This is a genomic window from Mycolicibacterium chlorophenolicum, assembly GCF_001044235.1.
In the GTDB taxonomy this organism is placed as follows: domain Bacteria; phylum Actinomycetota; class Actinomycetes; order Mycobacteriales; family Mycobacteriaceae; genus Mycobacterium; species Mycobacterium chlorophenolicum.
On record NZ_JYNL01000005.1, the window covers coordinates 1 to 49,739 of the forward strand.

At 65.0% G+C, this 49,739-nt stretch carries 47 protein-coding genes and 3 pseudogenes; 18 read left to right on the top strand and 32 right to left on the bottom strand.

The genetic code is table 11. The annotated features are described in order from the left end of the window. Positions 1-300: 300 nt before the first annotated feature. A complete protein-coding gene (locus tag MCHLDSM_RS02475; protein ID WP_013470201.1) occupies positions 301-627 on the top strand; it encodes a metal-sensitive transcriptional regulator in 327 nt (108 codons plus the stop codon). A gap of 14 nt (positions 628-641) precedes the next feature. Here the strand turns inward: MCHLDSM_RS02475 and MCHLDSM_RS02480 are convergent, their stop codons facing one another. The 7 genes from MCHLDSM_RS02480 to MCHLDSM_RS02510 all read right to left on the bottom strand — a co-directional run bounded on the left by MCHLDSM_RS02480 (position 642) and on the right by MCHLDSM_RS02510 (position 7,867). After that, complete coding sequence (locus tag MCHLDSM_RS02480; protein ID WP_013470200.1) at positions 642-1,049, bottom strand: four-helix bundle copper-binding protein; 408 nt, start codon at positions 1,047-1,049, stop codon at positions 642-644. A gap of 703 nt (positions 1,050-1,752) precedes the next feature. Then, a complete protein-coding gene (locus MCHLDSM_RS02485; protein ID WP_013470199.1) occupies positions 1,753-2,208 on the bottom strand; it encodes a rhodanese-like domain-containing protein in 456 nt (151 codons plus the stop codon). Positions 2,209-2,740: 532 nt separating this feature from the next. Beyond that, positions 2,741-3,040, bottom strand: a complete 300-nt coding sequence (locus MCHLDSM_RS02490; RefSeq protein ID WP_013470198.1) for a hypothetical protein — start codon at positions 3,038-3,040, stop codon at positions 2,741-2,743. Between the two features lie 425 nt (positions 3,041-3,465). Then, positions 3,466-4,725 carry an MFS transporter gene (locus MCHLDSM_RS02495; protein WP_013470197.1) on the bottom strand — a complete coding sequence of 420 codons (1,260 nt, stop codon included), beginning with the start codon at positions 4,723-4,725 and terminating at the stop codon, positions 3,466-3,468. Then, positions 4,725-5,834, bottom strand: a complete 1,110-nt coding sequence (locus tag MCHLDSM_RS02500) for a PLP-dependent cysteine synthase family protein (RefSeq protein ID WP_013470196.1) — start codon at positions 5,832-5,834, stop codon at positions 4,725-4,727. The genes MCHLDSM_RS02495 and MCHLDSM_RS02500 overlap by 1 nt, the downstream gene beginning before the upstream one ends. Positions 5,835-5,954: 120 nt before the next feature. Then, on the bottom strand, positions 5,955-6,401 hold the full coding sequence (gene lpqS / locus MCHLDSM_RS40650; RefSeq protein ID WP_013470195.1) for a putative copper homeostasis (lipo)protein LpqS: 447 nt from the start codon (positions 6,399-6,401) through the stop codon (positions 5,955-5,957). 590 nt (positions 6,402-6,991) lie between these two features. Next, the gene (locus tag MCHLDSM_RS02510) at positions 6,992-7,867 is read right to left on the bottom strand and encodes a polysaccharide deacetylase family protein (RefSeq protein ID WP_013470194.1); all 876 of its coding nucleotides are present in this window, start codon (positions 7,865-7,867) and stop codon (positions 6,992-6,994) included. A 279-nt stretch (positions 7,868-8,146) separates the two neighbouring features. On the opposite strand from MCHLDSM_RS02510, the gene MCHLDSM_RS02515 reads away from it, so the two are divergent. Beyond that, positions 8,147-8,608 carry a DUF2752 domain-containing protein gene (locus MCHLDSM_RS02515; RefSeq protein WP_013470193.1) on the top strand — a complete coding sequence of 154 codons (462 nt, stop codon included), beginning with the start codon at positions 8,147-8,149 and terminating at the stop codon, positions 8,606-8,608. A gap of 96 nt (positions 8,609-8,704) precedes the next feature. On the opposite strand, the gene MCHLDSM_RS02520 is transcribed toward MCHLDSM_RS02515, so the two are convergent. Next, positions 8,705-9,142, bottom strand: coding sequence for a cupin domain-containing protein (locus MCHLDSM_RS02520; protein ID WP_013470192.1), 438 nt, complete (start codon positions 9,140-9,142; stop codon positions 8,705-8,707). Positions 9,143-9,498: 356 nt separating this feature from the next. Between MCHLDSM_RS02520 and MCHLDSM_RS02525 the strand changes: the two genes are divergently transcribed. After that, on the top strand, positions 9,499-9,960 hold the full coding sequence (locus MCHLDSM_RS02525) for a transglycosylase family protein (protein ID WP_013470191.1): 462 nt from the start codon (positions 9,499-9,501) through the stop codon (positions 9,958-9,960). Between the two features lie 78 nt (positions 9,961-10,038). Here the strand turns inward: MCHLDSM_RS02525 and MCHLDSM_RS02530 are convergent, their stop codons facing one another. Further along, complete coding sequence (locus MCHLDSM_RS02530) at positions 10,039-10,737, bottom strand: response regulator transcription factor (protein WP_234713825.1); 699 nt, start codon at positions 10,735-10,737, stop codon at positions 10,039-10,041. A gap of 54 nt (positions 10,738-10,791) precedes the next feature. After that, positions 10,792-11,001: a hypothetical protein gene (locus MCHLDSM_RS37620; RefSeq protein ID WP_131722577.1), complete on the bottom strand. Its 210-nt coding sequence runs from the start codon at positions 10,999-11,001 to the stop codon at positions 10,792-10,794. Between the two features lie 324 nt (positions 11,002-11,325). On the opposite strand from MCHLDSM_RS37620, the gene lnt reads away from it, so the two are divergent. Beyond that, on the top strand, positions 11,326-12,969 hold the full coding sequence (gene lnt, locus MCHLDSM_RS02535) for an apolipoprotein N-acyltransferase (RefSeq protein WP_041789268.1): 1,644 nt from the start codon (positions 11,326-11,328) through the stop codon (positions 12,967-12,969). Here lnt and MCHLDSM_RS40040 read toward each other — a convergent pair. Beyond that, a complete protein-coding gene (locus MCHLDSM_RS40040) occupies positions 12,932-13,066 on the bottom strand; it encodes a hypothetical protein (RefSeq protein WP_268780959.1) in 135 nt (44 codons plus the stop codon). The genes lnt and MCHLDSM_RS40040 overlap by 38 nt on opposite strands. 325 nt (positions 13,067-13,391) lie before the next feature. Next, positions 13,392-14,396 (bottom strand): M23 family metallopeptidase, encoded by a 1,005-nt coding sequence (locus tag MCHLDSM_RS02545; protein WP_048468753.1) that lies wholly within the window; start codon positions 14,394-14,396, stop codon positions 13,392-13,394. Between the two features lie 261 nt (positions 14,397-14,657). On the opposite strand from MCHLDSM_RS02545, the gene MCHLDSM_RS02550 reads away from it, so the two are divergent. Further along, positions 14,658-15,650 carry an esterase family protein gene (locus MCHLDSM_RS02550; protein ID WP_013470185.1) on the top strand — a complete coding sequence of 331 codons (993 nt, stop codon included), beginning with the start codon at positions 14,658-14,660 and terminating at the stop codon, positions 15,648-15,650. A gap of 127 nt (positions 15,651-15,777) precedes the next feature. Here the strand turns inward: MCHLDSM_RS02550 and MCHLDSM_RS02555 are convergent, their stop codons facing one another. The 10 genes from MCHLDSM_RS02555 to MCHLDSM_RS02595 all read right to left on the bottom strand — a co-directional run bounded on the left by MCHLDSM_RS02555 (position 15,778) and on the right by MCHLDSM_RS02595 (position 21,870). After that, a complete protein-coding gene (locus MCHLDSM_RS02555) occupies positions 15,778-16,722 on the bottom strand; it encodes a M56 family metallopeptidase (RefSeq protein WP_013470183.1) in 945 nt (314 codons plus the stop codon). Then, positions 16,719-17,108, bottom strand: coding sequence for a BlaI/MecI/CopY family transcriptional regulator (locus MCHLDSM_RS02560; RefSeq protein ID WP_013470182.1), 390 nt, complete (start codon positions 17,106-17,108; stop codon positions 16,719-16,721). The genes MCHLDSM_RS02555 and MCHLDSM_RS02560 overlap by 4 nt, the downstream gene beginning before the upstream one ends. Before the next feature lie 158 nt (positions 17,109-17,266). After that, positions 17,267-18,037 carry a L,D-transpeptidase gene (locus MCHLDSM_RS02565; RefSeq protein ID WP_041789265.1) on the bottom strand — a complete coding sequence of 257 codons (771 nt, stop codon included), beginning with the start codon at positions 18,035-18,037 and terminating at the stop codon, positions 17,267-17,269. A gap of 293 nt (positions 18,038-18,330) precedes the next feature. Continuing rightward, entirely contained in the window at positions 18,331-18,531 is a 201-nt protein-coding gene (locus tag MCHLDSM_RS02570) for a hypothetical protein (protein ID WP_085978087.1), read from the bottom strand. 220 nt (positions 18,532-18,751) lie between these two features. Next, positions 18,752-18,904, bottom strand: a complete 153-nt coding sequence (locus MCHLDSM_RS38010) for a hypothetical protein (protein ID WP_013470179.1) — start codon at positions 18,902-18,904, stop codon at positions 18,752-18,754. After that, positions 18,895-19,299, bottom strand: a complete 405-nt coding sequence (locus MCHLDSM_RS02575; RefSeq protein WP_174546032.1) for a hypothetical protein — start codon at positions 19,297-19,299, stop codon at positions 18,895-18,897. The genes MCHLDSM_RS38010 and MCHLDSM_RS02575 overlap by 10 nt, the downstream gene beginning before the upstream one ends. A gap of 129 nt (positions 19,300-19,428) precedes the next feature. After that, entirely contained in the window at positions 19,429-20,331 is a 903-nt protein-coding gene (locus MCHLDSM_RS02580; RefSeq protein ID WP_234713826.1) for a M56 family metallopeptidase, read from the bottom strand. After that, positions 20,328-20,753: a BlaI/MecI/CopY family transcriptional regulator gene (locus MCHLDSM_RS02585; protein ID WP_013470176.1), complete on the bottom strand. Its 426-nt coding sequence runs from the start codon at positions 20,751-20,753 to the stop codon at positions 20,328-20,330. The genes MCHLDSM_RS02580 and MCHLDSM_RS02585 overlap by 4 nt, the downstream gene beginning before the upstream one ends. After that, entirely contained in the window at positions 20,750-21,487 is a 738-nt protein-coding gene (locus tag MCHLDSM_RS02590) for a TlpA family protein disulfide reductase (RefSeq protein ID WP_327083146.1), read from the bottom strand. Before MCHLDSM_RS02590 ends, MCHLDSM_RS02585 begins: the two co-directional genes overlap by 4 nt. Further along, entirely contained in the window at positions 21,376-21,870 is a 495-nt protein-coding gene (locus MCHLDSM_RS02595) for a hypothetical protein (protein ID WP_013470174.1), read from the bottom strand. Before MCHLDSM_RS02595 ends, MCHLDSM_RS02590 begins: the two co-directional genes overlap by 112 nt. Before the next feature lie 600 nt (positions 21,871-22,470). On the opposite strand from MCHLDSM_RS02595, the gene ripA reads away from it, so the two are divergent. Beyond that, positions 22,471-23,892: an NlpC/P60 family peptidoglycan endopeptidase RipA gene (gene ripA / locus MCHLDSM_RS02600; protein WP_013470172.1), complete on the top strand. Its 1,422-nt coding sequence runs from the start codon at positions 22,471-22,473 to the stop codon at positions 23,890-23,892. Between the two features lie 89 nt (positions 23,893-23,981). On the opposite strand, the gene MCHLDSM_RS02605 is transcribed toward ripA, so the two are convergent. Next, positions 23,982-25,496 (bottom strand): multicopper oxidase family protein, encoded by a 1,515-nt coding sequence (locus tag MCHLDSM_RS02605; RefSeq protein WP_041789258.1) that lies wholly within the window; start codon positions 25,494-25,496, stop codon positions 23,982-23,984. Positions 25,497-25,838: 342 nt separating this feature from the next. On the opposite strand from MCHLDSM_RS02605, the gene MCHLDSM_RS02610 reads away from it, so the two are divergent. Both MCHLDSM_RS02610 and MCHLDSM_RS02615 read left to right on the top strand, forming a co-directional pair. Then, a complete protein-coding gene (locus MCHLDSM_RS02610) occupies positions 25,839-26,594 on the top strand; it encodes a response regulator (RefSeq protein ID WP_013470170.1) in 756 nt (251 codons plus the stop codon). Continuing rightward, positions 26,594-27,751, top strand: a complete 1,158-nt coding sequence (locus MCHLDSM_RS02615) for a sensor histidine kinase (protein ID WP_013470169.1) — start codon at positions 26,594-26,596, stop codon at positions 27,749-27,751. The genes MCHLDSM_RS02610 and MCHLDSM_RS02615 overlap by 1 nt, the downstream gene beginning before the upstream one ends. Before the next feature lie 38 nt (positions 27,752-27,789). Here the strand turns inward: MCHLDSM_RS02615 and MCHLDSM_RS02620 are convergent, their stop codons facing one another. After that, positions 27,790-28,749, bottom strand: a complete 960-nt coding sequence (locus MCHLDSM_RS02620; RefSeq protein WP_013470168.1) for an amidohydrolase family protein — start codon at positions 28,747-28,749, stop codon at positions 27,790-27,792. Positions 28,750-28,965: 216 nt separating this feature from the next. Next, a complete protein-coding gene (locus tag MCHLDSM_RS02625) occupies positions 28,966-29,631 on the bottom strand; it encodes a DUF305 domain-containing protein (RefSeq protein WP_013470167.1) in 666 nt (221 codons plus the stop codon). A 470-nt stretch (positions 29,632-30,101) separates the two neighbouring features. Between MCHLDSM_RS02625 and MCHLDSM_RS02630 the strand changes: the two genes are divergently transcribed. Next, the gene (locus tag MCHLDSM_RS02630) at positions 30,102-30,782 is read left to right on the top strand and encodes an alpha/beta fold hydrolase (RefSeq protein ID WP_234713827.1); all 681 of its coding nucleotides are present in this window, start codon (positions 30,102-30,104) and stop codon (positions 30,780-30,782) included. An 8-nt stretch (positions 30,783-30,790) separates the two neighbouring features. On the opposite strand, the gene ripC is transcribed toward MCHLDSM_RS02630, so the two are convergent. The 3 genes from ripC to MCHLDSM_RS02645 form a co-directional block, all read right to left on the bottom strand. Further along, the gene (ripC, locus tag MCHLDSM_RS02635) at positions 30,791-31,894 is read right to left on the bottom strand and encodes a peptidoglycan hydrolase RipC (RefSeq protein ID WP_063840598.1); all 1,104 of its coding nucleotides are present in this window, start codon (positions 31,892-31,894) and stop codon (positions 30,791-30,793) included. 324 nt (positions 31,895-32,218) lie between these two features. Further along, positions 32,219-32,935, bottom strand: a complete 717-nt coding sequence (ripB, locus tag MCHLDSM_RS02640) for an NlpC/P60 family peptidoglycan endopeptidase RipB (protein WP_013470164.1) — start codon at positions 32,933-32,935, stop codon at positions 32,219-32,221. Between the two features lie 597 nt (positions 32,936-33,532). After that, positions 33,533-34,738 (bottom strand): DUF7373 family lipoprotein, encoded by a 1,206-nt coding sequence (locus MCHLDSM_RS02645; protein ID WP_013470163.1) that lies wholly within the window; start codon positions 34,736-34,738, stop codon positions 33,533-33,535. 668 nt (positions 34,739-35,406) lie between these two features. Here MCHLDSM_RS02645 and MCHLDSM_RS02650 point away from each other — a divergent pair. From MCHLDSM_RS02650 to MCHLDSM_RS02665, 4 genes are all read left to right on the top strand, one after another. Continuing rightward, on the top strand, positions 35,407-36,627 hold the full coding sequence (locus MCHLDSM_RS02650) for a L,D-transpeptidase (protein ID WP_013470162.1): 1,221 nt from the start codon (positions 35,407-35,409) through the stop codon (positions 36,625-36,627). An 85-nt stretch (positions 36,628-36,712) separates the two neighbouring features. Further along, the gene (locus tag MCHLDSM_RS02655) at positions 36,713-37,561 is read left to right on the top strand and encodes a F510_1955 family glycosylhydrolase (protein ID WP_013470161.1); all 849 of its coding nucleotides are present in this window, start codon (positions 36,713-36,715) and stop codon (positions 37,559-37,561) included. Next, positions 37,518-38,591, top strand: a complete 1,074-nt coding sequence (locus tag MCHLDSM_RS02660; RefSeq protein ID WP_234713828.1) for a hypothetical protein — start codon at positions 37,518-37,520, stop codon at positions 38,589-38,591. Before MCHLDSM_RS02655 ends, MCHLDSM_RS02660 begins: the two co-directional genes overlap by 44 nt. Before the next feature lie 392 nt (positions 38,592-38,983). Then, positions 38,984-40,003 carry a L,D-transpeptidase gene (locus MCHLDSM_RS02665; protein ID WP_013470159.1) on the top strand — a complete coding sequence of 340 codons (1,020 nt, stop codon included), beginning with the start codon at positions 38,984-38,986 and terminating at the stop codon, positions 40,001-40,003. A 687-nt stretch (positions 40,004-40,690) separates the two neighbouring features. Here MCHLDSM_RS02665 and MCHLDSM_RS02670 read toward each other — a convergent pair. Beyond that, complete coding sequence (locus MCHLDSM_RS02670; RefSeq protein WP_234713829.1) at positions 40,691-41,434, bottom strand: ATP-binding protein; 744 nt, start codon at positions 41,432-41,434, stop codon at positions 40,691-40,693. A 699-nt stretch (positions 41,435-42,133) separates the two neighbouring features. Between MCHLDSM_RS02670 and MCHLDSM_RS38715 the strand changes: the two genes are divergently transcribed. From MCHLDSM_RS38715 to MCHLDSM_RS35560, 3 genes and pseudogenes are all read left to right on the top strand, one after another. Further along, positions 42,134-42,466, top strand: coding sequence for a transposase (locus tag MCHLDSM_RS38715; protein WP_156455067.1), 333 nt, complete (start codon positions 42,134-42,136; stop codon positions 42,464-42,466). Between the two features lie 249 nt (positions 42,467-42,715). Continuing rightward, entirely contained in the window at positions 42,716-44,344 is a 1,629-nt protein-coding gene (gene istA / locus MCHLDSM_RS02680; protein ID WP_013470157.1) for an IS21 family transposase, read from the top strand. Beyond that, positions 44,341-44,985: pseudogene (locus MCHLDSM_RS35560) on the top strand (ATP-binding protein); the annotation flags it as partial. The gene istA and the pseudogene MCHLDSM_RS35560, both read left to right, overlap by 4 nt. Before the next feature lie 61 nt (positions 44,986-45,046). Here the strand turns inward: MCHLDSM_RS35560 and MCHLDSM_RS02685 are convergent. From MCHLDSM_RS02685 to MCHLDSM_RS02695, 3 genes are read right to left on the bottom strand one after another with little or no spacing between them, the layout of a single operon-like run. After that, positions 45,047-46,690, bottom strand: coding sequence for a tyrosine-type recombinase/integrase (locus tag MCHLDSM_RS02685; protein WP_011891548.1), 1,644 nt, complete (start codon positions 46,688-46,690; stop codon positions 45,047-45,049). Between the two features lie 24 nt (positions 46,691-46,714). Beyond that, entirely contained in the window at positions 46,715-47,029 is a 315-nt protein-coding gene (locus tag MCHLDSM_RS02690) for a helix-turn-helix domain-containing protein (RefSeq protein ID WP_011777793.1), read from the bottom strand. Then, positions 47,026-48,093: a tyrosine-type recombinase/integrase gene (locus MCHLDSM_RS02695; protein WP_011777792.1), complete on the bottom strand. Its 1,068-nt coding sequence runs from the start codon at positions 48,091-48,093 to the stop codon at positions 47,026-47,028. Before MCHLDSM_RS02695 ends, MCHLDSM_RS02690 begins: the two co-directional genes overlap by 4 nt. Before the next feature lie 133 nt (positions 48,094-48,226). On the opposite strand from MCHLDSM_RS02695, the pseudogene MCHLDSM_RS02700 reads away from it, so the two are divergent. Both MCHLDSM_RS02700 and MCHLDSM_RS02705 read left to right on the top strand, forming a co-directional pair. Beyond that, positions 48,227-48,391: pseudogene (locus tag MCHLDSM_RS02700) on the top strand (ATP-binding protein); the annotation flags it as partial. A gap of 49 nt (positions 48,392-48,440) precedes the next feature. Further along, a pseudogene (locus MCHLDSM_RS02705) lies at positions 48,441-49,218 on the top strand (IS3 family transposase); the annotation flags it as partial. Between the last annotated feature and the right edge of the window lie 521 nt (positions 49,219-49,739).

The window sequence follows — 49,739 nt, forward strand, 5'->3', positions numbered from 1 at the left end:
AGCGGATTCACGCTGCCCACCCACCGCAGCACAGCAAAATCAGTCTGACCGGACCTCAACAGGGTCGATCCACGGATTGAGGCTAAGTTCGACGCCGACCCGGCGAACTACGCTGTTGCCTAACCCTTGATCGGCGATGGGTGGTGTGGCGCCCGGCGCAGATGCGCGCGGCGGGCATCACCCATCGCCGCATTTCGCGCGACAATATCTGTGCACTACATCGGAACAGGAATCCGCTGGGATACGCGTAGGCCTGCGGTCCCGGGTGTCAATCCCGGGTGCACCATCTGGGAGGAACAAATGCCCACATCAGCAACGAAACCCACACCCGCGCAGACGCCGCCGCGGCATGGCTACATGACGGACAAGGACCGCTACCTGGACCGTCTCAAGCGCATTGAAGGACAGGTGCGCGGAGTGCACCGGATGGTCGCAGACGAGCAGTACTGCATCGACATCCTCACCCAAGTCAGTGCGCTGACCCGGGCACTGCAAGCGGTCGCGCTCGGTCTGCTCGACGATCACCTCAAACACTGCGTACTAGACGCCGCGCACGCCGGGGGCGATGACGCCGACGCCAAGATCAAAGAGGCCACCGACGCCATCAATCGCCTGGTGCGCTCGTGAGTCGCGGGACGCGGTCAGCCCAGTGACGTCAGCAGCTGTCGGCAGGCTTGTTCACAACGCCGGCAGGACTCCGCGCAAATGCGGCAGTGCTCATGGTGGTCGGCGTGGCGGTCACACTCGTCCCCGCAGGAGCGACATGCCGTGGCACACGCTTCTAGCATCAAGCGGGTCAGGTTGGCGTCGTAACCGGTATGGCGGGACAGCACGTGCCCGGTCGCCGCGCACACATCGGCACAGTCGAGGTTGGTGCGCACACAGGTGGTGAGCTGCTGCACCGAGTCTTCACTGAGGCAGGCGTCGGCGCAGGCCGTACACGCTTGCGCGCACTCCAGACACGCCTCGATACAGGACGTCAACGCGGCGCGGTCGATACCATCCAGGTCTTGCGGATAAGTTTCAAGCATCTTGCTCGCGGTACTCATACCGTCCTCCATTTCCATGGCGCGTATCGCATGGGCTGACCGTGGCGTGGCCCACGGTCGACAGCCGCATACCCATCCCCCTATGGCCAAACCCCGTTTCGGTGATGGACAGGCGCCCCTGCAACGCACAACAGCTTCAGCGGCCCTCGCACCGAATGCTGTTGATATGAAGCGGCTTTCGAATCGAAAGTCAGCACGCCTGGCCAACTTCTTGACCGCGTTGGACCCTGTGGAGGGTCGCGACGAACGACGCTGCTGCCGCCGGGCCGTGTGCGCTAGCCACGCTGTGGTGGCACCGAGGAGTCGCGTCGAGCGTGAGGACGAATCGATTAGCATCTGTGTACCAGAACAGTAGATGTCGGTGCGGGCCGTCAACGCCGCGGTCCGCCGGTCCAGCCCAATGGAGGGACGTGGGAAGGCTTCAAGCCATCGACCGCCAACTCGAACTGCTCAGCGCGGTCAGCGCGTCCATTCGCAGGCTCGGTGGCCACCCCGACACCTCCTTGATCGATGAGCTTCTCGATGAACGCTGGGAATGCCAGTGGCAGCTAAGCGATGTGCCGGCCACGGTGAGAACGGACCACGGTGCTGCAGCCTTTCGTGACGCCGGTTGACCCATGTCTTTGGGGGCGTCGGCGCGACTCAGACTTCCTGTGACGACGAGGCGCGCAGGCGGGCGTCGGTTCGTCGAACCCGCAGATGGTCAGCGCCACACCAGGGTGCGGCCGCTTTGCTCCCAGGCCTGCATTCCGCCCGCTAACTCCACCACGTCGTGATACCCCAGGTTGGCCAGAGTTGAGGCGGCGATAGTGCTCATCCGTCCGGTACGGCAGTAGACCGCCAGCGCAGTGCTGCGAACGGTCGGCAACCTGTTGATCTGCGCCTCGATTTGGTCGAACGGAATGCTGAGATCCGTGCCTGCGATGTCGCCTTCGTAGGGCACGTGCACATTGATGGTGACCCGCTCGGGTGCGGCGATAGCCTCGGCGAATTGTTGCGGTCCGATTGAGCGCGGTGCGCGAGCCGCAGTATCGGTCTGTCCTACCGGCGGCGGTGTCGACGACGATGTCAGCGGTTCGGCGGGAGAACCGCAGCCAACCAGTGTCAGCACCGCACCGACGATGGCGACGTGGACACGGACGCTCGGGATCGACGACATCACCTCCACTATCGTACTAAGCCCGATAGTAGGTCGAAGCCTCGCCCCACCACGTCATCGTGACGACGCTGAACCGGGATCGCACTCTCCCATCCGCTGCCAGGACCGTCGTGGCCTGTACGCGGCACTGCTCAACGGATACCCTCAGGGGGTATTTCGTGGTGTGGAGAGGAGATAGGGATGAGCACAGATGTGAAGCCCAAGGCGGCGGGGCTGGTACGAGTTGCGCGGCATCCTATGGTTCGCGCGGTCGTCAAGTGCGCGGTGATGTGTGCACTTGGCGCCAACACCAGGCAACGGCGCGCCGTGAAGCACGACAACAAGTGCTGCCCATGAGGACCGGGCTCTGGGTGCCGTATCGCCGTCCGTCGATGGCGAGCGATCCTCCGCATCTGAATTGAACACTTCAGCGGCAAGTTCAGTGCGACGTGGATGCACAGTGGCGGCGGAGTCCGTCACCACCGTGCCGCCGGATCCCAGAAGCGGGGAGGGCGTGGCCCCCGATGATGAGACCACCCCCGCCCCGCCATGGTCAGCAGGACGCGTCGACGTAGACCGTCGTGTATAAAACGCGCTCAACAGTTTGGTCCCGCCGATTCTGGCGAAACTCGGTGACCTCGCGGCCCGGGCGCACCCCGCTGACCGTGCACTTCTCCAGCGGTGCTGTCCCCACCTTGTTGAGGATCACCTTGTAGCCGTTGGACTCCAGTCTGTTGACAGTGTCCTGTACGGAATCGGGCCCGGCCGGCGCTGCGGCGGCCGGTTGTGCGGCCGCGATCATGAATGTGGCGATACCAGACAGAGCAATAGTCGCCAGTGCGGTCATCTTCACGGTTGTTCTCCTTTCGCGTACTTCAACGCATATACGGCTGCGCTCAGTACGTAGCTAATCAGTAGCTACATCGAGAATACATGGTTGCGAACCCATGCCAAGACCCGCGCGCCACGATTCGGTAACGAGTTAACGTCATATGCGCCAAGGCTTTTCGAAGAGTCCACATAGCTGCTCGCAGTGGTGCCGTGGGCAGGGCAGCAGCAGGCCGTCACGACCGCTCAGCAAACGCCGCGGTTAGTCACCGGGGCCGCGGGGGTCCCCATGGGTCGGGCTGAATCCGACTGTGTTCCCGGTTCTGGCGGAACAGTTTGGAGTAAGGTGCGTTATCACATCGAATGGGCGGCCCTAGCTGGCGGCGACCCATTTCGGATTCCTATGTCGTGCTCACGCCGACGCACGCGCCGGCACCTGACCGCGATGCCTTATCGTCGCGCCGATGTAGCCAGTACTGGCTGGGGCGCGAGATGGCCACGGCGGTCAAGTCGATGCAACGCAAGTGCCGCCACCAACCCAACCAATGCCAGTCCGCCCCAGAGCAGTTCGTCTGCACCGGCGTCGCGCGCGGCCTGCAGGAGTGCACCGGTGGCCAGATTGCCGGCCAGAATGCCCACTCCCACTATGGTGTTGTAGAACCCGTAGTGTGTCGCGACGAGGCGGTTGCCCGCCAAGGACACCACCGTGTCCATCTCGAACGGGAAGACCGCTGCCGATCCGACCGCCAGCAGCCCTGCTGCCATCAGCAATGCCACGATGGCCGCAATGGCACCAAAGCGCCCGCCATGGGGAACCACCAGCAGCGGCACGAACGACGCAGACAGGATGAGCATGCCGATCATCAGCGATCGTCCGGCGCCCCAGCGGGCCGCGAACCATCGCGTGATTCGCAGCTGCCCGCCCACCGCGACGAGCCCGGAGACGACGAAGACCGCGGCAACCAGCAGTGATTCGTGTTGCGGTGCCAACGCTGCAGCATGTAGCGGCAGGGCCAAATAGACCTGGAAACTCAACACATAGGACCCGATCATCGCTGCGGCGAACCACAGGAATGATCGGTTGGCCACGACGATGCGCCAGTCATCGAGGATCGCCGTCTTCTCGGCGACGGGGCTGGCGCTATGTTGTGGCAAGGCGAACAGCTGCGCCACGGTGAGCACGGCGAACACTGCGGCCGCGACGGCAGCGGCGATGCGGAAGTCCACCACCATCAGGGCCAGCCCTGCCAGCGGGCCCGCCAGGATGCCCGCCTGATAGAACATGTTGAACATGGCGAACGCTTCGACTCTGCGCTCTTGCGAATCGGCCGCCAGGTAGGCGCGCACCGCCGGATTGAACAATGCTCCTGCGAAACCCGTTGCCGCCGAGGCGATCAGAACAGCGGGCAGCGAATGCGCGAATATTAAGAGCCCAAACCCCGCGGTGCGCAGCAGGCAGCCGGCCACGATGAGCGGCTTGTAGCCAAGCCGGTCGGCCAGCGTTCCGCCGATGATGAACATGCCCTGCTGGGAAAAGTTGCGCACACCCAGAACCAGACCGACCGCCCACGCCGCCAGTCCCAGCGGCCCCGCCAGATAGCCGGCCAGATAGGGCATCAGCATGTAGAACCCGAGATTGATGCCGAACTGGTTGACCATCAGCAGTCGGCTGGGCCAGCCGAAGCTGCCGAATTGTCTGACGACACCCATCACCGCACACTCCGCACCGGATCGACCACATGGAGGCACCGCGTCCAGGAGTGAACGACCTGATCGGTCGGATCGGTGATGACGGCCGGCTCTTCCGGTGGTTGTCCACCGACAAGGCCGTGCTGGCGGCAATAGTCGTCGTTGTAGACGGTGTCGAAGTAGCGTTGCGGGCCGTCGGGGAAGACGGCGGCGATGGCCGTATCCACCGGGTGAGTTCGGGCGACCCAGCCGGCGACCAGCGCGACTGCGCCCACACTCCACCCGCCACTGGCGTAGTGGGTTGCCGCCAGCGTGCGGCAGGCCCACACCGCCTCGGCCGGCGCCACCCAGTGCACCTCATCGAAGGCGTCGTAATCCACGTTGCGCGGATAGATGCTCGAGCCCAGTCCACGCATCAACCGAGTGGCCGCGGGCTGGCCGAAGATGGTCGACCCGACGGTGTCCACCCCGATCAACCGCAGATCAGGATTGAACTGCCGCAGCACTCGCGCCACTCCGGCGGAGTGCCCGCCGGTGCCCACTGAACACACCAGCACGTCGATCTCGCCGAGCTGGGCGTGCAACTCGAGGGCCAGGCCCTGGTAGGCCTCCACGTTGTCGGGGTTGTTGTACTGGTCGGGGTACCAGGAGTGCGGGTGGGCGGCCAGCAGTTCGGCGACGCGGTCGCGGCGGGCCTGCTGCCAGCCGCCCTGCGGATGAGGCTCGGTCACCACATCGATGTCGGCGCCGTAGGCCGACAGCATCCGGTGCATCATCGGCTCCATCCCCGGGTCGGCGACCAGGGTCACGGGGTGGCGGTACACGGTGCCGGCGAAGGCCAGCCCCAAACCTAGTGTGCCGCTGGTGGATTCCACGATGCGCGCACCTGGACGAAGGTCACCGCGGGCCGTTGCCTGCTCCACCATGTGCATGGCTGGCCGATCTTTCATGCCGCCGGGATTGAATCCCTCCAGCTTGGCCCAGAAGCCGCGCTGATCGTCACTGAACGGTGAGGATATCCGCAGCACAGGAGTGTTTCCCACCATCGTGGCTAGCCGGTGATTTCGGCCGAGCCCGCGGTGGCGCGAGAAGTGAAGATCGCTGGAATGGATGGACAGAACATCAGTCATATGAGTTATCGCTTCTGCATCGAAGCCGCGACTTGGACTTGGGTGCGCGGCAGCTGACAATGGGCAGCGGTTACCGACCGGCCGTGCCCGTCTGAGCGCGGTCGGTCTGGCGCTGCCCGGTCAGCGCCGCGAAATGCAGAAGCGGGCCAGCAACTGGCGGCCCGATACGACAGGGCCAAGTCCACGCGGTGGACCGCGCACCGCTGCCCAGATCCCGTGCCCGCGGTACAGCCACGCCGCCGCGACGGCGACGGCCAACCCCAGAGCCACCAGCACGGTGGCGACCCGCGGCACCACGGCGGTGGCGAAGGTGTCGGGTGAGATCGCCGCTGAAGCGTGTTGAAAATGTGGGTGGTCCATCACCACAGCAAACTCGTGAGACACTGCTGTCGTCACTGCGTGAGGACCGTGGTCATCTGGACCGTCCGACCACGGCAACGCTACGTCACTGCCGATAAGCAGCACCCAGAAAACAACCGCCAGCGCTAACGCCGACTGCAGTCGCTTCCTCGTGGGGGCGTCGTTGTACCTCACAATGTCGCCCACTGTAGCAGCTTGTACGGGCATCCTCCGTAGGTCCCCAAGTCGAGTCCATGTCGTTACGCGCTTGCGATTCGCGGATGTGAACCGGCCGAGCAGGCGATATATGCCGACTATGTGATCTGCATGACTATCTCAGTGCGGCAACTCTTTTCACTAATTGTCTATGTGCGACAAGCTTGTGAAACTCATATGCGCAGTCCACCTACTGTTCTGGTACGTAGCAATCAGCTGGCGGCAAGCGTGACGACTCCCGAAGTCGGGCCTCGACTGCCACCGCGCCCTTGCGTGTCGTATCCGCCATGTCTCACTGGCACCCGCAATCCCATTATTAACAGGCCGGTGGCTGGGGCGGTGCGGCGATCACGCGCATCGGCAAGCCGCTAGCCCATCCTGTGGCACCGCTCAACGGGTACAGAAATGCCCCATAAAGGAGCTCAGCCCCACACAGATGGGCGATTGGGGGCCGCTCAACGCGAGTATCCAGCTAACTTTTGCGCACGGGTGTGAGTGTTAACTATGCGGCCGTATGGGCGTCACCACGCCCGGGCGCGACAATCACCGGTTGACTGGGCGGATGCGGTGAGCCGCCGTCAGGATCCGGGTGTCCTGCTGAGCTACGCCGGTGGACCGCCCGGATTCTGGTTGGGAATGTCGGTGATGGGCAGGTTGGGCGCCGGTTTGGGTGAGGGGGTGTCGGGCAGTGTCGGAATCCGGTCGGCGGGAATGTCGGCGATCGCGTTGGCTGGCGGGCCGTTTTCCCGGCCTCCGTAGCTGCTGCCGGGTGCGCGGTCGCCGAGCAGGTGGCTCACGGTCACCATGTGATAGCCGTTGGCGATCAGTACGGGAAGAAATTGATACACCAGGTCGACTGTGCTGGAGTAGGTGTCGTGCAGTAGCACCACCGAGCCGGGTTTGATTTGGGTTTTGAGCATGTAGGTGGTGGCTGCCAGGTTGGCGTCGTTGATCCAATCGAAGGGAATGACGTCCCAAAGGATTTCAGCCAGACCCTGTTTTCCTGCTTCGGCGCGTACGGCGTCGTTGGATAGTCCGCCGGCCGGGCGGTACAGGTTGGGGGCGTGACCCGTTGCGGCCGCAATCGCCTCGGTGGCTTTGCGTAATTGGCTGGGGATATCGGCGACCGGGATGGTGGTCATGTTGGGGTGCTCCCAGGTGTGGCTGCCAACCTCCATGCCGGCGTCGGCGATGCGCCGTGCCGCGTCGGGGTCGGCGGCGACCTTGTTGCCGATGAGGAAGAAGGTCGCCTTGGCGCCTTGGTCGGCCAGGACTTGGAGCAGCCGGTCGGTGAAAGGTGTCGGTCCATCATCGAACGTCAGGGCCACGCACTTGTATTTGGCGCAATCCACCTCGTCGGCGCCCAGCCGCTGTTGGCCGCGCGCCCCCTCGACCATGAACGCGGCCACGATCACGATCACCGCGACCAGCACGCCCAGCTGCCACCACAGGCCCTCACTAAAACGCCGCAACCGCATTCAAGGCACCTTTCCGCGCCCGCTTTTCCTGCCGGCGCGCTGTTACTGAGCGCGACCGTAAATGGTTGCAGGGCGCCCTGTCCAGCCAGTACTGGCAGCCGATTCACATGCTGGCGCGCCGTCCTCCGCAGGCGGGTACCGGAAACCGTTGTCCTCGCATGCTTTAGTCCGGTGGGAGTCGGCGACCCCGCCTGTGTCGATGCGGCCCCACAGCTTGCTGGTGCGGCAGCTCGACGGACTCGTACCATGGCGGAAGTCCAGCCAATCGCGGGAGACCACATGGGCTTCATCACTTCATCGGCCGCTCGTCCAGGCCGGTGGCTGCCCGTGTCGCTGACGGCGCGGCGACCGGAATCGCCGGTGTGGACATGGTTGGCGCTGGCCGGGTTGCTGGGCGCGCTGGTGCTCGCCGTGCTGGGGGTTCCGCCGGTCGATATCCACGGGCCGCTGCATTACGCCGGCATCATGGATCCGTTCTGCGGCGCAACACGATCGGTGTATCTGACAATGCACGGTCAATGGGAGGCCGCGCTGCGCTACAACCCCGCGGCTCCCCTGATGCTCGTTGTGGCGGCCGGCTGGGTACTGCGCGGCGCCGCCGGGTGGTGGACCGGACGCTGGATGCAGGTCCGAATGCCGCGTCGCGCCGTGATCGCGGTCGCTGTGGTGGCGTTAGTTGCGCTCGAGGTCCGCCAGCAGTCCAGCGTGGCCCTGCTGACCGCACCATGGACGGGCGGCTAGCTCTGTGTCAAACAGGGGATGGCGCCGGCGGCCGTGATGCCGCCGCCGACGCACATACCCCGCAGCTGATCGTTAGCACCAGCTGGCCGACACGATTCAGGATCCGGGCGGCGTTGTTGCTCCGGCTGCTACGCGACGGCCCTGGCGCGCAACCAGTTCGTCCTCGTCGACCAGAACAAGCATCGGCTGACCTGGCGCGCACAGCATCGTCACGAGGAATCGCACCGGGATGTCCGGGCGGTTGTTGGCGTCCTGGTAATGGATCACGTCACCGCCGGGTTCCCAGAACGCTTCGCCGGCTTTGAGCACGCGCGGCGGCTCACCTTCCAGCTCGAACAGGATCTCGCCTTCGAGCACATAGCCAAACGCTGGTCCGCCGGGGTGGCGGTGTGGCGGGGCGCCCGGGTCGCCCGGCGGGTACTCAATCACCACGGTCATCACCTCCGCGCCTTCGGGAAGTGCCGGCGGTGTCGCGGTCTGTATGACGGTCAGTGCCGTCTGCCACGCGGTGCTGCGCTCGGGGTTGTTCGACATCGTTGTTCTCCTCTACTTATGCGAGTCCATATTGCTCTCCGGTACGTGGTGAGAGTCCATAACGGACCGTCGAACTCAGATTGGTGGGTCACCGACAGCAAGCGAGCCCTTGGACGTCCGTAGTCCGTCCGTAGTCCGTAAGTCGTTCACGCGCTAGCCATGTATGCGCAGGCATGCCCCGGGGGCGCTGATTGGCGCTTCGGCATGCCGGCGTCGGACTGTAAGACATTTGCCACCCTTTTCTCACTGTGGCACCACTAGTCACGCCAGTATCGGAAGTGCAATATGGCCACAGTGTTGACTTAAGCACCACATCGCAGCGGGCGGCTCCGCGCCTGTGTCGGGGAAGGACCACGATGAGGGCAGTCTGCAGGTTTCTCACCGCCATCGCCGTCAGCGGGGCGCTCGCGGTCACCGCGCATGCCGTCGATCCAATATCGGCCTACGCCAATGCGATCGATTGGGACGCCATTGCGCAATGCGAATCTGGAGGCGACTGGTCGATCAGCACCGGCAACGGATACTTCGGCGGGCTCCAGTTCCAGCCCTCGACATGGGCAGAGCATGGCGGTCGAGGCAATCCCGCCAACGCAGCTCGCACCGAGCAGATCCGCGTCGCCGAGCGTGTAATCGGCACGCAAGGACTGGGGGCGTGGCCGGTCTGCGGCCGCCAGGGAGTTGAACACGTCGGCTGGTACGTGCCTATGCGCCCCACCGGATGCCAAGCCTTGGCCGCCAACATGTTTGGCATTATCGATCTGCGCCAACTGTGTCAGACGCTGACCAGTCCGGGAAGGATCGTGCTCGGCGGGGCCTGACCGTCGGGTAGTCCGCGACCACCGCGGGCGTCCGGATTGCGCAGCGGCGCAGACCACGATTGGCCGTGCGCATCGCAGCTAGACAGCTAAACGGTAGCCGATTCCGCGTACGTTCAACACCAGCAGTGGTCTGGCGGGGTCGTCTCCCAATTTTCTGCGCAGATGACCGATGTGCACGTGGATGTTTGTGATGCTGCCCGCCCAGCGCGATCCCCACACCGCGTCCAACATCTCTTGACGGGTCGTCACGGCGCCCGGCCGTTGAGCCAGCATCGCCAGAATCTCGAACTCCGTTCGGGTCAAGCTGATCTGCTCGTCGGCAAGGAAGACCTCGCGCCGCGCAATATCGACGCAAAGCCGCCCGAATACCTGCCTTGCTGGCGGATTCTCGGAATACGACCCGACAGTGTGGTCCGCCGGCGACGCATGCAAGCGGCGCCGGATTGCCCGTATGCGGGCGGCAATCTCACGACTGGAGATTGGCTTGGCGAGCACGTCGTCGGCTCCGGCGGCGAGCCCAGCGATCGTAGTGCCCTCATCACGTCGTGCGGTCAACATGGTGATATGGCCATCAGATAGCGTGCGCATCCGACGGCACAGCTGCATGCCGTCGCCGCCGCGCACATCGGCATCAAGAAGGATTATCCGGGGCTGCAAATTCTTGGCCGCGGTCAGTGCTTCATCGCAGTTGTCGGTGACCACCACCGACACCTCCTCAGCGCGAAGGTATTCGGCGAGAAGGTCAGTCCAGCCGGCGTCGCCATCGACAACGAGCACTTGCTGCGATGGTGCGGTGGGTGCGCTGTTATGCACCCACTCAATACTGCCCTACTACGTATTTCGTAGGTGGCCGGCGCGCCCGGTGCCGCGCATCTTCAACAAATCTTTATAGAACAACGATTGATTCGCGACATCGTTGGATCGGTCGCGCGATGACTTGCCGGCTGCCTTGAGGTTTATGACCGCGGCAGCGGTCAGCGCCGGTAGCGGGCACGGCGTCCGAGACGAACTCGGCTGAGCGGCGCAGCGCACCGCCGTCATGACGCGCACCGTTATCCTGGCTGCTTACTCCGACATACTTCCCATCGGGCATGTGGGAGGAGACCAGGCGGACATCTTCCGGCTCCATGTTCGCGAAGTCAGGCAATCTGACGACAAGTGTGTGCGTGGCAGGCATACCCGCGAAGATCGCCGGTCCTCAAGTTCTACTGTCAAGACTAGTACTAGCTGAGGTCGTAGATTGTTGAGTGACGCCACGATGTGATGGCGAATCCGATGAGGACGGTGGTAAATGGTGTACAGACCAGGGATCGCGCGTGGCGGAGTCAGTCATCGTCTGCGCAGTGGTTCTGCGTGGTTTGGGCCGTGCGGGAAGTGAGCGCCGACGGTGGTTGTGTGCTGGGTCGCCGGCTGGCCAAAGCAGCCGGCGCGGTGGCCGCAGGGCTGCTGGTGGCGGCGAGTTTTCCACCGCTGGGCTGGTGGCTCAGCGCGATCGTGGGCCTGGCGCTGTTGGCGTGGGTGCTGGCCGATCCGTTGACCGGCGTAGCCGGCGGCTTCGGGTACGGTCTGTTGTTCGGGTTGGCGTTCTATCTGCCGTTGTTGCCGTGGGTCGGCGCCCTGGTGGGCCCGCTTCCCTGGGTGGCGCTGGCCGTCGTGTGTGCGCTTTTTCCCGCCATATTCGCCGTGCCGGCCGTGCTGCTGCGCGGACGGATCGGGTGGCCGTTGTGGTGGGCGGCCTGGTGGGCGGCCATCGAATGGCTCAAGAGTGTGTTTCCATTCGGCGGTTTTCCCTGGGGCGTGGTCGGATTCAGCCAGGCCGACGGCCCGCTGGCCGTGTTGGCGCGCGTGGGCGGGGTGGCGCTGGTGTCGTTCACGACGGCGTTGGTGGGCTTTTGTGTGGCCGGCCTTGCCCTGCTGGTTCGGCGCTCGGCGAGCACCGATCTCAGGGTCACCGTCGCGGTGTGCGTTGTGTGCCTGGCGCTGGTCACCGTCGGCAGTGCGGCGATGGCGCCCCTGGTGTGGGCCTCAACCGGGCACGGCGGGCCCTCGGTGACGGTCGCTGTGGTGCAGGGCAATGTCCCCCGGCTCGGTTTGGATTTCAATGCCCAGCGCCGCGCCGTGTTGGACAACCATGTCCGCCAGACGCTGCGACTGGCCGACGATATCCGCTCCGGGCGAGCCGCCCAACCGCAGTTCGTTATCTGGCCGGAGAATTCTTCGGATATCGATCCGCTGCTCAACGAGGATGCGGGGCGGCAGATCACGCGGGCCGCCGGGGCGGTTGGCGCGCCCATTCTGGTTGGCGCCGTCCTGGCTCGGCCCGAGTGGAGTCCATCGACGCCGGTCAGTGCCAACTCGGTGATCGTGTGGGATCCGGTCAGCGGGCCGGGACAACGGCATGACAAGAAGATCGTTCAGCCGTTCGGTGAATACCTGCCCTGGCGTAGCTTCTTTCGCCACGTTTCCGATTTCGCCGACCGGGCCGGATACTTCACGGCGGGCGCCGGCAGCGGCGTCGTGCAGGCGGGCGGGGTGTCGGTCGGTGTCACCACGTGCTGGGAGGTCATCTTCGATCGGGCCGCGCGCGAGGCGGTGCTCAACGGCGCGCAGATGCTGGCGGTTCCGAGCAACAACGCGACGTTCAACGAGCAGATGAGCCGCCAGCAGTTGGCATTCGCCAAGATCCGGGCCATCGAGCACGGGCGCAGCGTTGTTGTGGCGGGTACGACGGGTATCAGCGCGGTGATTACCCCGCAAGGGGAGGTCGTGGCGGGCACCGGCTTTTTCGAGCCTGCCCACCTGGTCTATCGAATCCCGTTACAGGCCAACGTCACTGCGGCGACGCGGTGGGCGGCGCAGGTGCAGTGGGCGCTCATCGCGATCGCCGCCGCTACGCTAACCGCGACGCTGATCGGCCGGATCCTCACTCCCCCAGGCACCGCGGGTGACATTGCCGGTCCGGCACGCCGCGTCAACGGCTGGGTTTGGCCGCCCACCCGACGAGCATGAAGCCGGCGAGCACCAGCATCCCTGCCATGGGATAGCCCAGCAGCAGATCCTGATAGCCCACGATGCGCAACCGTGCAAGGTGCGTGTAGACGTGCACGAGCGCCATCACCGAGCCGACACCGACGAGCAGCCAGCCCAGCAGTCAGCGCAACCGTTCACGCCGATATTCCGGCGTGTAGATCGACGGTTTCCGGCTGCGCGGCAGCCGCCGCTTGGGGCTCATGAGTGACCGGCCTTCCCAACGAGTACGAAGCATCATAGTACTACCGTCATTAGTACCTCGGTGCGGATAGGTGCGTGGCCGTCGACGATTCGCTCAAGTAGCGTCCGTCGCGTTATCGATGGTGCCCGAAAGGGTGGGTAGCCAACGGCTTCGACAGTGGTGCGTTGCGCTGAGCCGGGCCTTAAGCGCAGGTCAGTGCCTAACCGACGAGATCTCCAAGGGTGAGGCCCCGCGCGGCCAACCACGGTGCAGGATCGACACGGTCGGTGCCGTTGGCGTGCACTTCCAGGTGCAGGTGGGGTCCGGTGGAGTTTCCTGTGCTTCCCATCGTGGCGACCTGGTCGCCGGCCATCACGCGCTCTCCGACGTTGACGGTGGTGCTGTTGAGGTGAGCGTACAAAGTGACTGTCCCATCGGCGTGGCGCAGCTTGACCCAGATACCGAAGCCCGACACAGGTCCGGCGGCGGTGACCACGCCGTCGGCGACGGCGTAGATTGGTGTGCCGGTCGCGTTGGCGATGTCGATCCCGCTGTGTAGCGTCCCCCAGCGGTAGCCGAATCCAGATGTGAGAATGCCCCGGGTCGGCACGACGAACAACGGCCGCTGCAGCCGTGCCTCCCGTTCGGCGCGCTGCTGGGCGAAAGCGACACCGCGGGCGAATTCCTCGGCCGCCACTGCTGGATTGACCGACGGAGCCGCCGCGATCACCTGCATCCCGCCGCCGCTGGCGTCAGTACCGGTGTGTAGAACAGTTGCTTCGGCGGTCATCACCGCCGGCCCGGAATCCATGTCTGCAGCGCCCAGTGCGGATTGGGCGGCCGCGCCCACCGCGCCGGCGGCCATCGCTGCGATCAGAACACGGCTGCGCTCCGCGCCCGCGACGACGTTGCGGTGGCGCCCTCGCCGCGGTGGTCGCATCGGACCGCTGGAGTGCCCCACAGGCGGTAGCGGTCGGTGGCGCACTCCGGCGGGGTGCCGAGGGACAGGCCCGAGCAGCCGCAGCGGTGCTTGATCAGCGTCCAAGTCGAGATCGTCGCCCAACTCGCGGGCGTGTATGACCTGGAAGTCTTTGTCGAACGCGCAGTGCTCCCGAAACATGAGTTCAGCGAGTGCGCCGAACTCGTTGAACGGAATGACCTCGGTGATCTCGGCGTCCCAGTCGGTCGCGTGGCGCGGCTGCGCGGGCCAACGCTGCTCAGCCAATCCGGGGACCTCCGCGCTGTGACCAAATCGTTACTTTGGATCAGGTGACTTAACCAAACTCACCGCCCGGTGACAAGCGATTCGACGAAACTCGTTACCCACGAACGCTTTGGGGCGCCTTCGAGGCACAGCTCGAGCCAGCCCGCCGGGCTGGCGGCGGCGTCATCGGCGCCGGCTTGCGTGGAGTCCGAGCCAGTTTAGTACTATTCGCGATAGTAGTTTTCCTGGAGCGCTGTGCATGCGAACAGAGAAGGAATCATTGTGGAAGCGTTGAGCCTGGCTGATGTATCGCGTCGCGTGTTGGTGGTGGCGTCAGTGGCAGTTGTGGTGCTGACCACGATGAGCGTCCTTGGCACTGCAACCGCGCGGGCGTTTTCTCGTCCGGGCCTGCCGGTCGAGTACCTGATGGTTCCGTCAGCGGGGATGGGACGCGACATCAAGGTTCAGTTCCAAAGTGGCGGCCCTAACGCGCCGGGCGTTTATCTGCTTGACGGCCTTCGTGCACAGGAAGACTTCAACGGCTGGGACATCAACACCGCCGCCTTCGAGTGGTATCTCGACTCGGGCCTGGCTGTGGTTATGCCGGTCGGGGGGCAGTCCAGCTTCTACAGCGACTGGTACTCACCAGCTTGCGGCAAGGCCGGCTGCTCCACCTACAAGTGGGAGACGTTCATCTCCAGTGAGCTGCCCAACTACCTCGCCGCCAACAAGGCCGTCGATCCCACCCGGAATGCCGCGGTGGGCCTGTCGATGGCCGGTTCGGCCGCATTGGTGATGGCGATCTACCACCCGCAGCAGTTCCAGTACGCCGCATCGCTTTCGGGCTTCCTGAACCTGTCCGAGGGCTGGTGGCCGATGCTGGTCGGCATGTCGATGGGTGACGCCGGCGGCTACAAGTCCAAGGACATGTGGGGCGAATCGAGTGACCCGGCGTGGAAGCGCAACGACCCGATGGTCAACATGGCCCAGCTGGTCGCCAACGGCACCCGCATCTGGATCTACGCCGGTGACGGCAAGCCGTCCGAACTGGACGCCGGCATGAGCTCGGGCAACCTGTTTAACGCGAAGTTCCTCGAGGGCTTCACACTCCGGACGAACAAGACGTTCCAGGAGACCTACATCGCCGCGGGCGGTAAGAACGGCGTGTTCAACTTCCCGCAGAACGGCACCCACCAGTGGAACTACTGGGGCGCACAGCTCCAGCAGATGAAGCCCGACATCCAGCGGGTGCTCGGCGCTTCCCCCACATCATGAAGAGGGTTCTGGGGCTGCGCTGGATGCGGGGGCAGAACCTCGCCGGAAAACGGTGCCATCCCCCGGGCTCGGCACCACCCGCGCCCAAGAAACGACACATGTCTTTCCACGCAGCGCTAACAACCAGCTAGACGCCGCACATAAAGACCCCAGATACGCCGAGCACAAGTGTGCCCAGCGGCGCGATGGCAATCATCGCTGTCGCGCTGGTAAGAGCGGCCTGCGTACGTACGCGGACATGATTCGCCGGCGGAAGGGCCAGTCGCTCAGCGCGATTCAACACCGCGACATCGGCGGCGCCCAGCGCGGCAGCCGGCGCGCCTGCGGCCAGAGCCATCAACCCGGTGAGCAGGGCACGCTTGCCGTGCCGGCGCGCGGCAGCATCGTCGGCACACATTTCTAACAACCGTGATATCTCGGCGGCACCGCGCGTCATCAGCGCAAGGCGGGGAAAGACCAGCGCCAAGCCGCGCAACGCCGTGACGATTCTGGGGTGGTGCCCGTCAAGATGGGCGCGTTCATGTGCGAGCACCGCTGCGAGTTCGCGCTCGTCGAGAGCCGCTACTGCTGCGGTTGTCACCACGATCGCAGGTGGCTTTCCTGCCACGCAATACGCGGTGCGCTCGGCGGCGTCGACGACATACACGTCGCGTTCGCCGGTCGGGCGGCCCACCAGTCGAACAGCTTCTGCATGCTCGTAAGCGTGCGCACGCAGCCGCCCAACGACGCGTACGAGCCGGATGCCGATGACGGCGACGGTGCCCACCACGGCAACCGCCGAAGCCAGCAGCATCACTTGGGGTGCGCTACCCGCCTTGCCCGCAGCCAGATCACACAGCAACCGGACGCAGGACACAACGAATGAGCCACCGTCGTGCCAGTGCGCAACCACGTCGACGATCACGAGCACAACAACGGTCAGCCAGGTGAGCAGGACACTGCCGATCGCGATTAACCAGGCCGCCACTCCCGATCGGGGAGCATGCCCGGCACGGGTGAGAAAGCCCAACGCCGGTGGTCCGAACACAATCACCGCGACGCTGTAGAGCAGCAGGCACGCCGCGACGTTCACCGCTTCTTGGCCCTGCTCGACCGCCTCGCCAGCCGCCGCAACGCTTCCCTGAGTCGCTCGGATTCCTTGGGGCCGATCTGCTCGATAAAGTAGCTGAGCACCAGTTCTGAGCGGCCTCCCCCGTCGAGCGCGTCACGCATCAACCGGGCGGTGTGTTCCTCACGGGTCAGGGTGGCCCAATATCGGTAGGCCCGGCCATCGCGTTCGCGCTCGAGCCACCCTTTGTTGTACAAGTTATCCATGGTCGACATCACGGTGGTGTAGGCAATACGACGCTCGCCCGAGAGCTCTTCGAAAATGTCGCGCACCGTTACCATCTCGGGATCGTGATTCCACACGCGATCCATCACCACGGCTTCCAGCTCGCCGAATCCTCGTACACGCACCGTTTCGCCTCCAGCAATGTCGTTGCCGAGCCTACCTCGCGCCGCACGTTTCCCCGTGGTGTGACGCGGAAAATGTCAGCGGGACTGCCCGTGTAACGCGCGTTTGGTCACCGGGTGACGGTTTGGACGGCCCGCGGATTTTGCCGTGTGAGCGTGGCTTAGCTCTGGACGATCACTGGGTCGCCGACCTTGACAGTGTTGAAATACCATTCGGCGTTCTCGGGACTGAGATTGATGCAGCCGTGGCTGACGTTGGCCGAGCCCTGCGACCCGACCGACCACGGTGCCGAATGTACGTAGACCCCGCCCCACGTCACCCGCACGGCGTACTCTCCGTCGATCAGGTAGCCCTCGGGGTCGTCGAGGGGAATTCCGATGGTGCGCGAATCGAAGACCACGCTGCGTTGCTTCTCCAGCACTTTGAAGGTCCCGAGCGGGGTTTCGAAGCCCGGTTTACCCAGCGACGCGGGCATCTCGCGCACCACTTGGTCGTCGATTTTCACTGTGAACGTGTGGGCCGAGACGTCGGCTACGCCCACCACCGCCGCCCCGGTGGTGAATTCGGTTTTCATGCCGCCGACGCGCAACGTGACCGTCGAATGCGCCGGCCAGAACCCGTCCGGATTCCACTCCACGAGACGATCGGTCAGCCAAGTGAATTCACCGTCCACCGGCCGCGGCGCGCCGACGGTGATGCTGCGCTCGGCTGCCGCGCGGTCGTCGACGGGCCCGCTGAACCCGACCAGCACCGGATGCCCAACTCCTACAACCTGGCCAGGACCTGGACGCACCATCGCGACTTGGCCGTCCATGCCCGATGCTGCGGTCGCTCCCGACTTCGCCGGCGGTGGCGCCACTGCCACCGCGGCGGCCGTGACGGTCAGTATCAAAAGCCCGCGAAGCGTGCCGTGCACGAGCCCTCCCTTCACCGCGGTGCGCAACTAGCACCATGTTACGTATGTACTACGTATGCCGCTGTGCGGCGCGCTCGTGTTACACGCGGCTATAGATGATCTAGCGACACTGCGACTTGGCCGCAGCACATGTTCTGGCGGTCACGCTAAAACGTCGACTAAATTCCTTGGTACTACCCGTGATAGCAGCCCTGCCCGTGTCAGCAGTGACGGCACTGCTTCAACCGTTGTCCTGCAACACCATTGCGCCGCTGACGCCGATTGCCTGGCTCGTGGACGCCCTATGCGCGTTCACGAAGCTGATCACATCACGGGTCTGCCGGGTGGCGACTTGATCTGGGCGGCACCGATTGCAGGCCTATCAATAGCAGGCCCACCAGGACTAAGAGCACGGCCATCGGAAAGCCGATCAGCAGATCTAGTGCCCCGACGACCCGCATGCTCGCCAGGTGAGCAATCAGATGGGCAACGGCCATTGCCGAGCCCACCACAACGAGCACCGAGCCCACCGCGCGTCTGAAACGCGCCCACCGGCGCGAGTTTCGATTCAGCCGCCGGGATCCAGCCTGGTATGTGTCGCCTGGCGCCATGGCGCTCCTGTTCCAACGCGGCCGATTATCTACTATCGAGATTAGTACTCAGCATAGTGTGGACCGGGTAGGCCCTCGGCGGGTCGCAATACGGACGTGGTCTGCCACCGGCGTTTGGCAGCCTCTTCGTGGCATCAACTCATTCGGGCGCGCCGGCTGCGGTCACCGCAGTGGATAGCTGGCGCTCGGCCAGGCGAGTGAGCCGCTTGAGGTGATCACGGCTGTACTTGAAGCCAGCCGAGCGCACCTCAATGATGAGCGGCCCGTCACGGGCCGCGATGGTTACACCCATTGGGCCGACCAACTGTCTCGTGACGATAGCCAGCGCATCTTCACCGACATAGGGCCGCCCAGCCCTACAGAGCCGCGCGAGGATCGAAGGCCCTCGACGAGATTGATGAAGGCCGTGAAGGCGCCCTCATCGGTTGGGTAATCAGCGACCGCCACGGTGAGCTGGACCATTGCGGTCAAGTCGCTGAACTGTGATCGCCGCGTTGCTTGTGGCGTACCCGGCGCCTCGGGATCCACACCTGTGCGAGCCATCCGGGTCATCATCGGGAATTCTTGGCGCACAACGGATAATGAAAGGACTTCGTTAGCAGGCAGCGCAGGTGGTGCCGCGGCATTGCGGTCCAGCAGGGTGTCCAGAATAGGGTTGGCACAGCCGCTGAGGATCGCCGCCGACACAACGGCTAGGGCCAGAGCGCGGCGGCCGCAGCGTCGGCCGCACAACATACTAACTACGCTAGTACTGGTTTTCTGCCGACAGAGGTGCTGGGTTATCGCTCCACGGTTGGAATGTCACGTCCGGTGTCGTCAGCCGGCGGTGCAGGACGCTAGCCCGGTCAGGGCGGCGAAGGTGAGGAGCGTGGTCATGCCCAGCACGAGCGCTGCCCCCCAGGCGGCGTTTGAGCCGGCGATGCGCCCCGCGGATGAGCGGCGCCCGTCGAGCCGGGCCAGTCGCAGTTGGATGCACTCGCTGGCGATGCCCAGTGCGGGCGCCGGTGCGGGAGCGCTCTGCAAGGTCTGCAGCGCCCGGTGCAGGCCCCTGGGGCCGTGGGAGCGGGCGGCGTGCGCGTCGGCGTCCAGTTCGACCAGTGTGCGAACCAATGAGGGTGAGTGACGCATCAGGGGCAGCCATCCCAATCCCGCGGCGGCGGCCTGGGCGACGGCTATCAGCAGATGATGGCGTCGGCGCACGTGGGCGCGCTCATGGGCTTCCACAGCGCGCACGGCTGCGCTGTCGAGGCACTGCCGCAGTCCGGTGCTCATCACCACCAGCGGCGGGGTGCCAGCCAGGCTGTAGGCCAGCGGCTCGGTCGCCGGCAGCCACAGCACCGCGCCGGCGTTGGGGCTGTGGCCGGTCAGCAACCAACCCAGTTCGACGTGCTTGTCGTGCAAGCGACGTCGATGCCGGCCGATGCGGCTCAGCTGCCAACCTCCGCGAATGGCGGCGGCGCCCAGCGCGGCAGCACTGAGGATTCCCGCGACGGTATCCACTCCTCCGGGCGGACCCGCGTGCAGCGCCAGCCAGCACCGGTGCAGCAGTTCGGCCAGCCCTGGCAGCGCGACCGCGGCGAGCGTGACGCATACGAGCACACCCCACAGCACCAAGAGCACCGCGGCGTCGGTGCCGCGGCGGGTCAAGGCCCGCAATATCGGTGGTGTGAGGACACCGACGGCGAGGCCGCCGACGGTCCACCACATCACTGCGGTCACCGTCGTCGGCCCCGTTCTTTGAGCCCGCGGGTCAAGGCCCGCGATTCGGCGGTGGTGGCGCTGCGCGCGAAGTGCAGCAGCGCCGCGGCGGGGTCGCCGCTGTCAGCGAGTAGCTCGCGCAGCGCGTCGGTGGCCGCCTGAATGCGGTCGCGGGTGGCCTGATAGCTGTAGGCGCGCCCGTCGAGCTCGCGGCTCAACCATCCCTTGCGGTAGAGGTTGTCCATCACGGTCATCACGGTTGTATAGGCGGGCTTGCGGAGGGGTTCGAGTTCGTCGAGGACGTCACGGACCCGCACCGCGTCGTCGGTGCGCCAGACCACGTCCATGATCGCCGCCTCCAACTCGCCCAGCCCGGGCAACGGCCGAGTCTGGCGTGCTGCGGTGCGCCGCGATGCCCGGCTGGTCGTCTTGCGGGCTGTCATGGTCTCTGCCTTTCCCCAAGCGCGGCGGCGACGGTTTCGGTGACCTCGTCGACATCGCGAAGCACCTGCATCGGCAGGCGGCGCACGGAACCGTCGGTATCGACAAGGTAACTCAGCGGCAGCAGTTGCGGTGCCCGCAACGCGCCCGCGACCGCATCGGCGTCGGTGAACGACGGATAGCCGATATTCAGGTCGCGGACCAGGGCCGCAGCCGAGGACGGCCGGTCGCGCACATCGACACCGATAACCCGCACCGCGCCTGGGGTGTCGGTGTAGGCGTCGAGCACCGGCATCTCCTCGCGACACGGTGCACACCATGACGCCCACAGGTTGAGTAGTGTCGGCGCGCCGGCTACGGCTGCACCCACATCCACCGGCTGCGAGGACCCCAGGCACCGGGCCATCACCCCGGACAGTGTCGGCACCGGCGAGCCGCCGGGCAGTGGCGCCGGGCACGGCGCGGCGCCAGCTTCGGTGGCGGCGGGGTCTGCGCGCGCCTCCAGGTGGTTCTCTGCCAGTCGCTGCTTCGCCGGCGCGGACACCGGGTCGTGACTGATAAGTACACCAGCGACGGTGGCCGCCGCGACGGCGACCAACCCAGCCAACGCTCGACCCCGCACCGCTAGCTGTCGCGCTCGGGCGCTGGACCGACTGCGGTCACCGGATGCGACGGTACTCCCTCGCCTCCCACTGGGCAGGAACGCAATGTCGTTACCCGCCGCCACAACGCCCACCCCAGCACTGCCAACGACGCCGCCGCGATCGCGGGCTGAATCGGCGCCCACACGGTAAATGCCCCGCTGACGCCGACGGCGGCCACCACCAGTTTGTTACACACCGGGCAGCCCACCGCCAGCACCGAGCCGACGTTGGCCAGTATCCCGGCACGTCCCGGCGCCGCGGATACAGCCGCGCGGCCATGGACATAGGTTGCCGCCAGCACACCACTGAGCAATGCAGTCAGCGCCCACGCGGCGTAGCTCCACCACGGCACCGGCGTCATGCGAACGAAAAAGGGGTTGGCCAGCAAGGCGCTGGGAACGCCCACCGCCACAGCGACAACTGCGGCCGCCAACACTGCGACGGCGAGCTGCAGCCACACCACACGACGCGCCATCCTCTGACCACCATCCCGCACGCCCAGTCCCACAACGTTCCTCAGCTTAGTACTAATCCTCATAGTATTTAACGGTGCGGGTGATCGTGCGATACGGCCTTGTCGCCGGCTTGCGCACCGATGTGGGTGGCCGGTGCGCGGTCAGCGCCGCAATGCCCACGTTTGCGCTCACCACGCTCCCAGCACCGCGGTGATCAGTAAAACGGCGGCAAGCACAAAGACTTTGAGCCGAAGATCGATGATCAAGCTCATCCTCCCTGTGTCCGATTGGGCATGTGTCACTGGCCGAGACATCCCGGCCACCCCTAACTACTATCCTACATAGTAGCTACGTTGTGTAGGCCCGCGCCGCCGACGCCCAGCAGCTGCACTAGGTCACCGTTCGATGCGGATGACTCAACGGATCGCGCACGTGCCAGGCCCAGACCGTTATCACAATGAGACTGTGACCCATGTTTCCAGTGTGACAGTAGTGATGTACGTTGCGTGTACGTACTGGACAACTGCTTACTGGCTGGAGCCGTAGCTGCGCCAGGGGAGCTCTGACGGACGGCCGGCCGACGGTGATACGCCAGCGCCCCCGCTAAGGGAGATCATGTGATGAGGCCCCTACGCCACTGGGTCAGCCGCCTCACCGCCGTGACGATCGGTGTTGCCGTGCTGGCCTGTGGTGGTGGCGTCACCGCGCAGGCCTCCCACAATGGCACCGGCCATTCGGGTTCGGAGATCTCCGTGCTGGTCGCCGACCTCGCGCAGGCCAATCAGCGCCTGGCTGACATCGGCGCGCAGATTCAGGGGCAGCAGGAAGGTGTTAACAAAGCCCTGGTGGAGGTTGCCAACGCGCGTGATGCTGCCGATGCCGCGCGCCGCGACGTGCAGGCCAGCGAGCAAGGGATGGCCGATGCGAACGCGGCGATCGCCGCCGCTCAAAGGCGCTTCGATGACTTCGCCGCCGCTACCTACGTCAACGGCCCACCGCAAGCGCTGGTTTCGGCGGCCAGCCCGGAGGACATCATCGCCACCGCCAGCGCCGATCAGACCCTGGCGCTCAGCCACCGCAACGTGCTGACCGATCTACAGCGCGCCCGTACCGAGCAGGCGAATCGGGCGTCCGCGGCGCGCGCGGCCCAGCAGCGCGCCGACCAGGCAGCCGCCGATGCCGAGCGAAGTCAACAGGCGGCGGTGGCCGCCCTGACCGAGGCGCAACGCCAATTCGGTGTCCAGCAGGCCGAAGTCGATCGGCTCGTCGCCGATCGTGACGCCGCGCGGGCCCGTCTCGACGCCGCCCGTCCGGCGCCCTCACCGTCAACCCAGGCGCCTGCGAACGCCGCGGGCGCCGAGTCTGCGGCTCCGGATCGGTGGGACCGGCAAGGTCCGGCCGGGGCACCGGCGCCCGCCGACACCGGTCAATGGGACACCACTTTGCCGATGGTGCCCAGCGCCAACGTAGCCGGGGACCCCATCGCCATCGTCAATGCGGTCCTGCAGATCTCGGCGACCTCGGCACAGGTGACCGCCGACATGGGCCGAAAGTTCCTGACACAACTCGGGATCCTGCCGCAAGCCTCCGCACCCGCCGACCCCGGATTCACCAACGGGCGCATCCCGCGGGTGTATGGCCGCCAGGCAATGGAATACGTGATCCGCCGGGCCACGTCGCAGCTGGGTGTGCCCTATTCCTGGGGCGGCGGCAACGCGAACGGACCATCCCGCGGCATCGACCAGGGCGCCAACACCGTCGGATTCGACTGCTCCGGACTGATCCTGTACGCCTTCGCTGGTGTGGGCATCAAACTGGAGCACTACTCCGGCACGCAGTACAACTCCGGACGCAAGGTCCCCTCATCACAAATGCAACGCGGCGATCTGATCTTCTACGGCCCCAACGCAAGCCAGCATGAATCGATGTACCTCGGCAACGGGCAGATGATCGAAGCGCCCTACACCGGCTCGGTGGTTAAGATCTCGCCGGTACGCACCAGCGGCATGATGCCGTATGTCACCCGACTCATCGAATACTGAGAGCTCTCGAAGCTTTCCGGGCTGACATGACCGTTCGCCGCTGAGGGCGGCTGTTCGATGTGAGCCACCTTGTCACCGCCGAGCTGCGGTCAGTTGATGTAGTTGAGGCTGGTCATCATCCCGGCTTCCTGGTGATAGGTGTTGTGGCAGTGCAACATCCACTCGCCGGGGTTATCGGCGACGAACGACACGCGCAGCTGCTGCATGGGCAGCACGATCACGGTGTCCTTGCGTGCGCCGGGGCGCCCGTTGGTGGTGAGCACCTCGAAGGTGTGGCCGTGCAAATGCATGGGATGCCACATCATCGAGGTGTTCTTAAATGACAGCGTGACGCGTTGACCCTCACGGACTTCCAATGGCCGGGTGTTGGAGAACCGCAGACCGTTGATCGTCCAGTCGTAGGGCATCATCGACCCGCCCAGATCGGCCGGCAGCTCCACGTCGGCGCGCGCAGCCGGCAACGCCGCACCCGGGGCAGCGCCGAACATGTCAATGGTGCCGACACGACCCTGCAGCTCCGGAGGCGCATAGTCGGCGGGCGGTGGCGAACCCGCCCCGCTGACCAACAGTGCCCGTGCCGACGCGTTCTTTCCTTCCGCGGCCGCAACGAGCGGGAAGACGCCGTCGCGGGCGGTGACCACCACGTCGTAGCGTTCCCCCATCCCGATCAGCACCGCGTCAACTTCGGTGGGCACGACCGGAAAGCCGTCGGTGTGGGTCACCGTCAATTTGTGCCCGGCCAACGCGACCCGAAAGGCGGTGTCCGAGCCGGCGTTGATCAGCCGGATCCGCACACGCTGACCAGGCTTGACACGAAAACTGCTGGCGGCCTTCGGAATACGCCCGTTGATCAGATAGTAGGGGTAACTGACGTCTCCGGCGTCGCCACCGAGCAGTGAGCTGCGGCCCGCTCCCCCGACCCCCGGAACGGTTCCCCTTCCGGGCATGCCCGGCATGTCGCCCATCCCGGGCATGTCGTGTCCGCCCATTGAATTGCGAAGCCCGTCATAGATCTGGGCCGGGCTCGATCCGACGCCGTCGGTCCAGTCGTCGAGCATGACCACCCACTCGGCGTCATAGCTGCCCGGGTCGTTGGGGTCGTCGACGATGACGGGGAAGTACAAACCTGTGTCAGCGTCCAGTCCAGTGTGCGGATGAGCCCAGTAGGTGCCTGGATATGGAACGGAGAACCGGTAGGTGAAATCACGGCCGGCGGCAATGTCCGGTGTGGCCGGCGACGCGCCATCCATGTCGTTGCGCAGCGCGATGCCGTGCCAGTGCACCGACGTGGTGCGGTCGAGCCGGTTGCGCAGCGTGACGGCCAGTTCGTCGCCCACCGACGCGCGCACCAACGGGCCCGGAACCGTGCCGTTATACGAGACCGTCTGCGCCACCGTGCCGCCGAGATCTACACCCGTGCGATCCGCGGTGAGCGTGGCCGACACGGTGCGCCCGCTGTGCGGGCGGCGTGCCTCCGCGCCGGCAACCGCGTTATTGGGCACGACGACGGTGCTGCCGCGCGAGCACGCGGCCAGAGTCGCCCCGGCCGCCACCGTTGCGGCAAGAAAGCTTCGCCGACTCCACTGCCCGCGCAGTTCAGCCATTACCCGCACGCCCCTGTCGCGACTCATCTTGTCCGGGTTTGTCGCCGCGTACACCCCCATCAGAGGTGGCGACTCGGCGACTTTGGCGACCGCCCGCTGCGCCGAATAACGTCGCCGTGGCGACAACGACGAGCCCCCAACACAAGACCAGTACGCCGGTCAGCGCCAGCCAGAGCTGCCAGTCCCCGGCGGCGTCGAACGCCACTGGCGCCCATCCCATACTCATAGCGGCCTCCTTCGCTGACCACGATGCGAGCCGCAAGCCGCCGAAACGATAAGGGTCGTGTGAAGATTCGTTGAAGAATGCCGTGGGGCGTCACCGCGTAGCGGTGACCCGGCACCATGAACTCCATGAGCAACACATCAGTGCCCTCGGGTGAGGATGCGCGAGGCTACCGGGCGCTCGTGGTCGATGACGAGGCCGCGCTGGCTGAGGTGGTGGCCAGCTACCTGAATCGCGAGCACTTCACCACCCGCATCGTCGACAACGGTCCCGATGCTGTGGCCGTGGCCCGCGACTTCGACCCCGACGTGGTGATCCTCGACCTCGGTCTGCCCGGTATGGACGGGTTAGAAGTGTGCCGCCAGCTGCGCACCTTCTCCGACGCCTACGTGGTCATGCTCACCGCCCGCGACACCGAAATGGACACCATCGTGGGACTCACTGTCGGCGCCGACGATTACGTCGCCAAACCCTTCAGCCCACGCGAACTGGTGGCACGCATCCGCGCGATGCTGCGGCGCCCGCGCGCCACCCCCGAGCCCGAGAGCGACCGCGGCGGCGACTTACCGGCCCCGCTGTCGTTTGGGCCGTTGCGTATCGACGTGGCGGGCCGAGAGGTGTCTCTGGATGGTGAACCGATCCTGTTGACCCGCACCGAATTTGACATACTCGCCGCCCTGTCGGCGCGCCCGGGCGTGGTACTGAGCCGCCGCCAGTTGCTTGAGACCGTGCGCGAGGGGCCCTGGGTCGGTAACGAACACCTCGTTGATGTCCATATCGGCCATGTGCGACGCAAACTTGGCGACGATCCAGCCGCACCGCGTTACGTCATCACCGTTCGCGGCGTTGGATACCGCATGGGAAGCGGGCAGTGATGGCCACGCCGATGCGTCGGCGGCCCGGCATCGGTATGCGGCTGCTGATCGCTCAAACCATGGTGTTGCTGGCCGGCGCCATCACCACCTGGGTGGTCGCCGCAATCGTGGGGCCCCCGCTGTTTCGTGAACACCTACACCAAGCCGGCGTGGCTGCCGGTTCCGCCGAGGAGTTCCACGCCGACGAGGCCTACCAGTACGCCACCGCGCTATCGGTCGGCGGCGCGGTGGCCGTCTCGGCGTTGGTCGCGTTCGCTGTCAGCTGGTACGTCAGCCGCAGATTGCAGCGTTCCATCACTGAAGTGGCGTCGGCGGCCACCGCGGTCGCCGAGGGCCGCTATGGGATCCGGGTATCACCGCCGCACCTCGGTGAGGACTTCGACTCGCTGGCGCAAGCTTTCAACCAAATGGCAGCCCAGCTGCAGGCTGTCGACACCAGCCGGCGGCAGCTGTTCGCCGATCTTGCCCACGAAATACGCACTCCTGTATCGGTTTTGCAGGCCTACACCGAGGCCATCGAGGACGGTGTGCGGTCATTGACTCCCGACACCACCGCGATGCTGCGCGACCAGACTCAGCGCCTGGTGCGTTTCGCCGAGGACGTCGCCGCGCTGGCGCAGGCTGAGGAAAGCGCGACTTCGCTGGAGTTCGCCGACATCGACGTCGCCGAGCTGATCGCCAAGACGGCGGCCGCGCTGAGCGGGCGCTACCGCGCCAAGGCCGTGTCGTTGTCGACGCATCTGCCCACCACCGAGCTGCCGCCGCTGTGGGGCGATGAGCAGCGACTGTCCCAGGTACTGGCGAACCTCCTCGACAACGCGCTACGGCACACACCGCCGCACGGGCGGGTCGACGTGCACGCCGACACCGATGGCACCAGACTCCTGCTGCGCGTCACCGACACTGGCGAGGGCATCGCCGCGGAGCACTTATCGCATGTGTTCGAACGGTTGTACCGCGCCGATGCGGCCCGCACCCGCGACCACGGGGGCTCCGGGCTCGGCCTGGCCATCGCCAAGGCGCTCGTTGAGGCACACGGCGGCCACATCAGCGCCACAAGTCGGGGTGCGGGGACCGGGACAACGTTCACCATCGCGCTTCCGCTGCAACGCAACGTGGCCTCAGCGCACGCCGGCACGGTTGAGCGGGCACTCTGAACGTTCAAGCATCCAAAAGTGGTGGGCGGATGGAGTTCTCACACCCGCAGCAGCGCCTCCACGGTGGCGTGGGCAAGCTTCTCGCGGTCTACCGGACTGATCGGCGCCGTGTCCAGCAGCGCCCGTGCCGAGGCGTTGTCGGTGTAGGGATAGTCGACCGAGAAGATCAGCCGGTCGATGCCGACCGTCGACAACGCGCATTGCAGCGGCGGGAAAGTGGTATAGCCACTGGTGGTGAACCAGACGTTGGTTTGGAAATACTGCGCGACCGGTTGGCGCAACTCGGTCATTGGGCTCAGCACAGTGTCGATGCGGGCCAGGGCGAACGGAATCATCTCCCCCATATGCCCCACGATGACCCGCAACTCTGGGAGGCGATCGAACACCCCCGTGCTGATCAACCGCAGGACATGTAGTGCGGTCTCGGCGTGCCAGCCCCAGCCGGCGGTGGCCAGCAGATCGGCCAGCACCGGCGGCAGTCCGCCGAAGTAGATCTGTGCCACCTGCGGCGGCGGAAACGACGGATGCAGATACAACGGCACGCCCAAATCGGCTGCCGTAGACAGCAGCGGCGTGAAGTCCGGGTGATCGAGGAACCGGCCCTCGATAAGCCCGTTGATCATGGCGCCGCAAAAACCGAGAGTTCCCACCGCTCGCTGCAGTTCGGTCGCCGCAGCCTGCGGATCGCGCATCGGCAGCGCGGCGAATCCCGCGAACCGATCCGGATGTGCCGCAATGACTTCGGCCAGATCGTCGTTGGTTTGACGAACCACATCCACGGCTTGAGCTGCAGGCAGCGCTTCGGCGCCGGGCACCGTGTGGGACAACACCTGCATGTCGATGCCCGCGGCGTCCATGTCGGCGAGGCGGCCCGCGCCAAGGTCTTCCAGCTTGTCCTGGATTCGGGCCAGTTGAGGATGCTTGCGCAAGTTGGCCAGCGCTTCGGCCGGCTGCAGACCGGGATGGGCGTAGTGCTCTTCAATGGCGATGACCCGCATATCAACTCCCTCGGATTGCATGATCCCCTACCCGGTAGGGTATCTGGGTTTCAAGGAGGTGGGTTCCCGTCGGCCCGTTTACACAAACGCGGTGCTGTCCGAGGCGCCGGGCGGCAACACCTGGGTCTCACCAAAGAGCGGTCCCCGTGCCGGAGGGACAACACCGGCACGGGGACACGGGGGAAAGTTCGCCGTCTGAGGTCGGCGGGCTCGGCCCTACAGTGAGCCGAGGATCTGCTGCATCGTGTCGATTTCCTTCTGCTGAGAGGAGATGATCGCCCGCGCCATCTCGATTGCGGGCGCGAACTGACCGCTGTCGACCTCGGTTTGCGCCATAGTGATGGCGCCTTTGTGGTGTTCGGTCATCTGCGTCAGGAACAGCCGGCTGGCCTCGACACCTTGCGCGTCGCGCAGAGCGGTCATGTCTTGCTCAGACATCATGCCTCCGCCGCCGCTCATGTCTCCCATGTCATGTCCCGGCATGCCTGGCATGCCGCCGCCGGGCGACGTCGTGGCCATCCCCCAATCGGCCAACCAGCCCTGCATTTGTTGGATTTCGGGCCCTTGAGCCGCCTTGATCTGGTTGGCCAACGACACCACGCGCGGCTCGATGCCCTGCTTGGCCAGCAGCATGTCGCTCATCTCGATCGCCTGCTGATGGTGCGGGATCATTCCCTGCGCGAAGCTGGCGTCCGCGTCGTTGTGGGCTTGGGCCTGCGTGCCGCCACCGGCCGGCGCTGATGGTGCCGGCGTCGCCGCGGCCGAGGTCGTCATGGTCGCCATGTCATGCTCGCCCTGCGGATTGTCGCTGCTGCAGGCGCTCAACGCCACCGTGACCGCTGCCGCGGCCGCGGCGAGGGTAACGAACCGTTTGGTGTGCACACGAATTCCTTCCGTAGTCATCGGTGGTGATGCTTTGTCCCCGGTGGACGATGCGCCCGGCGGGCGAGCGCATGCCTGACATACCCGGCGATTGGCTGTCCACTCATCGGCTGCCAGCGTGGAGCCCAGACCTAAGGGTCGGCTCGTCATTCGATGAAGAATCGGTAAAGACTGCCGGCGGCGTCGCAACGCGATCAAGCCACTCATGTCGGAGCATGTCCGAGGTACGTCGAAGAATCGCCGCGGTCTGAGGGTTTCGGCCGCCCATAGTCGGGTGCGCGGACCGCACCTATCCGCACTTCAGCGGCCCCCGGGCGAGCCGCATATACCCTATAGGGGTATTTCGGAGGGAACCGATGTCTAGCGGCAGTGTTTACACGACCCCCGACGGGTCGACGATCGCCTACGAGCTCACCGGCCGGGGACGGCCCGTTGGTTATGCCCATGGAGTGTTGCTCAGCAGGGCGCGCGTGCGGCGCCTGGAGCTGTTCGACATAGATGCCGTTGCTGCCGGTCGCCGGCTGCTTACCTACGACCAGCGCGGGCATGGCCACTCCACCGGGCGCGCGGTCGCCGAGGATTACCGCTTCGAGCGCGCCGCCACCGATCTGCTGGGCGTACTCGAGGCCGCGGCGATCGATGAGCCCATTGACTTCGCCGGCTCATCCCTGGGTGCGGCGGCCGTGCTGTGCGCGGCCTTGGCCGCGCCGGAGCGGTTCGGCCGACTGGCACTGCTGATTCCGCCGGTTTCCTGGGAAGCAGGCCCGCGCCCGGCCCGCCAGTGGTACGCCGATACCGCGCGCCGCATAGACGAGATCGGCCCGGCGGTGTGGCGCAAAGAATGGGCGCAAGCTGCACCGTTGCCCATCTTCGCCGACTATCCGCAGGCGAAGTTCAGCCCGGATGTCCCCGACGAACTGCTCGCATCGGTGCTCCGCGGAGTCGGCCTGTCGGAGCTGCCCGACCCGGACGCGCTGGCCGCGCTGCACCATCGCACGCTGATTTTGGCGTGGGACACCGATCCCCTGCATCCGGTGTCGACCGCGGCGCGCCTGCATGTGCTGATGCCCCACTCCACCTTGCACGTCGCCCGTTCGGTCGCAGACGTCAAGACGTGGACACAGCGAACCGCGGAGTTCTTTGGCGGCTGACCTGACGCTTAGTAGCGGCGGGCGTTGTGGATCGGAGCGTTCGAGATGGGCGACACCTTCACCGGTGTGCCGTACGTCGAGGCGTGCACCATCATCCCGTCACCGATATAGATGCCCGCATGAGAGACATCGGAGTAGAACGTCACGATGTCACCGGGTTGCAGGTCCGAGACTGCGACCGGTTGACCTCCCTGCGCCAGCGCCTGACTCGAACGCGGCAGCGACTTGCCGTTCTGCAGGAACGCCCACTTGATCAGCCCCGAGCAGTCGAAGGCATCCGGACCCGTGGCGCCCCACGAATAGGGAGCACCCACCCGCGTCAATGCCGCCTGCACCACAGCCACTCCCTCGCCCGTCGGCGGTGCCGCAACGTCGCCCGGCGGCTGGCCGGGCATCGCGATAATCGCCGGGTCAGCCGGGGGCGGAACAGGCGGCAGTGGTGGAGGCGGCGGACCCGGATCGGCCAAGGCGGTGCGCTGATCGGGCGTCAGTGCGTCGTACTGTGCCTTCACCGCGGCGATCTGGCGCTGCAGCGCACTTTGCTTGGACTGCAGCTCGGCGCGCACCGCGGCCGCCTGCTCCGCAGCCGAACGCGCAGCGTCAGCCGATGCGGTTGACGCCTGGGCCGCCATCACGGCCCGCTCGTTGGCTTTCTGGAAAGCCCGCATCTGGTCGGCCATCTCGGTGGCCATCGCCCGCTCGACCGAAAGCTGATCAATCAGCTGCTGCGGAGAATCGGCGGAGAGCACCGCCGATACCCCGTCCGGGCGACCACCCATGTACATCGCCGCCGCGACCTTGTCGACGGCGCCCTGATACTTGATCAGTTCCGCCTTGGCCGCTTCCAGTGCCGCCTCGTCGGCGGCCTTGCGGTCCTCGGCGTCCTTTTGCGCGGCAAGTTTGGCGTCCAAGTCCAACTGCGCCGAGTGCATGGCCTCAGTGGTCTGTTCGGCCGTGCGGGATAACTCGTTAAGCCTGGCCAGCGCGTCGGTGGCCGGATCGGCGCTCACATTGCCGGCCACCATCGAGCCCAACACCGCCGCAGCCGCAAGCGCGCCACCAAGCCATCGCCCAAACGACGAACCCCTACGTGCTTTACGGTCGAGTTTCAAAACGGACGATCCTTAACTGCGATGGCCGAAGTCCGGTGAAAGTACGTAGGTCTCGAATAGGTTACGAAACGGACACGGAGTTGTCCATGCGGAGCGGGCAACTGGCGCAGCGCTTGCGGTCCCGTCCCTAGCGCACAGCGGCCCGCGACAGCGCTTCGCGGGCCGCGACAGCGCTTCGCGGGCCGTGGTGGCCTCACCGTTGTGGTGAAGTGTGTGCCGTCCCAACGGTGGCTGGGCGTGGCGACCCAATGCCGCGTTGCGTGTCCGAACACGCGTCGGGTCCGAATGCCGCACCAGTGATGGCTCGCCTCGCCGACTGTGCGCTCAGGACTCGATGATGCGCACCAGGTACGGCGACATGCCGGCGGTGCGCAGTGGATGAACGCCAACCTGGCCGTAGCTGCTGGCCGACTCCAGTACTTGACCGTTGCCGAGGTAGATGCCCACATGCTGGGTGCCGCCCGGCCCGTAGAAGATCAGGTCTCCACGCTTGGCTTGCGAGGGTGGAATCTTGCGGCCGGTGTTGTACTGGTCGCCGGAGAACTTGGGAATCAGCACCCCGACGCCGGCGAAGGAGAATTGGGTGAATCCCGAGCAGTCATAGCCCACGGTGTTCGCGCCGGAGTCCACGCCTAGCGACGGTCCGTTCGGCTTGCCACCGCCCCAGGAATAGGGAACACCGATCTGGGAGGCCCCGCGCCGGATCACGTATTCGATCGCCTGGCTGCCCCTGACTCCCGTGAGGCGCCCGGGAACCGCGCTGGGCGGCACGGCGGTTTCGCCGCCGATCCCGAGGCTGCTGAGGAACTTTCGGCCCAGCTCCATCGTCGTCTGCGTGGCGAGGCGGCTCACCTCGAGCGAAGCGTTGGCGATCGCGACCGGATCACCCGGCGCACCGGAACTGACGATCTTCGGCAGCGTCGGATCCCACTGCGCGTCTCCCGGCTCCGCGGACGCGGGCGTGGCGAGTGTGGTCAGAACTAACAGCGCGCAGCAGGCTATCCCCATCGCCCGGGTGAAGCGCAGATGCCTATGGCGCATGGACTTTCACCCTCTCCAGTCACAAGGCGTCTGACGACAGCTGCGGCGCGCCGCTATCCCGGCGGCCGAAACTCGCATCCCCGGTCGCGGCGTCGGTCGATCGTGCGCTGATCGCGAAGCGGTGGAAACGTTGCTGGCCTGCGGCTTACGGGTGCCCGGCGCATCGCGGCTCACCGCCGGACGCAACCTCCTTACGGCACCAAATGCTTCGGAGGTAGCCGGAAGCATCGACGCAGCGACGACATCAGCCCTTCCCATCGGAGACTCCTTAACTGCGTAATCAGGCGCTGGGAAAGATCCGCGACGCTTTCAAAACAAGAGCCAGATGTGTTTTCCCACAACGCAACATACATCCCTTTCGCACCATTAATAACGCTAGTCACACAATTGCAATCTTCGTAGTTAGCCCAGGACAACGCCTTTGATCAGGGCAAACGACCACCAAACCCGTGTTGAGACCGATACGTGAATCGCTAGTACTGAGAACCGCAGTACTGGGCCGAGCATCAGCGTCCCGACGGTTCTGCACCTGTTGGCAAGCTGGTGTACCGGACGGTGAGGCTTAGGCTCGGCACGGCGCTACATGGGCCGTTTGAGTTAGTGCCCGAGCAGCAGTATGTACTGAGCCGCGACTTGCTGATGTGCATCCTCGAGTGACGGTGATCGTGCCTCGATGACGTATCGGTCCACCGGTGCGACGCAATAGAAGCCCTCTGTGACTTGCATGCATTGGCTGGCGGGCATGAATTCGACGCGATCGACGAGCTTCCCTGCTGAAGCTTGGATATCAGCGGTGAACTCGTCGACCATGAGAAGCGCGGCGTAGGCGTCTGACAGGCGGTATATGTTCGTCTTGGCTCTAGCCGTCAAATCCATGACCGTGTCGTCGAACAAGGCAGACGACCAGATCGGGTCGTTTTGGAAATGCAATGCCCCGCGTTTGCCGAATCGTGCATTCTGTACCGTCGTGGCCTGGTCCGGCGGCAGCAGCAGCGTACGCGCCAATAAGCCGGTGGGATCGAGGGCGATTTCGGCGAAATCTGCTGGATCGGTCGCCGGGAACTGGTCGATGATGACGCGTTGGCGGTTGATGACGTTTGCCACGAGCCGTGCTGCTGGCGCCGGGCCGCCGACCGATACGGCAACCTGGGCAAGTACATACGGGCCGTGGAAAGCAAAGGAGCGCATAGCGATCCACTGGCGTCCCTTCTGGGAGTCCGTGACGGTATAGCTGATGGCCAGCGCCTCGGGGTGTCCGGGAATCGAGACTTGTTGTGGCGACGCCCAGTTGCTCGGTTCGGTCAATTTCGTTTTCCGGAGGTCGGAGACCGCTGCAGCCGCCGACGGCGGGTCGCCAAATCGCAGTACAGCGTTCAGCAGGCTCTTCCCATTTTCAGCCTGGCGCGCGGAGGCGAATCCGTTGATGAAGTTGTGTCGGCCCGACACGGCCGCCAGTTCAGGCGGCCCTAGTGTCGTCAGCGCGTCGGCGTCGGTCAGCACGCGTGCACCGAACGAGTCTTGCACCTTAAGGGCGGTATCGACTTCCCATGGACCGACGACAAAGTTGGCCATCCGCTGAGCCTCCACCAGTACCCCCCGTACATGCGTGCCCGCGGTTCCCAACGCTGGGCGCGGCGTGGTCGGGTAGGGGCCCACGTCGAGCAGCGTGGGGTCCACGACCATTTGCGGCCCGTCGACGGCACTGACCGGTGCGCCAGGTACCATCGTGGTGCACGCGCCGACAATCGACGCCACCGCGGTAAGCAGCGCCACCCACACCGCCGGGGCCGGTCCGATCGACATCCGCAACCCCGCAGTCCTCAATAATATGGCGGCCCAGACCCCTGGGGCTGCAACACCGGATTCCTGTTCGGCCGAGCTACATTCGGTGGTCGACAGCTGTGCAGGCCACGTCACGTGTCGACCTCACTCGCACTCGACACGATGTCGCGGAAGGCAAGTCGTTGGTGTCTCGTCATCCACAGATCCCGTGCTGGCACCCCAAGTTCCCGTAGCTGCGGATGGATGCCTACATCTCCCAGAACTACGGCCAGCGTGCATACTATGGCACATAGTAGTGACGGTTCCATTGCGGCTGACGAGTCGGCAATTCCTGATACAACCCCACACAGCCGCCTTGGCGGCCCGCACCCGTTCGACCAACGAGGGGCAGGCCGGACCTCCCCTGCAGCGCAGCACGGGTGCGTTGAGCGGGCAGTGTCAACTGAGTATTTGTACCGCAGGCCCGCTAGTATGTACGTACGGAAATAGTAGATGGCGGGGACCGGCTCGGAGTTTGATGGCAGAGGATCGGGGAATGCTTTACCGAATCTTTAACGAAGGACTAGTGCAGCCATACACGAGCCAGCAACTCTGGAGTTGATCATCGCCGTCGCGCCGCGAACGGCCAGGGGTGAAGGCTGCTCGTACCTGCGGGTTGAAAGGCAGCGAAGGCAGAGAGGGGAAGAGCGATGCGGCGGATCGGTTCGGTGACCGGTCGGCGTGGGTCGCGGTTCTGGTTGATCGCCCTGGTGACGCTATCGGCGGTGGCGATGGTGCTCACCGGCTGCACCAGCAAGCCGGCTGCGCCAGCACCTCAGGTGATCGCAGAAAAGGGCGATCCATATAGCGACCTGTTGGTGCCCAGGCTGCAAGCGTCGGTCACCGACCAAGCCGTCGGCGTACCGGTGGACGCCCCGGTCACAGTCACCGCCGGCGACGGCGTCCTGGGCACCGTCACCATGGTCAACGAAGCGGGCAATCCGGTCGACGGACAGCTCAGCCCCGACGGACTGACCTGGGCGACGACCGAGCCGCTCGGTTACAACAAGCAATACACCCTCAACGCCGAGGCGCGTGGACTCGGCGGCATCGCCCGCAACAGCATGACATTCCAGACGGCATCGCCGGAAAACCTGACAATGCCCTACGTCCTGCCCAACGACGGTGAAGTAGTGGGTATCGGCCAGCCCGTAGCGATCCGCTTCGACGAAGACATCCCCAACCGGTTGGCGGCGCAAAAGGCCATCAAAGTGACCACCAACCCACCGGTAGAGGGCGCGTTCTACTGGCTCAACAACCGCGAAGTGCGTTGGCGCCCAGCCAAATACTGGAAACCCGGCACCACGGTCGAGGTGACAGTCAACACCTACGGCGTCGACCTCGGCGATGGCCTCTTTGGCCAGGAGGACATCACCACCCGGTTCAGCATCGGCGACGAGGTCATCGCCACCGCTGACGACAACACCAAGACACTGACCGTGCGGCGCAACGGTGAAGTGGTCAGATCCATGCCGCTTTCCATGGGCAAGGACAGCACCCCCACCGACAACGGCCCCTACATCATCGGCGACCGGTATTCGCACCTGATCATGGACTCCTCGACCTACGGTGTGCCCGTCAACTCACCCGAGGGGTACCGCCTCGAGGTGGATTGGGCCACACAGATGTCCTACAGCGGCATCTATGTGCATTCCGCGCCGTGGTCGGTGGGCAGCCAGGGCCGCGCCAACGTGAGCCACGGGTGCCTCAACGTGAGCCCGGCGAATGCAATTTGGTTCTACGACAACACCAAACGCGGCGACATCGTCGAGGTGGTCAACACTGTCGGACCGACGCTCTCGGGTACCGACGGTCTCGGGGACTGGAACATCCCATGGGAGCAGTGGCGCGCAGGCAACGCAAACCTGTAAACCCCCGGCCGAGCACGGGATTCATGGCTGCAGGCACTACGATCCGGGTTCGTAGCGGAACTTTGTGAGCGAGAACGGAGTAAGCATGCGCTCAACACTGGTTGCGCTGCTGGGCATTACGGTGTTGGTGGCCGGCGCATGCTCAAACACCGAGACGAAGTCGAGCCAAGGCGACTCCAGAGGTCTTGCACACATCCACGGCCTAGGCATCAATCCCGCCGACGACGCGCTGTACGCCGGCACGCATTACGGCGTGTACCGGCTCGCCAGCGAGCGCGATCCCGAACTCGTCGGCGGCGTCGTGCAGGATTTCATGGGCTTCACCGTTGCCGGACCCAATCACTTTCTGGGCAGCGGCCATCCCGGCGCGGACGACCGCGATGCCCCACCGTCGCTGGGACTGATCGAGACCACCGACGGCGGACAATCGTGGGCATCGGTGGCGCTGAGCGGCGAGGTCGATTTTCATTCCCTCGACTACCGCCACGGCCTCGTCTACGGCCTTGACAGCGGCAGCCAGACCGTGATGGTGAGCACGGACAAACGCACGTGGGATCGACGCGCCGCCATCAGCGCCGTCGACATCGCCGTGTCACCGCGCAATCCCAACGAGATCCTGGCGACGACCGCCGACGGTCTGATGCGCAGCCTCGACCAAGGCAGGACGTTCACGCCAGTCGCCGCGCAACCCCAACTGGTCTTGCTCAGTTGGCCCGACGACGGCCCCTTGATCGGGGTCGATCCCACCGGAACCGTGTATGCCAGCGAGGATTCCGGCACGACGTGGCAAGCGCGACGGGCCTTGGGCGAGCGCCCACAGGCGGTTCTTGCACGAGGTGGTGGGGTCGTGTTCGTAGCGACCGAAACGGGAATCCAGCGCTCGACCGACGATGGATCCACCTTCGAGTCGTTTTATGCCTTCGCCGCACAATGAGCACGAACCGGACTTGAGCAGGCGCACCACGCCTGCCGAATCCGGCCCGTGGAGTGCGGACAAGCTGGCAGCTGCAGCCGATGAAACCGAGACACGACTGCACAGGTATGCCGTTGCCGGCTTGCTGCACCGGCAACCCGACGGAGATTTTGAACCTGACTCTTTGCACCGCCTGAGGCTGATCCAGTTCGCGCAGAGCAGGGGCATAACCGACGAACACCTGGCCGCAGCGATCACCAGCCAAGGCGACCTGCTCAGCATTTTCGACGAACTCGTCCCCGCCGCCGATGCCACGGTCAGCCTCGTCGACGTCGCCCACGACCTCGGTCTCGACGACACCACAATCACGGACCTAGCCAGGATCATGGACTGGGACGACGTCGGTGCTGGAACACAATCCGACGTAGCCACCCTGCAAGTAGCGGCCAAAGCGCTGGCACTCGGGATGCCCCGCGATGCCCTGATGCAAATAGTCCACGTCTTCGCCGACGCCACCGACCGCCTGGCCGACGCCATCGTGCGCACCTTCCACAACTACGTCCACGAACGCTTCCGCGCCCAAGGACTCACGGGCCCGGACCTGCTGGCGGCCAGCGAGGCAGTCGGCAAACCACTGCTCGACCTCGTCGAACCCACCCTTGTGTATTTCCACCGGCGGGCCTATCAGCGCGCCAACCGCGAAGACCTACTTCGCCATCTCGCCGAGCCGACCACACCGCCGTCGACCACACCTGGCCAGGAGCAGGCCACCGTCCTCTTCGTCGATCTGGCCAGCTTTACCCCACTGACCGCGACCATGGGCGATCATGCGGCAGCTGAAGTATTGCGCAGGTTCGGCATCACAGTGCGCAGCAGCGCCGCACAACACCGAGGAAGGATCCTCAGGCGCGCCGCCGGCCAGTTCCTGATCACCGAGACCTCCGCGACGCGACCGGACATCATCCCCCAAGCCGACTTCACTGCCCTGCCCCGCGGCGACTCAGGGGAATTCCCGATCCGATGTGTCTTGTCGAAGTCCGGCAGCGCATAGGCAGCCGCTCTACCCGCACGACGGACCCCGTGTGCGGCATGCTCCTGCATCCCGCCGACGTCGTAACCCAAACACCTTGGATGGAACGGAATGCATTTCTGTAGCGAGGCCTGTAAGCAAGCATTCGTCGACCACCCCGATCGCTTCGTCACCACTGAACGCCGTTAGGCAAGCCGCCAACTACCGCGCCCGCCACCGCCTACCAGAGCATGAGTGTTCATCGAACACCATTGCTGTGTTCGCACAACACCAGACGCGCCGGGGACTGCCGTGACTGGGTGCTGCCATCTGAACTACTGGCCGCGTACGTACACAGTAGACTGGCCGGCGAGGCATCGCAGCCTGCGTACCGTACGACACTCGACAACACTCGCGTATGACCGGAGGTGACAATGCGCAAGCACACCAGGTACAGGCTCGCCGCAGCGATCGTCATGGTCGGCCTGGCCTCGGTTCTGGCGATAGGCAGCCCATCTGCGCTGGCACAGCCCGGTGTGCCACCACCTCCTCCGGCCCCCATCGATCCGGCGGCGGCGCCACCTCCGCCAGCCGATCCGTTCGCGTTCCCGCCGCCACTTCGACCAGCGGATCCGTTTGCGCCACCGCCACCGAACCCGTTCCTGCCGGCTCCGTTGGCGGCGACGTCTCAGCCGGTCCCGGAAGGCACCCCGGCGGGGCAGAACCCGACTCCGTACGTCGGGGAGCCGGTTTTTGCGCCGCCGTCGTTCAACCCGGTCAACGGGTCGATGGTGGGCGTCGCAAAGCCGATCTACATCAACTTCGCCCGGCCGATCGCCGACCGCGCGATGGCCGAACAGGCGATCCACATCTCGTCGAACCCGCCGGTGCCCGGCCGGTTCTACTGGACGAGCGACACCCAGGTGCGGTGGCGACCCCAGGACTTCTGGCCCGCGAACGCCACCGTCAACATCGACGCAAGCGGCGCCAAGTCCAGTTTCCGCACCGGCGAGTCGCTGGTGGCGACGATCGACGACAAGACGCACCAGATGCAGATCCACCGGAACGGGAAGCTGGAGAAGACGTTTCCGGTGTCGTTAGGCAAGAAGGGCTTCGACACCAAGAACGGGACCTATTACGTGCTGGAGAAGTTCGCCGACATGGTGATGGATTCCTCGACTTATGGCGTGCCGGTCGACTCGGCGGAGGGCTACAAGTTGAAGGTGCAGGACGCCGTCCGGATTGACAACAGCGGCATTTTTGTGCACAGCGCGCCGTGGTCGGTGGCCTCGCAGGGCAATTCGAACGTCAGCCACGGCTGTATCAATCTCAGCCCGGCCAACGCGCAGTGGTTCTTCGACAACTTCGGCAGCGGTGACCCCGTCGTGATCAAGAACACCGGTGGCGGCCTGTACAACCAGCCCGACGGCGCCTCGGACTGGCAGATCTTCTGAGCCGACGTCGTCCGCGGCGTTGAGAACCGCGATGCACGCGCGCTGCTGCATATGTGGGGTAGGCATGGAAGATTTGGGCAACCCTATGACCTCGCCACAACGTCTATCGTGCGCTGTCGAGAACGCCGTTAGCCCGGGCCAGTTCAACGTTGACAAGATGGCGACATCCCCGCGTCGGACCACCGCGCTGTGCAGTGCCATGGTGGCCAGCCGGGACTTCTGTTCGACGCGGACAAGGACGACCCTGAGTTCGGGTACCGCTCACCTTTCATCCGGGAGTCGATGCTGTATCTGACGATCCTGTTGGAGAACACTAGGGCGTTGGCGCGGTAGGCCTCGGTGATGGGATGGGCCAGCCAGCGGTAGTAGGGCTGGCGGGCGAGCTTGAGGAACCCGCACGTCCTAGCGCGGCGATCGCGTCGTTGTCATCCTCGTTGCCTGTGCGGGTACTTGCCAGAAAGACGTCGCAAAGTTTCGTCGCGATTCTCACGACTTCGGTATCTGGGATCAGGTCGCCTATGGTTTTGAGCGCTACGCACGCGCACGCACGGATGCTGCTCGATCTGCTCGGAAGGAGATCCGAGCAGTCGGAGTACTCGGCGAGCTTTGCCGCAGCGTCTCGCACGTCTTTCTTATTGCCGACCAAGATGAACTGACTTGTAGACCACGCATGCGAGTCGGCCATCGCTAATGCGTTGCAGTCATCGAGTAGCGCGTTGTGTTGTGCTCATGCAGTCCGATACCGATGAGCAGCACGGTCAGGGGAAACTCGTTGGCGATGTATTTGAACTGGTTACTCACATCGGTCATGCGTTCCTGGCGGCCGCGCAAGAAGTGCAGGTCGTCGATGATGAGCAGCCGTGTCTCACAGGAGGACACATCGTCAAGAGCGAACCGCAGCAGTTGTTGTGCGCTCGCCCGCTGCCCTCCTGGGTGGGCGTAGAAGTCGCATAATGCCGCGTTGAATTCGCGCGTGCCGGTGGAGGCAGTCATACCGATCCGGCACACCGGCCACCGTTCATCTCCGGCGCGTGTTGTTGTCCCGTAACGCTCGATATGTCTGCGGTGCAGGCGTTTGCCGAACACCCGCGAGACGGTGCTTTTGCCCAGCCCGGGCAGTCCGCTGAGTGCGATCATCGGTTTGGTGTCCTCACCGGTCTGGCAGTTGCAGGCCACGAAGTCTTCGAGTTGCTCCAGCACGGATTGGCATGCGGCGGTCATCAGTGCCCATTTGGGCGTGCCAGCGGCATTCGTCATCGTCGTACCTCTAAGACACTCGAGGGCGCAGCGGTGTTGCGAGGTCGACCACGATCCTGTTTCCACAGCAGATGCATGAGGGCATTGCGCATCCGCAGAGGCGGACCCAGCGGCGATCTCCTCGCCGGTCCGGCCCTCGGCAGCCAACTCATCGGCGCGGCGCAGTTTGCGCACGATGTCCTCCGCGGAATGCCGCTTCCGACCAGCCATGTGTTTCATCGTCCCTTCCAGCCCGACATCGGGCCACAGGACTCTAAAACCCGCCGGTCTCATTCACGGGGAACACGCCAGGTGCTCGATCACAGCCGTGGCCAAATCGACCTCGACACCGCCAGTCACGTCGGACATCCACAAGTAGGCCCGTGCAATGCAATCCCGCGTCCCGGNGGTGCTCGATCACAGCCGTGGCCAAATCGACCTCGACACCGCCAGTCACGTCGGACATCCACAAGTAGGCCCGTGCAATGCAATCCCGCGTCCCGGCCGACCCGGTGCTTCCCTGAACAGCCAAGTGGCAACAAAAGAATCGCGCAGCACGCCCATGCGTCGCCGACGCCACGCCGATTTAGGCCGAAGGGCTTCCACCAACGGCCAACCGGCCGTAGGGATCGAGAAGCGCTCTACCGGTGCCACACCTAAGCAACTCCACCCAGCTTGTGATGTCTTCTGAAGCATGTGCCTGCCCAAGCCCAGAAGCAATAGGCCAGACCGCAAAGTTATCGACATTCCACCGCGCAGCGATCGCCCTCGCGGCGTTCTTGCCGGTGCATTGCAGCCGTCCGTGCCGAACCCGCCACATCTCAATGGATACCGGCACGATCGACGGGTCTGCTGCACGAATAGGTGACATCTGAGTTGGCTTGCCCTGGGTGGGTGAGCTGGAAGGATGTCCTTGTGCCCAGGCCCTACCCCCAGGAGTTTCGCGACGACGTCGTGCGGGTCGCTCGAAACCGCGACGACGGCGTGACGATCGAGCAGATCGCCACCGATTTCGGAGTGCACCCGATGACGCTGCACAAGTGGATGCGCCAAGCAGATATCGACGAGGGCGCCAAGCCTGGCAAGAGCACGAGTGGCTCGGCTGAGCTGCGAGAGCTTCGTCGCCGGAATCGGTTGTTGGAGCAGGAGAACGAGTCCTGCGTCGAGCTGCGGCCTATCTATCGCAGGCCAACCTGCCGGGAAAAGGATCTACCCGCTCGTAAGTGAGCTCGCCGCCGACGGGATCCCCGTGGCAGTGACGTGCCGGGTGCTTAAGCTCGCCCGCCAGCCCTACTACCGCTGGCGCGCCGATCCGATTGTCGTCTGCCAGGAGGATGGGACCAGTGTGAGCTGATTTTGCCAGGGTGATGGGACCACCTGGATTGCCAGTTATGGGACCACCGGCGCGTCGCGTCGGTGGTCCCTTCATCTGTTCGTTTGATCGCCGTGACGGTCCAAGTCACGGAGGCGGCGGGCATGGCTTTTCGGGAGGTCAGTGTGAACGAGATCAGGGAAGTGTTGCGGGTGTGGCTGGGGGTCGCCGGGCTACCGGCACCGGGTTACCGCACGATCGCCGCGCATTGCGGCGTGGACCGCAAAACGGTGCGCCGCTACGTCGAGGCCGCGCAAGCGGCTGGTCTGCACCGTAGCGACGGCGTTGAGGCCGTCGATGACGGGTTGATCGGGGCGGTCGCCGACGCGGTGCGCCCGGTGCGCCCGGATGGCCACGGCGCAGCGTGGGAACAGCTGCTGGGCTTCGAGGACCAGATCACCGCGTGGGTGGCCGGCGATGGTGAGCGGCGTCCGTTGACGATCACCAAGATCGAGACGCTGCTGGCCCGTCAGGGGTGCGTGGTGCCATATCGGACGTTGAACCGATTCGCCGGTGAGCGTTGCGGTTTCGGCCGCAAGGACACCACGGTGCGGGTCGCCGATGGGGATCCCGGTGTGGAATGCCAGATCGATTTCGGCTACCTCGGGATGCTCACCGACGCCGATGATGGGCGGCGCCGCAAGGTGCACGCGTTGATCTTCACCGCCGCCTACAGCCGACACATGTTCGTGTGGCTGTCGTATTCGCAGACTCTGGCGGCGGTGATCGCCGGCTGCCAGGCGGCGTGGGAGTTCTTCGGCGGGGTGTTCGCGGTGCTGATCCCGGACAACCTCAAGCCGGTGATCGCCGCCGCTGATGCGGTCAATCCGCGCTTCACTCAGGGGTGGCTCGACTACGCCGGCCATGTCGGATTCCTCACCGACCCGGCTCGGGTGCGCTCCCCGAAGGACAAACCGCGAGTGGAGCGTGCGGTGCAGTACGTCCGCCGAAACTTCTGGGACGGTGAAACATTCACCAGTATTGAGCAGGCGCAGCAGGCTGTCACCGTGTGGTGTCTTCGTACTGCCGGGACCCGTATCCACGGCAGCACCTGTGCACGGCCGGTGGAGGTGTTCACCACCGAGGAGCAACCGCTGCTGCTGGCGGTGCCGGGCGCCTACGACGTGCCGGTGTTCAAAGCGGTCAAGGTGCACCGCGATTTCCACGCCGAAGTCGCCAAAGCCCTCTACTCGCTTCCCGAGCAGTGGATCGGCACCACCGTCGACGTACGTGCTGACTGCGAGCTGGTGAAGTTCTATCACCGTGGTGTGCTGGTCAAAGTCCACCCCCGTCAGCCTGCGGGTGGCCGCAGTACCGACCGCGCCGATCTACCCGAACACAAAGTCGGTTACGCGTTGCGGGACTTGACGACACTGATCGCCACCTGCGCCGCCTATGGCCCCAACGTCGGGATCTACGCCGAACGCATCCTCGACGATCCGCTGCCGTGGACGCGGATGCGCACCGTCTATCGCCTGCAGGGCCTGGTGCGCCGATACGGCGCGCAACGCGTCGAGCAGGCCTGTTCGGTGGCACTGGATCTCGATGTCGTCTCGGTCAACAAGATCGCCTCGATGCTCGAGCGTGCCACGGAGAACGCGACCCCGGTACTGCCACTGGCCGTCGGCCAAACCGCTACCCGGTTCTCGCGTGATCCATCTGAATTCAGTACCACCGCAACGTCATTGACCGTCATCGCCAATACCGGACTCCGAGGGGATCTGCTGATATGACCACTACCAACCGCGTGGCCGCAGACCCGGTCGGCGCCGACCTGCTCCGACTGCTCAAAGCGCTCAAACTCGGCGCCCTGGCCGACACTCTGCCCGAACGGGCCGCACTGGCCCGCCAGCACAAACTCAGCCACATCGGATTCCTCGAAACACTGCTCGCCGACGAGGTATCCCGACGCGAATCCCGATCAGCCGCCCTACGGGCGGCCAAAGCCGGACTCGACCCAGGCATGCGCTTCGACTCCTGGACCGCACAACAGGACCTGCGCTATGACCGCACACTGCTCGGCGACCTGACCTCGCTACGATTCCTCGACGCCGGACAGTCCGCAATCATCCTCGGGCCCGTCGGCGTAGGCAAAACACATCTGGCAACAGCCCTGGGACACATAGCCATTCGCCGCCGGCACAGCGTCCTGTTCGCCCGATCCGACAAACTGTTCACCCGGCTACGCGCCGCCCGACTCGACCACACCGTCGACGCCGAGATCCGCCGGCTGGCGGCCGTCGACGTCCTCATCATCGACGACTTCGCGCTGCGCTCCCTCGACGCCACCGAAACCAGCGACTTCTACGAAATCGTCGTCGAACGCCACCAGAACAAGACCACCATCGTGACATCAAACCGGGAACCAGCCAAAGCGCACTTGTTCGCGCGAACCTGTGCGGAAGTGGCGTTGAAACGTGACATGTTTGCAGGTATCAGGGTTGGGCGAGGTGGTCGGGCAGTCGGCCCTCGTCGAGGTGATCGGCGAGATAGATCATCGCTCCTTCGGGTCTCATCCCGAAGGCTGCCGCGACGAGTTTCGGGTCGATCGTATTGACCAGATCGGCCAGCCGGGTACTGCGCAGCATCTTGGGTGGCAGGCCGCAGGGATCGAGCAGATGACTCATGTAGGCCTCCGACGCCGGTCGCCGGTCGGCTTTGGTACCGCGCGTGACGATCACGTGCGGGTTGTTGGTGCGCTGGGTGTCGCGGTGATCGAGGCTGCGTTGCAGCGCGTTCCAGCTGACCGGGTCCAGCGGCACCGGGTGGGGGCGCGTGCCGAGGCGGATCGAGCGGTCACTGGTGTCGATGTGGTCGACCTGCAGCAGGCGCAGCTCACGGCTGGAGACACCGTGCAATATGGCGAGGAGCCCGAAGAGGGCTTCGTGCGGATGCGCAGCGGGGTCGGCGCTCCAGCGGCGAAATAGGTCGCGCTGTTGCGTGATGGTGAGTGTGCGGCCACGAAATCCCCTGTGCCGCTTGGCTGACATGCCGTGTGTCGGGTCCACGAGCACCACGCGACGATTGCGTGCGAACCGGAAGAACTGGCCCAACACGGTCAGACGTCGCGCTCGGGTGTTGGGCAACTCGGCGAGGAACGCCTCGATATCCGTGACGTCCACGAGTGCCCAATCCTGCTTGCCCCGTTGCGCTTCGAGGAAGTGAGCCAGGTCTCGCACTATCGTCAACGCTGACTCGATGGTGCGGTCGGAGCGGGGGCGGGTGCCTGCACGCCGGGCCCGGTCGCGGTTGTGCAGCATGGATTCGGCGAAGGCCGCGACAGCGACGCGCATCGGACCCGGTGTGGCGTCGATCCGTTTCTGCCGTCGTCCGGCGGCCAGCCGCTGGTCCTGGTCGGTGGCCATCGCCAGGCCGTGCTCGGTGAAGAACGCTTCCAGAGCGCGAGCCAGTGATCCCATCGACCGGCCAGGTCGGCGGGACCGCTCGAGCACGCTCTGCGGGTGGTTGGGGTGTTCGTCTTCGAGGAGTCGAGCCAGCGTGGCGATCATCCTGCAAGCGCGAGCGGGGCAGTGACGGGCGGCCAGATACGCGACGAAATCGCCGAGCCAGCCTGGTGGTTCAGTGAGCGCAGCGGCCAGGGTCTCACCGCGCACGAACGGCCGGTCCGGGTGGCGCTGCCAACATCGCCCGCACATGCCGTGCGCGGCGTGGCGGCGCAGCTCACCGCAGGACACACAGATGCGGGGCGGATACTTTGGTGGGCGGGGCCGCGAGCACGGGCCGCACCACCCCGTCGACTCGCGCAGATAGCCGGGCTTTGCGCAGCGCGGGCATGTCGATTTCGCGGCGGCGAGCGTGGCCCGCTTCTGACATGGCCGGCATACCGTTTCACCGCGGAATTTGATCGGACCGCCGCATTCGCGGCAGCGGCGTGAGCACAGCATGCACCGGTCTGTCTCCGGCAGCACGATCCGGTCCCAGCCGCAGCCCGGGCATCGTGCCTTGGCGGCCTGCGCCCGCAACCGGCGGGTGCAGTGGCAGCAGTGCTCGCGGCCGATGTATCCCACCGGTGCGCCGCAGTCAACGCAGTCTCGTTGTCGTTTCCCCACCAGCCGCACCCCGTTCCGAAACGTTGGGTGGGCCTACATTGGCGGCATTGATCGGCCCCGCGCGGTGGCGGTCTTGGGCTGCGAGGCGACCGGGCGCGGTCGTGCGGCAGGCTGTTCGACTGGGGTGGTGTCGATCTCGAACAGGTCATCCGGGGTGCAGTCAAGCGCGGTGCACAAGGCGATCAGCGTCGAGACCTTGATCTGGCTTGGCTCCTTGGTGAACAGCGCTGACACCGACGCCGCCGACAACTCCAGACCCGCGCGCTCGGACAAAAGCCGCCGCAGTTCGGTGCCGGTCCATACCTCGCGCTGGGCCGCGGCCATCCGCAGCCGCCAACGAATCCTCATGCCGTCCCATCCTCTCCGCTCAGCTCGGCCAGCGTCGAGGTGACCGCGCGTCGGTAGGCGTCCTCGATGAACGTCGCCGACGGCCGCACGTACCGCATGGTCGAGCTCACCGTCCAGTGCCCCAAAAGCTGTTGAATCGCAACCAGATCCACACCACGCTCGTAGTTGTGGGTGGCGCAGGCCCGGCGCAGCGCGTGCGGGCTGAATCGCTCGGTCGCCGGTCGCCCCTCCAGCTCCATCAGATACCGCAGGCGGTTGCGGATCGTGCCCCGATGCAGTGCGCCACCGGACTCGTCGGCGAACAGCACCGGCGAGTTCGGGAACTTCGGCCGCACGTCGGCCAGGAACCACTGCAACAACACATCCAGACCGTCCAGCATCGGCACCCACCGCGGCCGGGGACCGGACATGTGGGCGGCCTTGCCGAACCGCACGTGCAACTTGCCGAACGGTCCACGATCGAAATGCACGTCCGGAATCTCCAGCAGCGCTGACTCTTCCGACCGCAGCCCAGCGTGATACAGGGTCCGAAACATCGCATAGTCCCGCGCGGCCGGCCCGTACTTGCGGGCGGTGGCAATCCGAGTCTTCAGGAACTCGAAGAATGCGCTCACCCGCTCCGGGGTCGGCGGCGCCGCGACTGCCGGCGAGTCGTCGCCCACGTGCCGGGACGCGTTGAACTCATCCACCGGGCACACCAGCCGCGCCCCGAACGCGGCCTCGATCTCGGCAGCCTTGCGGGTCTGCAGGAACCGATGGAACCCCTTGAAGATCTGCACGTACTCCCGCCGCGTCGACGCCGCCCGCCCCGCCATCGCCAGCTCACCGACCACCCGATCGATGTCCTCGCTGGTGACCTCCCACGCCGGACACCCCAGCGCCGTCAAGGTCCGCTCCAACAGCCCGATATCGTTGTCGATCGTCACCGGGCTGAATCCTCGGGCATGCCAGGACGCCACGAATGCATCGACGCATTCACGTTGAAACACAACAGGATCGGCGGCAACAGCCTCGACCGGTGCGGCGCCACCGGGAATCAGCCGCAGACCCTCCACTCCCCGCACACCTTCTTCCCGCCTAACCAGTTAAGGCAACACCTAACATATCGCGATCACGCCTTGACGATCGCTAAGACACGCAGAACAGCCGAAAGCCCAGCTAGCAGGAGAAATCAGCCACAACGAACATGTGCCAGCTCCAGTTGAATGGTTGACCATGACCGCCGACACCCTGCTCGCCCAATCAGCCATCGACCGACTCACCGCTGCGGCCCACACCCTGGTCATCGAAGGACCGTCCTACCGCCAACGCACCCGACCCGGACAGCTTGACCCAGCCGAACCTGACGAGCATCCTCGATAACGCGCCACGGTGGTCCCATCCCCCTGGCAATCAGGTGGTCCCATCACCCTGGCAAGCGACACCGATTACCGACGCCGAGAGAATCGAGGCTTACCGCGCCAACGCTTTGTTTCGACGCCCATAAAGACGACCCTGAGTTCGGCTATCGCTACTTGGTCGAGGAGGCCCGCGATGCCGGTGAGCCGATAGCCGAGCGCACCGCCTGGCGGATCTGCTCTCAGAATCGATTGTGGAGCGTGTTCGGCAAGAAGCGCGGCAAGAACGGGAAGGTCGGGCCGCCGGTCCACGACGATCTTGTCGAGCGCGATTTCACCGCTTTCGTACCAAATCAGTTGTGGCGCAGCGATATCACCGAACATCGCACTGGCGAAGGCAAGCTCTACCTGTGTGCGATCAAGGACGTGTTCTCCAACCGGATCGTCGGGTACTCGATCGACTCCCGGATGAAGTCCCGGTTGGCTACCACCGCGCTCAGTAGTGCGGTGGCACGACGCGGCGAAGTTGCCGGGTGCATCGTGCACTCCGATCGCGGATCTCAGTTCAGGTCAAGGAGATTCGTGCACGCACTGAACCATCACGGGATGGTCGGATCGATGGGCCGGGTCGGCGCAGCCGGCGACAACGCCGCCATGGAGAGCTTCTTCAGCCTGCTACAGAAGAACGTGCTCGATCGCCGTCGCTGGAACACACGAGAGGAACTGCGGATCGCGATCGTCACCTGGATCGAGCGCACCTACCACCGGCGCCGTCGCCAGGCCGGCCTCGGGCGGTTGACCCCGATCGAATACGAAGCCATCATGACCACACCGGCCAGTCAGGCCGCGTGACCGAAACTGTCACCTGATCGTGCAGCAGACCCGACCAATGGTCAGACTTTTTGTCATCCGCGATGTCGTTTACGACATCAAGCGACATTCCAAATGGCATAACGACACGGAGAATGGCAACCTACAGGGCGGCCTGTAGATTGCCAAACTCCATGTCATATGGCGATGGCTCTGCCTGCGGGTTTCCTGTCTTGCCACGGAGATGACGAACCAGTTTTGCCATCTAAATGGCGAATCCTAGAACCGAACGGTCGTCCATGAAATCGCATCGCGTCAACTGCTGACATCTCGCGAGGAGTCGTTCCTGCAAGACCGTAATCCGGCCGCCGTAACCGCGTGCTCGTCCAGAATCTCGATCGCCGGCTTCCGCCGCGTCCGAGGGATGAACAACGCGACATGCGACCTCTAAGCCTCGATCCACCGATAAATTGGTTGGTCGTGGGGTGTCGGAATGAGGAAAGTGCCCCTTGAGCTGGGAGGATTGGTGTTCTCTACGCATCAATCAGGCCAGTTCAGAAAGG

What these genes read in the sequence shown, in the direction of transcription:
- MCHLDSM_RS02610 (WP_013470170.1), top strand. Translation starts at nt 25,839, where the DNA reads ATGAACTCCATGAGCAACACATCAGTGCCCTCGGGTGAGGATGCGCGA.
- MCHLDSM_RS02475 (WP_013470201.1), top strand. Translation starts at nt 301, where the DNA reads ATGCCCACATCAGCAACGAAACCCACACCCGCGCAGACGCCGCCGCGG.
- MCHLDSM_RS02645 (WP_013470163.1), bottom strand. Translation starts at nt 34,738, where the DNA reads ATGTCGATCGGACCGGCCCCGGCGGTGTGGGTGGCGCTGCTTACCGCG.
- MCHLDSM_RS02595 (WP_013470174.1), bottom strand. Translation starts at nt 21,870, where the DNA reads ATGGCGCGTCGTGTGGTGTGGCTGCAGCTCGCCGTCGCAGTGTTGGCG.
- MCHLDSM_RS02510 (WP_013470194.1), bottom strand. Translation starts at nt 7,867, where the DNA reads ATGCGGTTGCGGCGTTTTAGTGAGGGCCTGTGGTGGCAGCTGGGCGTG.
- ripA (WP_013470172.1), top strand. Translation starts at nt 22,471, where the DNA reads ATGAGGCCCCTACGCCACTGGGTCAGCCGCCTCACCGCCGTGACGATC.
- ripB (WP_013470164.1), bottom strand. Translation starts at nt 32,935, where the DNA reads ATGCGCCATAGGCATCTGCGCTTCACCCGGGCGATGGGGATAGCCTGC.
- MCHLDSM_RS02485 (WP_013470199.1), bottom strand. Translation starts at nt 2,208, where the DNA reads ATGTCGTCGATCCCGAGCGTCCGTGTCCACGTCGCCATCGTCGGTGCG.
- MCHLDSM_RS38010 (WP_013470179.1), bottom strand. Translation starts at nt 18,904, where the DNA reads ATGGGTGTAACCATCGCGGCCCGTGACGGGCCGCTCATCATTGAGGTG.
- MCHLDSM_RS02615 (WP_013470169.1), top strand. Translation starts at nt 26,594, where the DNA reads ATGGCCACGCCGATGCGTCGGCGGCCCGGCATCGGTATGCGGCTGCTG.
- MCHLDSM_RS02500 (WP_013470196.1), bottom strand. Translation starts at nt 5,834, where the DNA reads ATGACTGATGTTCTGTCCATCCATTCCAGCGATCTTCACTTCTCGCGC.
- MCHLDSM_RS02525 (WP_013470191.1), top strand. Translation starts at nt 9,499, where the DNA reads ATGAGGGCAGTCTGCAGGTTTCTCACCGCCATCGCCGTCAGCGGGGCG.
- istA (WP_013470157.1), top strand. Translation starts at nt 42,716, where the DNA reads ATGGCTTTTCGGGAGGTCAGTGTGAACGAGATCAGGGAAGTGTTGCGG.
- MCHLDSM_RS02660 (WP_234713828.1), top strand. Translation starts at nt 37,518, where the DNA reads ATGGATCCACCTTCGAGTCGTTTTATGCCTTCGCCGCACAATGAGCAC.
- MCHLDSM_RS02585 (WP_013470176.1), bottom strand. Translation starts at nt 20,753, where the DNA reads ATGACAGCCCGCAAGACGACCAGCCGGGCATCGCGGCGCACCGCAGCA.
- MCHLDSM_RS02690 (WP_011777793.1), bottom strand. Translation starts at nt 47,029, where the DNA reads ATGAGGATTCGTTGGCGGCTGCGGATGGCCGCGGCCCAGCGCGAGGTA.
- MCHLDSM_RS02520 (WP_013470192.1), bottom strand. Translation starts at nt 9,142, where the DNA reads ATGTCGAACAACCCCGAGCGCAGCACCGCGTGGCAGACGGCACTGACC.
- MCHLDSM_RS02665 (WP_013470159.1), top strand. Translation starts at nt 38,984, where the DNA reads ATGCGCAAGCACACCAGGTACAGGCTCGCCGCAGCGATCGTCATGGTC.
- MCHLDSM_RS37620 (WP_131722577.1), bottom strand. Translation starts at nt 11,001, where the DNA reads ATGACGGCGGTGCGCTGCGCCGCTCAGCCGAGTTCGTCTCGGACGCCG.
- MCHLDSM_RS02495 (WP_013470197.1), bottom strand. Translation starts at nt 4,725, where the DNA reads ATGGGTGTCGTCAGACAATTCGGCAGCTTCGGCTGGCCCAGCCGACTG.
- MCHLDSM_RS02605 (WP_041789258.1), bottom strand. Translation starts at nt 25,496, where the DNA reads ATGGCTGAACTGCGCGGGCAGTGGAGTCGGCGAAGCTTTCTTGCCGCA.
- MCHLDSM_RS02515 (WP_013470193.1), top strand. Translation starts at nt 8,147, where the DNA reads ATGGGCTTCATCACTTCATCGGCCGCTCGTCCAGGCCGGTGGCTGCCC.
- lpqS (WP_013470195.1), bottom strand. Translation starts at nt 6,401, where the DNA reads ATGCCCGTACAAGCTGCTACAGTGGGCGACATTGTGAGGTACAACGAC.
- MCHLDSM_RS02650 (WP_013470162.1), top strand. Translation starts at nt 35,407, where the DNA reads ATGCGGCGGATCGGTTCGGTGACCGGTCGGCGTGGGTCGCGGTTCTGG.
- MCHLDSM_RS02655 (WP_013470161.1), top strand. Translation starts at nt 36,713, where the DNA reads ATGCGCTCAACACTGGTTGCGCTGCTGGGCATTACGGTGTTGGTGGCC.
- MCHLDSM_RS02480 (WP_013470200.1), bottom strand. Translation starts at nt 1,049, where the DNA reads ATGAGTACCGCGAGCAAGATGCTTGAAACTTATCCGCAAGACCTGGAT.
- MCHLDSM_RS02620 (WP_013470168.1), bottom strand. Translation starts at nt 28,749, where the DNA reads ATGCGGGTCATCGCCATTGAAGAGCACTACGCCCATCCCGGTCTGCAG.